Genomic DNA, 45,735 nt, shown 5'->3' on the forward strand with positions numbered 1-45,735 from the left:
CTCTAAAAGTTTTTCTAATTCAGATTGTACGATTTTTAATCGATCCTCTTTTGTTTCAGTCTCATTCTCTGTATTAAGGTCTTTCAAAATCGCCAACACATCATCAGACTGCGCAGAAATCAGTTCTTTCCAATCATGTAATTTTGTTTCTCGCCCTACTTCCTTGGCAATGGACCGATAATGAGATGGAGTTGTATGGAATTGCTTTTTAAAAGCTACATTAAAGGCTTTAATATCGGCAAAGCCAACGCTATTAGCAATGCGAGATATAGGTTCATCAGAATTTGCAAGGCGTACTGTAGCTTCTCTCAATCGAAGGCGCAGTAGATACTCCATAAAAGATATGCCCATGTGACGTTTAAAAAATTGTGATGTATAGGCTACACTATAGCCACCAATATTAGCGATATCTTCTAATTCTATTTTTCCGTGGTAATTATCATCAATATAAGAAATCATATCGACAAAGGTAGTGGATGATGTATCTTTAGATCGCACAAGTATGGAGTCCGTTTTATGATGTAATACTTCTTCATACACATCATAAGCCAATATAGAAAACTGTTGTTCCATAAATAGACTCGGTGATATGTTAGACTCATTATGTTTTCGTCCCATAGTCTCCCAAGCTATATCGTATTGATGCAGCATCATAGCAGCCACGTGATGTCGCACATGTTCATAGAAAGGCGTGTCTCTGTTCTCACTATCCGAATGAAGGACAAAATGGTACCCATCAAATTGTGAGTCAAAGGCCGTAAAATACTCTTTATCGATATGCATAACGATAGCCATCGTATCCGGCTCCAAAGCCAATGTAGCATGTCCGATTTGCGGTGAAATGATTACTACATCAAAGGGATTCATTTTGAATACCTCTGCATTACAGCTCATCTCCAAATGGCCTTTCAGCAAAATGAGGATTTCCACGTCATCATGCCAATTGTAATGATAGGAACTGACCTTATAAATGTGACTGCTAAACTGTATGTGATTATGGTTGTATATATAATAAAAATAATCCATATGTATACTCAGTTTATATATTCAAAAACTAATTCTAATTTGAGTGTTTTATATCGAGATTTAAATTCTGAAATCAACGACGCACCATTTTTTCTATATGCCCAACTATATGAGGCAAAGTTTCATCTAACGTCGCTAACGCAACTGTACATATCCGTTCATCTTCGGTACTGATTAAATCAGCCTGCTCGGGATCCACTACCACTTCAATACTGGGAAAGACCCCTTGGCTACGCGTTTCTAATAGAACGATGTCTACAGGTAATTGTTGCGTCAAATGATATACGTCCATTTGCTGTTCTGTACGAAGACGAACAGCCGTCTCCGTTGGTCCTGCAATAGCTACTGCACAAGCTCCGGCATTATAAGCTGTGTCCGTATCTGTCCCTTCATGGTCCATTTGAAATCCATGACTATCGCTTTTTACAACACCTACAGCTATACCTTTTTCTGATAATGTTTCTACTAACTTTGTAACGACTGTCGTTTTCCCTGTTTTTCTATGTTTTGCAACGATACTAAGGACTGGTACTTGTCGTTCTTTATTAACAGCTTCTGCTCTCGCCCACTTGTACTCATCATAATAATTAACATTTCGCAAAGCCTTTTTACAATGATTAGCATCTATTACAGAGACTTTATGTAACATATTAATAAAACCACGAAGCGACATGTCTTCACTAGCTAATGCATGAGGCAATACATCTTTAACTGCTGTTTTATAAATGCCTGCCATCGGTTCTAGACAGCGTTGATCATTTAATGTTGTGTCAGCATCGACGATACTAGGAATAATAGCATCCCATGGTTCATCTACTTCATATAGCCATTCATAATATAAAGATATATCCATAAACGGCATATCTACAGCAAGTAATGCGTAGGCTTCACTTCTACCTACTGATAAGGAGCTATATAGTCCACCTAAAGGACCAGACCGCTCAACAGAATCCCGAACAATAGAAACTCTTTGAGACTCCTCATTCGACAATGTATCGATAATATTATGTTGAATCTCTTGAGCTAATACTTCATCGGTACCAACAGAAATTAAAATATCATCGATGTCGTGTTCTAGTGCATTTCGTAAAGCGTGAGAGATGAGACTTTCACCATTCGTCCACGGCAACAAAGCCTTCGGCCGTGCCATACGAGAACTAAGACCACCTGCAAGTATAATCAAACCTAACTTAGACACTGCGTTTCAAACCTCTTTTTACTGCTTTATAAATAAAGACAAATACAATAATATTAATAATCCCATCAGGGAGCATATACGATGCATTATAAACCATGGAATAGATCCATGGATTTTCCCCCTGTGGCGCATAACTAGCAAATACAATTGCGCCACTCGTTACAGAAGCCATCCATCTAAGGGCAATGGCCACAATAGGGCCAATGACGAGACCGCCTGTTACATTTCGGAAATAACCACATACACCAATAGCACCGTAAGCAACGATATAATCTAAGATAATACTTAAATAGTGAATGGAAGATTTAAAACCTAACAAAAAGTGCAATATTCCATACACTACACCTGCCAATACCCCTTTAGAACCGCCCCAACGATAGGCAAAAATCATTAACGGCACTAGAGATGCCGCTTTGATAGAACCTCCTTGAGGCATATGAAAGATAACAATAAAAGATAATACTTGCGCTATAGCTATTGCCACACCTGCCTCGGCAAGCATTCGCGTTTTTGACTGACCCATGAAACTCAACCTCCTAATATTCGGAACATATTGAAAATTCAAAGTAAATTCAGTATAATGGTACAGGTTCCTTTTATTATACCTCAAAGGAGATATAGAAACTATGATTAATACAACAAATATCTTTGATTATGAAGACGTACAACTGATTCCTAACAAATGTATCGTTAATAGTCGCAGCGAATGTGACACACAAGTAAAATTAGGTAATCGTACTTTTAAATTACCTGTAGTACCTGCTAACATGCAAACTATTATTGATGAAGAATTAGCTGAAAAACTAGCTTCTCAAGGCTATTTCTACATCATGCACCGCTTCCAACCAGAGCGCCGTTTAGACTTCGTCAAACGCATGCATTCTCTAAACTTATATGCTTCTATTTCTATTGGCGTAAAAGAAGAAGAATTTGCTTTAGTTGACGAATTAGCAGCAGCTAACCTTATTCCTGATTATATCACAATCGATATCGCTCATGGTCATTCCAATGCTGTTATTGATATGATTCAATATATCAAAAAACATTTGCCAAGCACCTTCGTTATTGCTGGTAACGTAGGTACGCCTGAAGCAGTACGTGAACTTGAAAACGCTGGTGCTGACGCTACCAAAGTAGGTATCGGTCCTGGTAAAGTTTGTATTACTAAATTAAAAACTGGTTTTGGTACTGGTGGCTGGCAATTGGCGGCAGTTCGTTGGTGCGCAAAAGCGGCTACGAAACCGATCATCGCTGACGGCGGTATCCGCGACCACGGCGACATCGCTAAATCTATCCGCTTCGGTGCCACAATGGTTATGATTGGTTCCCTCTTCGCTGGTCATCAAGAATCTCCAGGGGAAGAAAAAATCGTAGACGGCAAGGCTGTAAAAGAATATTTCGGCTCTGCTTCTGAATTCCAAAAAGGAGAACGTAAAAACGTAGAAGGCAAAAAAATCTTCATTCCTTCTAAAGGTTCTATTTTTGACACATTAGTAGAAATGGAACAAGATTTACAATCTGCCATTTCTTATGCTGGTGGTACTACATTAGATGCCATCCGCAAAGTAGACTACGTATTAGTGAAAAACTCTATTTTCAACGGCGATCGCTAATTACATTGAACTAATGAAGCATACAAAATAAAATAGGGGGATTTTGAATCCCCCTATAACCTAAAAAAGGGCTGTCATACATGTATAATGTACATGTATGACAGCCCTTTTTATATGCAATTATATATGCCACCCGTATTCCGCATCAAATACAGCCCCATATCATCCAATAAAATACTCGCTTACACTTCGCTTTCATCCTTACTAGATTCCATTAAGGAATACGCATATTTCCCGACAAAACCACTAAGTCCTAATAAGACAGCAATGAAAATAAAAGCCACCATCAAACTAGAGGCATGAGCAATATAGCCAATAAGAGCTGGCCCCATAAGTATCCCTGCATAACCTAGTAATGTAGATGTAGCAATAGCTTGTGCCATAGGTACCATACGTTGCTCTCCCATAGCAGAAAATAAGTTAGGTACAACCATGGATAAAACAATACCTAAAAACAAGTACATATACATAGATGCATAGCCTGGTAACAACACAATGAATCCCATCGCAAGGGCACCTAATAGATACCCTCCGACAACAACGGTTTTAGAGGACATATGTTGGCCCATTCGATTCCCTAATAAGCGACCTATCGTCATGGCAGCATTAAAGAACATAACTCCCATCACCGCTTCTTCGATAATGATATTCTTATCTTCAAATAAGTACAATGCACTCCAGTCCCCCACCGCACCTTCTGCTAAATAAGAAACAAAAGAAAGCAAACCAAAAATAATGGCAATTTTGTGGAATGACAAAGGATTTTTCGATTTCCTATCCGACTTAGCTGTTGGATCCGTGCCAAAAGGCAACATAAAACGACTAATAATAGCCATGGCTATAACTAATAGAATCAATAAGCCCCAAATACTTTCCTCTACTGGTAAGCCTAAGACTTTCAATAGTACTACAAGTACCCCAGCACCGAAGAAACCGCCTAAACTCCAGCCACCATGGAAGGCGCCCATCAATCGCTTTTTACTTACCTTTTCTGTCAAAACAGCTTGTAAGTTAGCCGACGAGCTACTAATACCAAGACCAAGACCAAAAAAGAAAAGCGCTACAGTCGTACTCATGATTGTGGTGCCCATCGTTACACCGGCTAACGACGCCATACCAATGACGCTGCCTAGGAAAACCGTATTTTTACAGCCCCAAGACTCAACAAGTTTTCCTGCAATAGCCATAGCTAAACAAGACCCAAGACCTAACAACAGAATCATAGACCCTAGTACATCTTCACCAATAGTTAGTTTTGCTTTCAAATACGGTACGAACCCCGCCCATAAAGCCGTATACATACCGGGAATGAAAAAAGCCATAAAAGCGCTACGAATATTTGATTTGGATATAATATATTCCTCGTTCATATCTGCCTTTCTCTAAAACTATAACACACCTTTAGTTATAGGCTTTACTTATTTTCTAATAACCACTGTATGGCATATTCTGCATATACAGCTGATGCAGCTGACAATATGGAATCATCCATAGTAAAACGATTATTATGATGATCATACACCGCATCTATCTCAGGATTTTGAATGCCAATAAAGGCAAAGCATCCTGGTTTTTCTCGTAAATACCACGCAAAATCTTCTCCAGGCATGACTTTGCGCATCTTAGATAATTTATGGACCCCTAATGTATCGATAACGACGCGCTCTGCTAACGCACTAGAAGCGGTATCATTAATAGTTGGCGGTACGCGATTTTCATAAATAAATTCTGCTGTTGCACCATAAGCCGCCGCTGTATGTTCTACGATACGGCGTATCGATGCGACGATGTGTTCCTCTTGTGTAGGATCAAAAAAGCGTACCGTCCCCCCCATAGTCGCTTCACCAGGGATGACATTCCATTCTGTACCAGAATGAATATTTCCCACAGTTACTACTACGGAATCTAAAGCGCTTATATTACGAGACACAACTGTTTGTAAATTTAATACAATAGCACTCGCTACTACGACAGCATCGATAGCTTGGTGTGGTTGCGCTCCATGACCTTGTTTGCCTTTTACGTTGATGTTAAACAGACTACTCGCTGCCATACGCGGTCCTTCTTCAACAGAAACCAATCCTGCTGGCAAATCGATCCATACATGCCCGCCAAAGATGGCATCAATTTCGTTAAACCAATTGCCAAAGTTGATAAAGTTTTGTGCACCCCCACCTGTTTCTTCAGCTGGTTGGAATACTAAATAGACAGTCCCTTCAATGCGGTCTTTCATATCCATCAACATCTTGGCCGCCCCTAAGAGTATGGCCATATGTCCATCATGACCACAGGCATGCATCTTGCCTTCTACGGTCGATTTGAAATCAAATGTATTATGCTCCACTACAGGCAACGCATCAATGTCGGCACGCAAAGCGATGGCTTTGCCTGTTTTATCACCTCGAATAATACCAATTAAGCCCGTACCGCGCTCTGTGTCCACTTGGACTTCCACGCCCATAGATTCTAATTCTTTAGCCAAGGTCTTAGTTGTTTCGAACTCTTCGTTACTAAGTTCGGGGTATTTATGAAAATGTCTTCGCCAATCTTGTACATACGATTGGTACGTTTCAATTAATTCACGGCTATGCATAATAACCTCTTTCTATCTTTATAGCATCTAACTACGCAAGAACGTTTATAGGTATTCTATAAAATATCTCCATGTAATACATATATAAAAGAAAACGACATCCCTAGGGTGTCGTTTTCTTATAGGTCTTATCGATTGCGCAATGCTGCTTGGATTGCCCAAGATACAACAGCAGTCGCTACTGCTACAGCGGCTGTAATTTTTACAGTCGTTACCACTTCTGCTTTTGTTGGTTTTGCTTTCACCGCTACGTCTAACGCTTTGGCTACAGCTGGTACTAATACTTCATTGCGAAAGGATTCTGTATTCATAGTTACTCCTCCTATATAGATTATTTCTTTTAGATTATCACGAATATATTCTAAAGTCTATATGTAGATTATATTGTAACACACAATTGATTTAATGCGAACTATCATGAGAGATGAGCAAATCGCCAGCTATGCCTGCCATCGTGAGGAGACCTAGTTCAATAATACGTTCATCAATGGTGAAAGCCCCATTATGGAGTGGCGCATTGCCATCAAAACCAGCTCCCAACCAAAGAAAAGCGCCTTTCGTTTTCTGCAAATAGGCCGAGAAATCTTCTGCCGCCATTGATGGAGACTCAGGATGAACGACCGCATCAGGCCCAATATATCGTTCTACGACGGACGTAGCAATATCGATAGCTTCTCCATCATTAATAGTAGCACTATGACCACGTCTAAAATCTAAGGTGCTAGTGGTGCCAAACATCAAATCGAGAGCCTGTAAGCTTTCACCTAATCGACGCTCAATATAGTCGCGTTTCTCTGGTGCATAGGTGCGGCAAGTCCCTTCTAAGACAGCCTCTCCAGCCCCTACATTGTACCGAGTACCTGCATTGATAACACCTATGGTACACACTAAATTATCCATTGGATTTGTTTCACGAGCAATAATGGACTCTACATTCACGATCCAATTCGCCGCAGCTACAATGGCATCAATACCATTATGCGGTTCTGCACCATGCGTTGCTTTCCCTTGTATATGCACCGTAAAATGATCCGATGCAGCCATGAGATTACCTTTTTTTAATCCCACTGTGCCAACTGGCAATTGCGGCCACACGTGAAGGCCGAAAATCATATCTACATCATCGAGAACGCCGCGATCCACAATACCTTGTGCACCAGGATGTAACGCTTCTTCTTCAGACGGTTGAAAGATAAGTTTTACAGTCCCCTGCAAATGATTCCGCAAGCTCTGCAATACAGCACCTAATCCTAGCAAAATCGCTACATGACTATCATGACCACAAGCATGCATAATGCCTTTGCGAGTCGAAGCAAAAGGCAAAGCAGTTTTCTCTTCGATAGGCAAAGCGTCCATATCGCCACGAAAAGCAATCGTAGGTCCTGGCTTAGCTCCTTTGATTTCGCCAACAACAGCATAATCGGAAACATCATTTTTAAAGGGTATGCCTAACTCTGTTAACACGGATTGAATGTAGAGCGACGTCTCCTTCTCTTCCCCTGATAACTCGGGATACGCATGGATGTGGCGGCGCCACTGTATCACTTGGTCTATATATTGTGAGGTTCTTTCTTTAATCAGTGCTTCTACTGAATCCATAGTCTACCTCGCTTATTCCTTATCAATACTTACTGTTTCTAATTCTGTTCCATCTGGTAAATAAGAGCGCACTGTTAAACGATTAGGCTCCACTGTTAGGGACATATAGTTATTGGTCTCTGGTTGTGGCGCTACGTACACATCGAGCGGATGTTCTCGCCACAATCCAGGATATCGAGCATCCCCAGCAATGCCCGTAATAATATAACGTGGTCCCGTCGCATCGCGGTCAAAGTTGCGTACATGACCTCGATCTCGATAGGTATGCAAATGAGCTGATAGCACAAGATCTACATTATATTCGTCGAAGATAGGCATGAAAATAACCCCTTCTTCACTAAATCCGGCGTCCCGACCATCGCGATTGGCAAAAGCATATTGGAACGGATCGCGATGCATCAACACAACGGTCCATTTTTTGTTATTCGTTGCTAAATCTTGACGCAACCATTCAATTTGTACATCATACAAATCTGGATGATGTATATCACTATTATCATCATGATTAGCTTCATATAATTGTGTGTCTAGCACAATATAATGCACATCACCATAGTCAAAGGAATAATAGCGGCGGTCAAATGTGCTACTCCCATTATTTGGTACATCGAAATACGCTAAATACGCTCTCGGCTCCCTCATTTTCCAGTCAATGGTATACATTTCATGATTCCCCATCATCGGTGCCAATGGAATGCGCGCACTTAATGGTTCTACAGAACTAAGCCAAGTACGCCATTGCGATGCTTGTTCCCCATTATCCACTAAATCCCCCATGCTCATATACATAGCAGCATTAGGATGACGAGAAGCGGAGTCTTTTACGATATTTTCCCACACCGTATAGTCTCCTGATTGAGAATCTGGATAGATCAAAACGTCATAACTGTCATCTGGGCCGGCCGTTGTTAATGGATACCAATTACTACGGCGCGAATCACCGTAACCTACGCGATATTCATAATTAGTATGAGGTATTAACTCTGCTAATGTAGCTTCATGAATATAGGTCGTACTACCATCATCAGTAAACATCGTATTAGTAGCTGCAACGGTGACTATTTCATCACTACCAGCTAACCGATACTCAACAATGGATGACTCTTCACTAGCATCAGATTGCCACATAATCGTTCGGCCAGTACTATTATCGGCGGCTACAATTTGGCGAATATAGCGTGACTCCGATGATAATAAAGGCTTTTCGGAAGCCCCTGTCACAACAGAGACAAATCGATGAAATGCGCTTTCTATGGTGAATTGATGATAGACAGCGCCTACACCAATGGCGCCTATAGCAATCACACCTAATAGGGCGCCCAGCAGTTGTTTCTTACTCATATCTTGCCTTTCCTACGTTAGAGTATTATTTTTCGTAGTATTGTTTCATTTGGCTATAGCCATTGACAATAACTTCAATTTCACCTGTGCGAGGATGAAAAATGAGTCCGTGGATAGGCACATCTTTCGGAATAAGCGGATTGATGCGCAATTCATCTACAGTCTCTTCTACATTTTCTGCAGGATGTGTAAATCCATCTGCCCAATGTTCCATTTCGCGTTTTACCATACGAATCGCTTCTGGTGCAATACCGCGAGCAATCATTTTCTCTGTCAAACTTTGTGCCGTCGTCTTAGCCATACCACATTCGTGATGGCCGATGATAAAGATTTCATTTACACCTAGTTCATAGATACAAACAAGTAAACTCCGTACAATGCCATCAAAGGGACCTGTAATGGAATTACCCGCCGTTTTAATAATTTTAGCTTCGCCACGACCAATATCCATAGAATCTTCTAAAAAGTTCACTAATCGCGTATCCATACATGTAACAATAGCCATCTCGCGACTCGGCATTTTACTACACTTTGTATCCGTTTCTACATATCCTGTATTTTGATCTTCTACATAAGCTCTATTATATTTTAAAATATCATCTAATAAACTCATACTTACCCCTTATTTAGTGGTATAGCTACCTCATGCTTTATTCTATTCACTAGTAACTACACTATGTCTTACCTATGGTCCTACTAATTAGGCAATCGTCTTACTTGTCTGCCGTAGAGAGGGCTTCAATAGCCACACTACCACCTCGTACGACTTCGATGCGATTCACAAACATATCATTAAACAAAGCAATCATGTCATTATTTTTCGACACTGTTTTCACACATTGAACAAGGACGGACTTACGATTATAGTCAATCACTTGTAAATCAAAGGTTTCAGCAATACGGAAAATTTCTTGTTTATCCGCTTCTTTACAACTATTAACCTTAATAAATAATAATTCTTTCTTGGTAATAGCCATATCAGTGAAATCAATAACCTTAATCACCTCTACACTTCGATTTAATTGCTTAATGATTTGCTCATATGTTAAATCGTCACATGTAAGCTCAATCGTCATACGGGACATAGTAGGGTCTTCTGTTTCCCCTACCGTCAACGTATCTAAGTTGTAATTCTTTCCTGCAAAGAGACCAGAAATTTTAGCGAGAACCCCAATTTGGTTTTCTACATAGGCAGAAATACAACGTTTTTCTAAATGTAACATAGGGCCTCCTTATTTCTTGTCTTTCAATATCATGTCACTCAACGATTTACCAGCCGGTACCATAGGCATAACATTGAGTTCTGTTGGAATAATACATTCAATTAAGGTCGGGCCTTTTTTGAATTGATCAGCTTTTTTGAAAGCCCCTTCTAATTCGTCAATCTTAGTCACTCGAATACCTTGAGCCCCATAGGCTTCAGCTAATTGCACGAAATTTGGCACATAGTCAAATTCCCCATTGTCGATACTTTCACGGGTAACCATGGCGCTTTCATCCATTAACAAATTCGTACAAGCATAGTGTTTATCATAAAATAATTGCTGCCATTGCCGCACATTGCCTAAGAACCCATTATTCAAGACAATCAACGTAACAGGCAATTTATAATGCATAGCAGTAGCAAATTCTTGGATGTTCATTTGCACCCCACCGTCACCACAAATGGCAAAGACGCGAGCTTTCGGATTCCCCATTTGTGCCCCTAATGCGGCAGGGAAACCATAGCCCATCGTACCGAGGCCACCAGAAGTCAATAATTGTTGATTGCCTTCTACTTCCAAGAACTGCGTCGTCCACAACTGGTTTTGCCCTACATCAGTGGCAACGATAGGTTTCTCGTAATGGTCGTTAATATATTGAATCACTCGTTCTGGCGTCAAGCCTTCAATATAAGATTGTGTGACTGGTTCTTTCTCTTTCAATTCTTGCAATTGAGATGGCCAATCTTTCAAATCTTGAGGCTCTAAATATTCCAACAATTTTTCAATAGCTAATTTAGCATCTGCTACGATAGGAATATCGACTTTAATATTTTTGGAAATGGACGCCGCATCAACGTCAATGTGAATGATTTTTGTATTTTGTGCGAAAGTACTCAATTTGCCTGTAATGCGGTCATTAAAACGAGTTCCGATGGAAATCATCACATCGCAATCCGTCAAAGCTACATTAGGTGCATAGCCACCATGAATCCCTACATTACCTAAGTAAAGGGGATGGCGAGAACTAATAGCGCCTTTCCCCATCAAAGTAGTTACTACAGGAATACCTGTGCGGTCTACCAACTCCGTCATCAATACGTTAGCACCACTAATGCTAACGCCACCGCCTAACAAGAATAATGGACGCTTCGCTTTGGCGATAATAGAGCAAGCTTTTTTAATTTGACCTACATGAACAGTTTCATTCGGCTTATAGCCACGAATGTTTACTTCTGTAGGGTAAGCATCAGAACCCATTGTTTTTTGAATATTTTTAGGAATATCCACCACCACTGGGCCTGGTCTGCCAGTGCGAGCAATATAGAACGCCTCTTTTAAAATGCGCCCCAAATCTTTCCGATCTCGTACCGTAATAGCGTATTTACAAATATTGCGAACAATACCTACTGTATCTACTTCTTGGAAGGCATCATTACCCATCAAGGACAAATCTACTTGGCCTGTTAAGCACACCAAAGGTACACTATCAGCATAAGCCGTAGCTATACCAGTTACTAAATTAGTAGCCCCTGGTCCAGATGTAACCATACAAACTCCGACTTTGCCAGTGCTACGTGCATAGCCATCAGCAGCATGGGCTAAAGCTTGTTCGTGACGTGGCAAAATGACTTTCACCATATCTTGTTTATATAATTCATCCATAATATCGATTGTCGCTGCACCAGGATAATTAAACAAGTATTCAACACCTTCTTCTTGTAGCGCTTTCACTACATAAGCGGCACCAGAAATCATAGCACTCCTCCATTAATGAGAATTTATCATTCTATTATTCTCATTATTTTCATTACATATATCTAAAAAATTGAATGTTTTTAAAAATTATGTTATACTCAATACTATACCATATCTTGCGATTTGTGAGTATGTAATAGACATTGAAATACTATATTATATACATTTGTATTGAAAGGACTGATGACCATGAAAGAAATTTTAGGCTTCCACTTAAACGGCTGCCCGTATTGCCAAAATGCATTCCGCGCTATTGATGAACTCGTTGCTGAAAATCCTGCGTACGCAGATATTCACATTAACTGGGTAGAAGATCAAGATGCACATGAGTTATTCAAAACTCACCCGTATGAATACTATCCAAATCTTTGGTTTGACTTAGACAAACAATACGAAGCACAACCTGGTGAAAGCTACGAACAAACTAAAGCTTTAATCAAAGCAGTTTTCGACAAAGCTATTGCATAAGACATAAAAAAGACGTTGTAGGTATCGGTAAGACCGACCTGCAACGTCTTTTTATTTCTCATCTAGATTCACTAGAAACACTCATAGGAGATTAATTTAAAAGCTGTGACTACACTCTATTTACAACTAACTATTAGATAATTTCAACAATTTCATCCATAGTACGTCTTGTTTTAGGACGACGAGGTTCTTCTGCTCGATAGCCAAATGCAGCCATAACCGCAATGCCGAATTCTTTCGTATCAAACAATCCTAGTTCATCGCCTAATAAAGCAGTCATATTATCTTGATGGAAACCTTCTAATGGGCAAGAATCAATACCTTCATAAGCCGCCATTGTAAGCATATTTCCTAATACGATATAAGCTTGTTTAGATGTCCAATCAAAAGCAGCTCGCTCAGATTCAAATGTTTTGTAATCCTCTTCTGTAAATCGTTTATAAAAACCTTTATATAGATCTTGAATATCTTCAGGTAGTTGCTTTACTTCATCTACCATGTGACGAATATAGGGAGAATCAAACTGAATCTCTTGTTTCTTTCTTGCTAAGATGGCAACGAAATGGCTAGCTTCTAAACCAGCTTGGATGCCCCAACCAAACTCTGCCATACGTTGACGAATTTCTTTATTTTGTATAACAAGTAATTTAAATGGCTCAAAACCTAGCGATGTAGGTGTTAATCGAGCGGCTTCTAAAATAGCACTCCAGTCCTCATGACCGATAATTTTAGTAGGATCAAATTTTTTGCACGCATGACGATACAACATAGCGTTCAACAAATCTTCTCTCTTCAAATTAGACACATTCGCTTGTTTTGTTTCTACAATATATTGACTCACAAAAAACTCCTTTATAACATCATTGTCGCATTGTTTTTAATTCTAAATTGCGTTTTTCATCTACTGTCATATAATGCTCCTTCTATGCTACTACTCATTATAACATCCACGCTATATATTAAACCACTTAAACTCATATAAACAACTTACTTTCATCTGAAACCTTCCTATGAGTTATCGCCCTATCTCTATTAATAAAACAGTAAATATGATATAATCGTTACGTATTCATGCGCCTATAGCTCAGGGGATAGAGCGCCGGTCTCCGGAACCGGGTGCGCAGGTTCGATTCCTGCTAGGCGCACCAAGTAACAAAAGGGTTCTCCATTTATGGAGAACCCTTTTGTTTTATTTGAGCCCAATAACGAAATTAACTAGATAAAATAGACTAATCTCACCACTCTATGCTAAAATACTTTCAAATAAATTAAATATTAATTCAGGAGGTAGGATATATGAGTAAACCCCCATTAATCCTAACAATCTTTTTATCCGTAGCACTAACTATTGTTAATTATTTCTATATTAGCAGCGAAGTCTATCTCGATTCTAATGGCATTCTTGTAGAACCATTCTACTTGGTAGTACTAACTTCCTTTTTACTCATCGCCCTCGGCATTACCATCATTTGGTTGTTATTGAGTCTCGCCATTTCAGCTTGGAGACACTATAAAGGGTAGCCTCATTCTAAATAATCTAATTATAGAGGAGTCATAATGAAAATTAAATGTCTATATAAACAAATTGCTCTCACTATTACAATATCTGCGCTTACTATAATTCCCACTACAAACGATGCGCAAACAACTCTACCTAATCAGGCTCAATCAACACCTATACAACAAGTAGAGCTAGGGAGATTTGCCTATGAAACTACGAAATATCCTAGTTCAATTCATCGTCAATTAGCAGAGTCTAAGCCTAATATAGCTATTGAAAACGCTATACAGCAGGCATTGCAAATTCCTACTGAAGCCCTTATCAACTCCCGATATATGTATAATTACGTAGATCTAAATGGTGATGGAACGCAAGAAGTATTAGCTATCGTTATGGGGCCATATACATCTGGCACAGGTGGACATACACTACTATGGATTGTACCTACAAAAGATACATGGCAAGTAAGTCAAGTTTGGTCCTTAGTACGAACACCAATTATCATCACGACCAAAGCTATCAATAATCGCCCCTATGGCGCACGTGGCATTCTTACATACCGATCTGGTGGCGGTGCCACGCCATCATGGGTACTATTAAAAAATTCTCATGGCGAATATGATTCAGTTAATAACGGAACAGAGCTAATGTCCCTTACAGGTATAGAAGGAACTGCAATTATGGCAGACCGTTTATCCTTAGCCCAATTGCAGGGACGGATTCATTCATTTCAAGTTGCTAATTAGCTCCAATAAAGAGGGTTCTCCACAGCTGGAGAGCCCTCTTTTATATTTACCCTATTTCTTATGCACCATAAATCCTGCCGCCTGTTGATTAGCCATAATAGTCACGTCTGAAATTTGTAATCGTTTTGGCTGATTCGTCACATAATACACCACATCGGCTACATCTTCTGGTTGGATCGCATCGATGCCTGCATATACCGAATCGGCACGATCTTTGTCACCGTGAAAACGTACTGTACTAAAGTCTGTTTCTACAATACCTGGTTGTATGGTGGTCACTTTAATATCAGTAGCAATGGTATCCATGCGAATACCGTCACTCAATGTTTTAACGGCAGCTTTCGTGGCGCAATACACAGCCCCTTTTGGGTAGGCATAAATACCAGCTGTAGATCCCATATTGACGATATGTCCAGAATTTTGCCCTATCATGAAAGGCAATACTTCCTTCGTCACATAAATCAGACCTTTCACATTTGTATCAATCATAGTTACCGCATCATCAACAGCACTATCTTGAAAGTCATCTAATCCTTGTGCCAAACCGGCGTTATTAACGAGCACATCAACGCCACCAAAAGCCTCAATAGCAGGCTTAATTTTTGCGACTACATCTTCTCTCTGTTGTACATCGAGGACAATGGTATCAACGCGAACGCCAAATTCTGTAGTTAACTCAACTTTCACCGATTCTAATAATGTCGTGCGTCGACCAGCGATAAGCAAATCATCACCATGACTAGCAAAGACCCGTGCACAAGCGAGCCCAATCCCAGATGTTGCACCAGTAATCAATATACGACGAGCCACAGGGACCTACCTCCTTCTTCAACAGATACAATATTGAACTTACAAATATTATATCTCTATACAGTGTTTTTAAACACCTTTTTGTTATGTAGACAATCTGTAATGATTTATTATTTCTTAAGTTTCTTTAGCAAAGCATTACAGCTACGACTAATATCCTCATAAGTTTCATCAAAGTCGCCAGTATACCATGGGTCTCTTACATCCCGCATTTCCCCTATGAAAGATAAGGCTTTATGTACTTTGTGATCCACATCGTCACCGATAATGCGCTGTAAATTGCGAGCATTATTTTCATCCATAATAATGAGGTAATCAAAGTTATCATAGTCATCTTTAGTAACTTGTCTCGCAGCTCGTTTAGCATAAGAAATCCCCAATTCATCTAACTTTGCCTTTGTACCGTGATGCGTATCGTTACCGATTTCATCACGAGAGGTAGCAGCTGATTCAATATATATTTGGTTCCCTAAACCTGCTTCTTTTACGATGTGTTTCATATAAAATTCTGCCATCGTAGAGCGGCAAATATTGCCGTGGCAAATAAATAAAATCTTTGTCATATATGTATCCTTATCTATAATTCATAATGTATGAATAATGTTCCATATAATTTCATTATAGTATAAGTCATATCGCAAGTATAGCTATCAAAAACAAAAACGGCAGATGCCCTAAAAACTTCTGCCATTTCTGCGCTATATACAAATAGATTTTAAAAGACTATTCTGGGTAAATCATAAAAGACAATGCACTAAAGTATTTATTTTGTTCCCCTTTAATGTCCGTTGGGAATGCCACTTCTACACCTACTACATTAAGTCCATTAGCATTGACAGTTAGCATAGCTTTTCCGTTTTCGTCAGCCATACTTTCACCAGTCATGTCATTAATCAAGTCTTTAATAATCGGTGCATTTGCATATGGTTTACCATTTTTTAGGACTTGAATCTCATACATATCCCCTTTTTTCAAGGTCAATGGATTGACAGAAGGTATAATCTGGATGAAAGCACTATCATCGATCATCGGTTTGATCGCATCATTCCAGTAATGAACATCATACTTCAAGGCATGCGTACTTTTTGTAGCACCAGGAACTTCCGTAATCCGTTTATGTACAGTATTACCATCTTTGTCTTTAGTCCAATAGCCATAGTCAAAATGAGTTCTCGTAATGCCTAAATTATCGGTAGGCATAATAGAAATATGTTTCTCGTGTTTCATAACACTTAAAGGAATCTGCTTACCACCTATATCATAAGCAGTAATAGATTTCACCATGTCTGGAGAATAAGCATTATCTACAGGACCTTCACCTAAAACAAGAACTGTTTCATCTAAACGATTTGCAAAAAATACACCATGTGCATCAACTTGAGTACATCCACAGCCTAATGCAAAACCTACAGCAAATACAGATGCTAATAACTTCTTGTTCATACATACCTCCTTAAGAATATTTATCAATACGACTTATATTCATTATATGTCTGGTATGTTATTTTGCATATACAGGGGTTGGTATAATTATTTATGCTTATTTGTTATAGCAATTCATATATTGTCGTTACCATGTTTTTACATAAGCAAAACCTTCCATAATTGGTCTTGCTGTTCGAGCTACACCGGCTTTATGCAATATCCAATTGCCATCAACACATTCAATATCTATATTGAACTCAAAGCTACCGGATGGATGTCCTATAACCACTTGATTCGTTTCTTTTGCACGACTACTTACTACATCATTAGCTACCGTTCCTGTAATGAGTGATGCTGTAGCTGTACAAATGCCTCCTGTAACAGCATAGGCTTTATGAATCTTGCCTAATGCTTTTGTTCGCGCTACTAGATCGATGCTATTTTCATCAATCACTCTACCATCCATACAAGTATAGCTAGCAGATTTCGCAACAACACAAATTTTTGGCACTGCCGAACTAACTGCATCTACAGACTTAGCAAGCCCCATACGCAATGCACCTTGTACACGAAGTTCTTCTAATATATTCATAATACGTGCATCAGATTCGATATCACTAGCCGATTCTGATCCTATTAATCCAATATCTTCAGCTTTTACAAAAACAGCAGGAGTAGCAGCATCAACCATACTCACTTCTACATCTTGTCCATCTTGTAATGTTACTGTTTCTCGAACTTTACCTGTTGGTAATAAACCACTCGTTTTAGAGCCTGCAGGTTCCATAAAATAAAGCGTTAATTTAGCGCCCGTACCAGGTACACCATCGATGGAAAAATCGCCTGAAAAGGCCGGCTCACCATCAACGATAGGCACATGTTCTTCTACATATTGTTTCGTATTTGTATTAAAAATGCGTACGGTCGTTACAGGTTCAACAATTTCTACTAAACCTTTTAAAATAGCAAATATGCCAACACCTGACAGTATATTGCCACAATTTCCTTCATAATCAACTTCCGCTTTTTCAATACCTACGTAACCAAATGTATACGCTATATCTACCCCATATGGTTCGCCACTAGAAAGAATTGCTACCTTGCTTGTTAAAGGATCAGCACCACCGATGCCGTCAATTTGTCTAGCATCAGGGCTACCATATAATGAAAGTATAACTTCATCTCGTTGAGCTTGATTTTGTGGCAAATCATCACTCCATAAATAAGCGCCTCGGCTCGTGCCGCCCCGCATAAATAATACTGGAATTTTTTTATAACCCTTCATTGTTCTTTTCCTTCAAATAATTAAGTTTACCACCAGCTAAAATCATATCTTTTTGACGTTCTGTTAAATTAGCTTGCAATGCATACTCTACATTTTTAGTTTTGTTAATAACTTTTACTGTTCCTGTTTCTAAGCCAGCCCATACATCATCAAAGACTAATACGTCGTTTTCCTCAATAGCAGTGTATAAGGCTTCATCATCATAATACAGTGACATAATACCAAAGTTAATGAGGTTATCGCCATGAATACGTTCAATACTTTTAGCAATAACCGCTTTAACGCCTAAGTACATAGGACATAATGCAGCATGTTCTCTAGAGGAACCTTGTCCATAGCTTTCGTGGGCTACAATTACATTGAACGTTCCTTCTGCAGTATTAGCTAAACATTGATCATGGAAATTTTCATTCATATGATAGAACACATAATTACTATATTTCTTAATATTTGATCGATATTTCAAGTAAGGTCCTGCTGGCATAATGTGGTCAGTTGTAATTTTATCGCCTACTTTAATAGCCACTTTTGCTTCAAAAGATTTTGGCAATGCTGTATTAGCTGGTGGCTCACCAATATTAGGACCTCTAAAGATAGTTGCATTTTTATCTTTTGTCGGTGCAATAATCATAGAATCATCAATAGCAAAACGATGCGGCATTTCTATTGGTTCTTTATCGAATGGCAATGTGCTTGGATCTGTAATCACACCTGTAAGAGCGGAAGCAACAGCTGTTTCTGCACTTACCAAATATACATTGGCACTTTTAGTACCACTTCTACCTTCATAATTTCTATTGTTCGTTCTTAATGATACGCCTTCAGTTCTTGGTGCTTGACCACAACCTACACAGAATCCACAAGTACTTTCTAAAATACGAGCACCAGACATAACGATGTCTGCCAAAGCACCATTATTAGAAATCATAGATAATACTTGTCGACTACCAGGTGCTACGCCAAAGCTAACATTTGGATTAATTTTTTGGTTTTTTAACATGTTAGCAACGACCATCAAGTCTCTATAAGAGGAGTTAGTACAACTCCCTACCAAGGATTGATCTACAGGCATACCTGCAATTTCAGCAACAGTTTTTACATTATCTGGCGAATGAGGACATGCAACTAATGGTTGAAGCTGGGATAAATCAATAGTAATTGTTTCATCATATACAGCATCTTCATCGGCTACTACTTCCACCCAATCAGCTCCTCGCTCTTGCGCTTCTAGGAATTGTTTAGTTATTTCATCACTTGGGAACACAGATGTAGTAACTCCCATTTCTGCCCCCATATTAGTAATCGTCGCACGTTCAGGTACAGAAAGATATTGTACACCATCGCCAGTATATTCCAAAGCAGTCCCTACATTACCTTTAGTAGTGAGAATAGATAATACTTTTAATACCACATCTTTAGCGGAGCACCACATTGGTAATTTACCTTTTAATTGAATGTTAATAACTTTAGGGCACGTTAAATAGAACGTATTACCAGCCATAGATGCTGCTACGTCCATACCACCTACGCCCATAGCAAACATACCAACACCACCAGATGTAGGTGTATGGCTATCAGACCCAACTAACGTTTGCCCTGGACGCGCAAAACGTTCTACATGCACTTGGTGACAAATACCATTACCAGCTTTAGAGTAATAAATACCATATTTATTTGCTACATCTTGCAAATACTTATGATCGTCAGCATTTTCAAAACCATCTTGCAATGTATTGTGATCTACATAAGAAACAGATAAGGTTTTTACTTCATCTACTCCAAGCGCTTCAAATTCTAAATATGCCATAGTTCCTAATGCATCTTGTGTTAAAGTTTGATCTATTTTAATGCCAATTGTTTCACCAGCAATCAAATTTCCTTCTACTAAATGGTTTTCTAATATCTTATAAATAATACCTTTCTTTCCCATTTTCAGCCTCTCTTTATTACTAAAATAGATATAATAATTTCTCTATACTCATAATATACAAGTTTTAAAAATAAAAAAAATAGATTAATTTTATTTTTTATTATAAAATCAATTTATATCGGAGGTATTATAATGGAATATACAAAAAAAGATTTACAAATGTTTATCACCTTAGGCGATACAAAAAATATAACTAAAACAGCCAATCAATTGTACATCTCTCAGCCTGCCATTAGCTATCGTTTATCTCAATGGGAACAACAATTAGGTGAGTCCCTATGTATTAGAACCACTCGTGGGATTCGGTTAACAGAAGCAGGAGAAATGCTATATAATTTTGCGAAAACTGTCCTACAAGACGAACAACACTTTATCGACCAACTACAAGAATCGCAACATATGTTAAAAGGTACCCTACATATCGGAAGTTCATCTATTTTTGCCAACTATCATTTACCGGCTATATTAGAAGGTTTTAGTCACCTCCATCGGCATGTACAAATCCATCTATATACGGGCATAAGCTCAGATATAAGCCAAAAATTCAACAATAATCAAATCGATATAGCCTTTATTAGAGGGGAACAAAAAATTTCTGGACAAAAGCTATTTCTAAGCAAAGAGCCATTATGTCTTGTTACCGCAAAAACAACAAAACAAGAAGATCTATTACAACTGCCTCAAATCAGATATACAACAGATCCCTCTTTATATACAATTATGGATACGTGGTGCAAAGAAAACTTCGATACACCTCCGCTCCATTCTATCTATTTAGACTCAATGGCCACTTGCCGTCATTTTATAAAAAGAAATTTAGGCTGGGCTATACTTCCTTATACAGGATTAGAATCGTTAGGAAATGATTTACAAATACAACCATTATATTGGAAAACTGGAGTCCCTATAGAACGAGAAACATCAATGTATTATCATGATATTACACCGCAAAGGAAAACAACGGCTGCGTTTATAGATTATCTAAAAAATTACTATAAATCAGAGTAAATTACATAATTTTCTTACTTTATAACAAAAAAGACGCCGTAAGGCGTCTTTTTTATCTTATTTTTTATTTTTAGCTGCTTTCGCACGTGCATTACGATCAAGAATAGTTTTGCGCATACGAATGCTTTCAGGTGTTACTTCTACTAACTCATCATCGTTAATCCACTCAAGAGCTTGTTCCAAGGAAAAAATACGAGGCGGTGTTAAACGTACTGCTTCATCAGAGGAGCTAGAACGCATATTTGTAACGTGTTTTTTCTTACATGGATTTACGTCCATATCAAGCTCACGAGCATTTTCACCGATAACTTGACCTGTGTATACGTCTTGGTTAGGGCCGATGAATAAAGTACCACGGTCCTGAACAGAATTCAAACCATATGGTGTTGTTTCACCGTTTTCAAACGCTACCAAAGCACCTCGTGTACGGCTAGGAATTTCCCCTTTATATGGTGCATAGCCATGGAATACATGGTTCATAATACCATTACCTTTTGTAGCTGTTAAGAATTGGGAACGGAAACCAATTAAGCCACGAGCAGGAATAACGAATTCCATACGAAGGTAACCAGCAAGTTCAACCATATTAGTTAATTCCGCTTTACGTTGACCTAAGTTTTCCATTACTGTACCCATATATTCTTGTGGTACGTCAATTGTCAATGCTTCTAATGGTTCACACAATTGGTCGTTAATAGTTTTGAAAATTACACGAGGTTTACCAACTTGTAATTCATATCCTTCACGGCGCATCGTTTCAATTAATACAGCCAAATGTAATTCACCACGGCCAGATACTTTGAAAGCATCCGCAGAGTCTGTTTCTTCTACTTTCATAGATACATTTGTTTCTACTTCGCGGAACAAACGATCCCGTAAGTGACGAGATGTTACAAATTCACCTTCACGACCAGCAAATGGAGAGTTGTTTACGGAAAATACCATGGACAATGTAGGTTCGTCAATAGAAATAGTCGGTAATGCTTCTGGATGTTCCGCATCAGCTACCGTTTCGCCGATATTAATATCTTCAATACCAGCAAAAGCGATGATATCGCCCATTTCTGCTTCGTCTGTTTCTACTCGATTCAAACCATTATATGTATAAAGGCGACCAATTTTGCCTTTGCGTGTGCTTTCACCATTCATGATGGCTACTTGTTGGTTAGTTTTCATTTTACCACGCACGATACGGCCTACCGCGATTTTGCCGATAAAATTATCATAATCAAGGGTAGTAATCATAAATTGCAATGGACCTTCAATATCGCCTTTTGGCGCTGGAATTTCATCAATCAAAGTTTTGAACAATGGTTCCATATTCACTGCTTCGTCATCCCAGTTTGTTTTTGCCACGCCAGAACGAGCCGATGCGTATACTACAGGGAAATCTAATTGATCATCATCTGCTTCAAGTTCCATAAAGAGCTCAAGAACTTCGTCTTCTACTTCTTGAACACGTTGGTCTGGACGGTCAATTTTATTGATGACAACGATTGGTTTTAATTTTTGTTCTAATGCTTTACGCAATACGTATTTCGTTTGCGGCATTGGGCCTTCATAAGCATCTACTAACAGTAATACGCCATCCACCATGTTCAATACACGTTCTACTTCGCCACCGAAGTCAGCATGGCCTGGTGTATCAACAATATTAATTTTAATACCGTCATGCATAACTGCTGTATTTTTAGAAAGAATAGTAATACCTCTTTCTCTTTCTAAATCATTAGAGTCCATAACGCGTTCCGCTACTTTTTCATTGTCCCGGAATACGTGACTTTGACGTAATAATGCGTCCACCAATGTTGTTTTACCATGGTCAACGTGGGCGATAATCGCTACATTTCGAAGATTTTCGCGAATCATAAGATCCTCCCTTTAATTCTTTCTTATATTCTATATCGCATAGTCTGTTATAGCAGTTATTATCTACTATATTAGGTAATTTACTGCCACATACTATGCAGGTATATTCCAAAAATTGGCAATAGCTAATTATAACGCACTCTACTGGTGAAAGTCAAAAGAGCCTCTCCTTAGATATTAAATGATAAGTTGAGACTCTTTTTATTAAATAATTACATAGAGTTTTTTAGTTAGTTGAAAGTTGATTCATTAGTAATAATACTTTTTTTATAATCTAAAGCCCTTATATAATATTTATTGACATTAGTGCATTCACATTTACATGATTGACTGTCTGCATCAAATAGTACAACATTTCTTCCTGTATCACTATGTGTACTTTTAAATTCTATCCCGTCATAAATAGGATTTCCGTTTTCATCTACAATACTTTTTATATAATCAGCTAAAAATTGCGTAGGGACATAATCTAGTGGATCATCTTTACTTGATTGTGGCTTCCGAATAGATTTATCCATATCTTCAAGCACACTTTTATTTAAAGCAATATCTGCTATATTTGTATTATTGGAGATTAAGTAAAATGGACTTATTTCAGTAATTTTGGCGAGGTTAACAAGCCTCAAAGAATCAATTACAGTAAACGTACCTACACAAACATATTCAAATGCACCAGCGCGAATCTCTTTAATACACGTCTCTTCATCCGTCGCTAAATATAAACAATTTACGCCTCTCGCATTGATACGCCCTTCACTACTTTTTCGTCCACCAGGGGCTCCCATTTCATTTTTTCTATAAATATAATCTTTACTAACAGTCCTCGCTCGGAAAAATCTATCATTTTTTGAATAATGTGTTTCAACATAAGAAAATAAAGATTTCAATACATCCTTTTGGATATATCTCGAATGATATCGATTTACCTCAATAATTTCTTTTGTAAATTGATCCCATGATGTACTTAATGCTAAATGCGAATCCCTATAATCTGAATTCAATAACTTTTCGAGAATAACATTTGATGTAAATAAATCCTTACGTTCCTTACAATATTCTAAACAAAGGTTCTGTATAATTACAGCTATAGTATCTTCGTTAAAACTATCGTTAAAAATCTTCCATTGTTTTTTTATCTCTCTTCCCAATGGTTTCCCAGATTCATGAATAACATAGTTATCTAAAAAACCTTCCATCATGTCTCTTATGCTATCTAATAAATGAATATCATACAACTTACTTTCATTTTTACAATTTGGACAAATAGCTTTAGCATCTACAGACTCATATTGATTCAACATGGCTTTTAATTCTTTATCATTAAAACAATTCCCACAAATTTTCATAATAATCAACCTCGTTGTGATTGAAAATAATGATGTACCGTTTCTAAATGTTGTTGAATAGATAGCTTTTTTATAACACCTAAGCCTGGGTAGCGTTTTTCATTGTATAGCTTTTGAAACTCTTCTAATGCACTTGTATAATAAGTATATGATTGTTTCCAAGTAATTAACTTCTCCAATGCCTCGCTAAATTTTCCGGCGGGATTTTCAATGCTATCATTGGATTCTGAAACGAAATGATGAACATAAAAAATATTATCTTCTTTGTCATTCATATAAACGATGTGTATTGCTACAGCTCTAGGCGCAAATCCAAGCGTATTTGCATCATTTCCAATTATTGAATAATCTGAATAACCTCCAAATCCATCATTTTCAAAATAAATATGATCTGAAGAAAATATTTCATCTTTTTGTTCTTCATAATCTGAATTTCTCGCTTTTTTATTAAATCTATCCATGCATAAAACAAGATTAGTTGCCTTACGAGAAAGTCCCCTAGTAAAATCACGGCTTTCGCCTACTAAAATATATCGCATAGTCAATTGTCGTTCTTCGCCCAAACGATTCAAATTAGAAATTTGCTCTGGTTCTAAACAACAAATAATACAGTCTTTATCTTCATAATGTAAATTCTTTAATTCATCAAAAACAATTTCGTAGTCTGCACTCATATGTATTACAGGAACAACATATCGAGAATAGCCTTCGATTTCCTGAATAAAATTAATTAATTCTTTTAAATCATAACCAAGATATAGTTGATTTGAGTTAAATATAATACCAATATACTGTTCTGTCTCTATAAAGGATTCAATAGTTTTTTTCAATCTCGTAGTCAAATTAACTGGATCTACGATAGGCAAAATTTGATTTGTTTCTAGCGTTGTAGCAAATAAATTATGTCGTGCTTCTACATCAAGTGCTAATAATTCATATTGTCGACCTCTAAAAATTGGTAAGTACATATAAACCTCCTCAATGCCCTAGAAACTGTATTAACTTTAGATAGTCCCTTCTCTTAAAATTAGAGAAGTATACCAAAGAACGAATAGATTTAGGTATATAATCATAATTTATAGATATATCTTTATATTTATGTAAATTTCGTTGCTTTAATTGATAAATAAATAGCTTATATAAACGCTCTTCATCAATTTTGAGAAATACCTGTTTACATATATCATAATACTCAAAATCATTTCCAGCTGGTAACTTACCATAATAAGATAAAAGCAAATCTTCAAATTCATACTTTCGTAAAATAGAAAACCACACCTTGGGATCCAAATCCCCTTTATAAATATCTGCTTTTTTCTTTTCACTCAATGTCATTCTATCTGTTAATATAATGATACCTACTGGAGAATCACTTAATAAACTATAGACTGCATCAAAATGTTTTTCAGCTATTACCACATTCACTGTATCAAAAGCTTTGTAGTAATTAGTTAATTGTTTTTTTAATCGTTCTAATGAGTCTAATTCAGTTTTTATTTCATATACTACAGCTTTTCCATTAAACAAAATAAAATCAGCAATAGAATCTTCTATTGGCAATTCTACAATAGCCGAGGTTGTTTTTAAGCTATGTTTACCTAATACTAATTTATTAAATAATGTATTTTTATATACATATTCATTACGATAGTATCTAATAAGTTCTTTATAAAGAACCTCAAGTCGTTCATGATTATTTTGAGCACAATCAACCAAATCTTGTAATTTGGAAGAATCTTCTATAAGTTTCATCAAATTGTTTTTTGTAAAGAACTTACTACCTTTAAAAATAACAGACATAATATGACCTTCCTAATTAGCGATATGCTATTACTATATCTGAAATCTATATATTATATAGTGTTTTATATTATTGTAATATAAAACTACCCATTTAGGCTATCAAAATTATAGAATTAATACTATATTACAAGAATATATATTCAATTATAACTAAATCATATTATTTTCCCTCCGAACTAACAAAAAACAGTTGATACCATGATTATAAGGTATCAACTGTTTTAAATTATATTTAAGCGCTGATATAGAAATTGTTACACTTCAACTTGTTGTTGATTTTGTAAAACTTGCATTAATACTTGTTTTATTTGTTCATTTTCAGCTTTCAATTGTGCTACTTCACTTTGTAGTACATAAACAGAGCTGATTGGGCCATTTTGGTATTCAGCAGGTACGTATTGTTTATCTGCACCGCTACCTACAGCAAATGTAACACCTGCATTAGCTGCAAAGGAATGGCTGCCACCATAAACTGCACCAACATGGAACATTGTATTTTCATTGCTATAGTGTGCTACTCCCAGTGCTGTAGATGTTTCACCACGGAATGTACCTACACCAGCCATGATTTGAGTTGGTTTATGAGGATTATATTGAATTGGTTTTAATGCTGCTAACGCAACTGCGGAAGCACCAGCTTTTTTGATATCATCATCTAAACGATTAGTACGATCTTCTAAACCACTAATACGTTGCGTATTGCTTTCAATTTTTTGATCTTGTATAGCATTATGAGCTTCTACAGCAGTTAAACGCTCAGTTTGTTGCGCATTAATAGTTTGTACAGAAGCAATACGACTAGCTAAATCAATATCTGCATTTTTACGTGCAGTTGCTTCAGCTGTAATATTTGCCTGAAGTTTTTGATCTTCATTCTCACGTGTACGTTCTTCTGCTGCAACACGATTAGTTAATGCAGTATCTGCTTGTTCACGCGCATCACCTTCAGCATCAAGGGCATCTGCAATTGCAATGTCATTCTTTTCAAGTTCATCTAGGCGAGTATCATGTACTGCATCTGCTTGTTCTCGTAAACCTTTTTCTAAAAGTATGCCTTGCGCTAATTTATTATCTGCCCATTCACGTGCAGTTGCTTCAGCTGTAATATTATTTTGAAGTTTTGCATCACCATTCTCACGTGCACGTTCTTCTGCTGCAACACGATTAGTTAATGCAGTATCTGCTTGTTCTCGTAAATCCTTTTCTAAAAGAATGCCTTGTGCTAATTGATTATCTCGAACTTCACTCATCTCAGCCGTATAGTCAATTTGATTTTGAAGTGTTTCATCAGCCTGTTGACGCTCAGTTTGTTCATACTGAATTGCATCAGCTGCTGCCTGTGCAAGATCACTCGTAGCTGTTTCCACGTCTGTGATGCGACGTTCATTATCTAAAACTTTATTTCCTACAGTCATGATGCCTTGAGCCAATTGATTGTCTGCATTCTCACGTGCATCACCTTCAGCATCAAGAGCATCTGCAAGAACCTCAATATTAGAATCAAGCACATCAAGACGAGTATTATGAATTTCGGCAATCTCTCGTGCGGCTGTTGCAACAGTTGCAAGGTCATCTCGTGTAGTATTGAGAGCGCTTGTTAAATTTGTTTGACCTTGTTCTACTGCGCTAATACGACTATCATATTGATTGATAGAAGCTGCAGCATTATTTGCGGCAGTAGCAGCATTATTTGCGGCAGTAGCAGCATTATTTGCATCTGTTGCTGCTTGGTTTGCATTAGTTATTGCTTGTGCCGCACCACTTACAACATTATCTGCTCGATTTGCTGCTGCTTGAGCTAATGTTGCACTATTAGCTGCATTTGTTTCGCTTGTAGCTGCATTTGCTGCACTTGTCGCTGCTGCAGTTGCAGAACCTTGTGCTGCTGTTGCGCTATTAGCTGCATTCGTTTCGCTTGTAGCTGCATTTGCTGCACTTGTCGCTGCTGTAGTTGCAGAACCTTGTGCTGCTGTTGCGCTATTAGCTGCATTCGTTTCACTTGTAGCTGCATTTGTTGCACTTGTCGCTGCTGCATTTTCTGATGCTTGTGCTGCTGTTGCAGCATCATCTGCCGCCACTGCATTAATTGCAGATGCCGATGCTGCATTTTCCGCTGCCGTTGCACTATTTTGTGCATCTGCTGCACTACCTGCTGCTGCAGTTGCAGAACCTTGCGCTGCTGTTGCACTATTTTGTGCATCTGTTGCACTACCTGCTGCTGCAGTTGCGGAACCTTGTGCCGCATTAGCACTGTTAGTTGCATCATTAGCAGATGCTGCAACATTACTTACTTGTGCAGTCAAACTAGTTACACTGTTAGATAATTCTCTAACTTGATCCGTCAAAGTCTGGTTATCCCAGGCTACTGCACCTGATGTCCCCCCCCCGTGAACACAGCGCCAGATACGATGGCAGCAACCACCGCACCTTTCACGAGAGAACTGCCGCTCATTTTAGAACGATTTTTACCTAACTCAGACACGACTTCATAAGCGTTTTTAGCTTTATTATAAACAACTTTATAAATTTTGTTCATAATCAATACCTCCTCATAAACATACACTTCACACGCTTGTGCCTTGATTATAACCATTCTTCATGAATTTGTAAACTAGATTTTTTATCCACTCTCAGAGGACATCAATAATAATAATAATAATAATAATAATAGACAAAACCTATAAAAATCCGCTTCATCTCAAAACAAAATTAAACAAAAAGGAGATAGACCGAAAAACTAAATTTCGGTCTATCTCCTTTATTAAATCATTAATCTTCACCAATCATCCGCACTTCTGGTTCTAAATGAACACCATGAGCGTCATGCACACGTTGTTGCACTTCTTTAATCAAGGTCAACACATCATGAGCCGATGCATTGCCCGTATTGATGACAAAACCAGCATGTTTTTCCGACACTTGCGCATCGCCTACGGAAAAACCTTTCAAACCAGTTTGTTCGATTAATGTACCAGCATAATATCCTGTAGGGCGTTTAAACGTAGAGCCAGCACTAGCAAATTCTAAAGGCTGTTTCGATTCACGTTTTTCTGTGAGTTCATCCATGCGCGCTTTGATAGCCTCTTGATTTCCTTCTGTTAAGGTCATCACAATTTCTGCAATAACTTCATGATTATCATGGAATACGCTGTGACGATAGCCAAAGTCGAGATCTTTTACATCGTATTCTTTTATAGTACCATCAAAAGCAACAGCCCGTACACGAGACACGACATGACTCATTTCTCCGTCGTAAGCACCAGCATTCATAAATACAGCACCGCCCAATGTGCCAGGAATACCAATAGCAAATTCTAATCCCGTTAATCCTTGAGACCAAGCAAATTCAGATACATCTTTCAACATATAGCCAGCACCAACATATAACGTTTGATCTTTGCAGTCCATAATCTGCATCATTTCTTTAACAGATACAACGGCGCCACGAATCCCTTTATCTTTAACGAGAATATTAGAACCAGACCCAATTACAGTAAGCGGTATATTATGAGTTTTAATCGTTTTTAAAGTAAAGCTTAGTTCATCCATAGAAATAGGTTCTACAAAGATATCTGCAGGGCCACCGATTTTAAAAGTCGTATGGTATTTTAATTCTTCCTGTTTCCGCACGCGTTCTACGGGTAGTTGCGTTAATAATTCGGCGTGTAAGGCCTCAATATTAAGCTTCTTCATTTCCATGATTGAGCACCTTCATCCCCTCAGTGATAGGTCCGCTAATAATTTTATAAATATCATTAGAGATTTGACTCCAACGCATTTGAGCTTGCAAGTACTCTGCAGCTGCCGTATTTGCTTGAATTTGAGGCATTAATTCTTCTTGTTTTTTTTGTAATTCCTCTGCTTCTGGCGCACCTGAAATTTTAGCATATTCCCATTGCATTTGTTGTGCCATGAAAGTACGTACTAAAGCCGTAGCTGTTTGATCAGATTCTACTGCTTCTTGTGCTTTCATCAGTGCTTTATATTCTTCAGATTCGCGCATAGCATGTGCTAAATCATGTGCTTTATCATAATTCATAAGTATTCCTCTTTTCCTATATTATCCCTATCTACAATCAAAACATTGAAGTACTATATACGTCTCAATACTTAGCAACTAGTAACGTTACTCGTTAATCCAATTTCCTGCAGCTTTTAAATCTGGGTAATTTAATTGACGCATCCCTTCATAAGCAACAACGGCTACTGCATTGGACAAATTAAGCGATCGTGCCGCTTCTACCATGGGTATACGGATACAATAATCTTCTTTACCAGCTAATAAAGATTCTGGCAAGCCCCTCGACTCTGGGCCAAAGACGAGCATATCACCAATTTCATAACTGACTTCCGAATGAGTATGCGGAGCCTTTGTGGTAGCATAAAAATATCTACGCTCCGGATATTTCGCATACAAATCGTCTATCGATTCATGAACTTGTACATCTACTAAATGCCAGTAATCGAGACCAGCTCGTTTTACATGTTTATCATCAATAGAAAAACCTAATGGCTTAATAAGATGTAATGTCATGTGGTTCGCCGCGCAGAGACGAGCTATATTGCCCGTATTTCCAGGAATTTCTGGTTCATATAATACAATTTCCATAATCAAACCTCTATTCTTACATCTATATTATTCTACCTAATCTATAGTGTCTATTCAAGAGGTCTTACAAAATGACCACTTTTACCGCCATCTTTTTCTACTAAATAAGTGGGCCCAATGACCATACTTTTGTCAATAGCCTTACACATATCGTAAACCGTAAGCAGCCCTATTTGTACCGCTGTAAGAGCCTCCATTTCAACTCCCGTTTGTCCCGTCGTCTTCACAGTAGCACGAATCTTAACGGCCTTACTAGTCTCTACTTCTACTAAGGAACACTGTACTTCTACTTTTGTCAGCATTAAAGGATGACATAAAGGAATCAAATGACTTGTCTGCTTTGCCCCCATAATAGCTGCTAATTGAGCAACAGATAGAACATCTCCTTTTTTCATCGTCCCTTCTACAATACGTTCATAAATCCTATCGTTAATCGAGATAAAACCTTCTGCAATGGCAATTCGATCTGTATATTCCTTCTGAGATACATCAACCATCCACGCATTACCTTTATCATCAAAATGAGTTAAATCCATAATATCCTCTTTCTAAGTATTAAAGGAAAACTTTTATCATTTCATTTATAACAGCTTTCACAATATGCATAAGCTAATAATATGTATACATGACTAGGAGTATTTTACTTTTTCTAATTCTATTATACAATATAGATAATATATAAATATACAAAGGAGGAAGTGTTCCTATGAAAACCAAATTAACGTATTTAGGCCATGCTTGCTTTATGCTTACCCGAAATGATGTGTCTATCATTTTCGACCCATTCTTAACGGGTAATACTTGGGATGTGGCTAAAAAAGAAGATATCAAATGCCAATATATTTTTGTCAGCCATGGTCATGATGATCATTATGGCGACACGGAGTTCATTGCCAAAGCCAATGACGCTCTCGTTATTTCTACTGCAGAAGTTGCGCATAAAGCAGCCGACGCTGGTTGTCGTACCCATGCAATGCACTTAGGCGGCAAATTTGACTTTGAATTTGGCTCAATTCGCCTAGTTCCAGCATTTCACGGTGCTGGCGTACCTGGTGGCCATGCTGCTGGTTGTATCGTAGATTTCTATGGCGATATTATTTACTTCGCTGGTGATACGGCATTATTTAGCGATATGAAATTGCTAAACCGCTTCGGCGAAATTGACTATGCGTTACTCCCTATTGGCGACAACTATACTATGGGGATAGAAGATGCTGCCCTCGCTGCTTCCTATGTGAAAGCTCGTATCTCCATTCCTATTCACTATAAAACATGGCCTGTTATCGACAGAGAACCAGGCGTATTTACCAGCCTCGTAGAAGGTAAGTATAATCAAACCGCTTTGATTATCGATCCAGGTTCTTCTATTGAGCTAAATGCTTAAGATATGTTCAAAAGTAATAGAAAAACCTTCTAAATTTCAAAATCCCGCTACTGTTAGACTCGTCAACAATAACGGGATTTTTCTTATTCCATGTAATACATCATGAGCTATAGCCATTAATTATTCTATATATTTTAGAATTATTATATACATCCTAACACTATATTATATTTCCTGATTTGACATAGAGAATCCACCGCGATTACTCATGCGTACAAATTCATCAATATCTTGTGTTTCATCAACGCCTACATAACCTAATTCTCGAACAATACCAAAAGGTTGGGAAATAGATAATTGAGGATGTTCTCCAGTGAGAACCCATAAGATTCGATAGCCTTTAGGAGATTCTTTCAAACGCACTTCCCCTTTACCATCAGTGAAATATACGAGCAAGTCTACCTTCTCTCTATTAGCCAATGAAATAACAGGACTAAAAGCAGTTGCCCCACGCACATCAAGGCGAGTTTTAACATCACGCACATCTTCCATAGTATAGCTGCGACGCACCTCATTATCGCATTCTACAACAGTAATACGATGATTATAAGTGCGTACGATTTGCAAAACTTGTTCCAACGCAGCTGTAAACTCTATGTCTGTAATACTTCCACTCATATCTAGCGCCACCCAAACATTGGCTTTGTGGTTGCGCAATGTGCCCGCTAACTCTATCCGTTCTGGTTGACGACGATTACGTCGCATCGTCGTTTTCTTCCGTCCACTCGCTACTTTACCGATGAGTTTTTTCAAATAAAAATACCATGGCAACGAACGTTGTGTCTGTTGAAAAGTATGAACTAAGCTTTTGACATAACCCGATAATTCACCTTTAGAGGCGCTATTAATATAGCGTTCCGTAATCTTATCCATCATCGCTGTATCGATAGGATCTGACTCGTCCCATATATCATGGCTAAAAGCCTCGTCAAATTCCATAGCCACTACTTGTTCCACATCATCCACAGCAACAAATAGTTCCGGCTTTGTTTTCATTACCTTATCAATGGCTTTAGCATAATATTCAACAGTTCTAAATCGTTTCAATTCCAGTCCGTAGCGAGCATTCATATTACTAACTGTCGTCGCGTCGCGGCTCACATGGTCTAAATAATCATTAACAATCATATCCATAGCCATATGAACAGCTCTTTTTTGAAAGCGTTCACTCAATTCTTTACTACGCTCAAGATGGTTAGAAATGACATGTAATACCTCTCGTTTTATACCATCTTTCATGACGTCAGGAGGCTGTCTCAAGAGAATAAAGGGATTTACATATAACACATATTGTCCTTGTTTCATAGCTACGCCAAAGGCATTTTTCATATCAAGGCGTACTTCATGTCCCATTTGCAAATAAAAATAGCCAAAGAATTGTTCTTCTTCTAGAAGCAAGGAATTAACATCATGTAAAATGCGCCACAGTCGTTGTTCATAACCATCGTCGAGTATAGTGTCTACACTGACTTCATAGCGAGCATATAATTGTTCATATAAGGCGTCTGCCTCTCGATGAATACGCTCTCGTTTGGCATACCATCGATCAAAAGCTTGTACTGCTGTTTCGTTCAGGTCAGTACGTTTTTCACCGCCATCAATATGAGTCAATAGATCTGACGCATCGCGAATATCATCTTTGTCTAAATTTCGATTCACTATACCACCTCCTCTATGTCATGTATTTAATCAAGATCTATTTGATTCTATTCTCTAGACACTGTTCCCAGCTCTATATGAATGCTTAAAGCAATACCTATGCAAGAAGGGAATGTCTAAAAACCACTACCGATGAGCTGCAAAGAAGGATTCAGTAAAGCTCTTATCGTCTCGTGCAATCGCATATACCTTCGGATAGGTGTTGCGCATATCTTTCATAATGGCAATACGTAAATCTCCTGGATAGAGGTTAATAAATTCAATCATACTATGTATCTCTTCTACTGTAGCATGGGACTCTAAACGGTGAAGCATATTTTTAGCGCTCACATATAATCGAGTTGGACTCTCACTAGTAACCGTCTCTACTAAAGACATAATTCCTCCTGCCTTATGTCGAGCTTGCAACACATCATCGAAAGTTAACAGTGGCTCTTGCTCTGTTTCTATGAAATTCAAGAAAGCCTCTCCAATTAATCGCCCCACATTACCGCGAATAACATTGAGGAATACATCTCGACTCACTGCTGGTTTCCCCTCTTGATACAAACGATATAAATGAGATATGCGTTCAAAAGAGCGCGGTGTAGCATCGATATCGTCTTCATGCCGCTGATTTAAATAGTCTGGAAAGGCCGAAATAAATTCAATTACTTTCGGTTCAATATCATTCGTAATAGCCCAATCGATCCATTGCATATAATCGACTTCCATATACAACCAAACAAATCTGTTTTGCTGTGCTGGATCCATATCAATCGTTTGATAGTCATACGAATCTTCTGGGTTCATAGCTGCAATGATGCGCACTTCACCACTTAACACAAAACCATTGATTTCGCGGTTCAAAATGAGGTTCATCAACTCTTGTTGAACCGCATGTTCAGCTCGGTTAATTTCATCGATAAACAGCAATACTTGTTTACCTTTATCTATAGCTTGTGAAACTCGTTCTAATGTATGGTGAACGGCATATACCGTCGTTTTTAGTTCACGAATACGGCCTTCTGCATCACGATGAGAAACGGTTTCTACCGTAGGAAGACCACCGATTTCCCCTTCTTTCAACAAATTACCGTCAATAGTAACAAGTTCCCAATCATTCACAGCTGCCACACGAGCTGCTAATGAAGTTTTACCAATCCCCGTTTCCCCTACTAAGAGCGGTACTTGATTGGCTGCCAGTACTAATTCTACGCTGGCCATCGTATCTATAAAGTTCATATAAACTCCTATCTATTAAGCTACTGTCATCGTCTTACGAATGTAACTCATTGTACTGAATAATACTGGCTATGATATAACTAATCATTGTGAAAATCTAAATCATAGCCCTAACAAGGACAAATAGATATGAAAAGAGCACCTTTCGGTGCTCTTGTAACCTACTATATAGTATTTTATCAATATAATAGCCATTCATCAATGGCAATTCGTTTGGCTTTGGCCGATCCAACTGTATCGATGAGGGTGAGAATATCGATAGGCCATGACGATTGGCGACTTCCTAGTGCTTTATTTCTAACTACATCCCTCACATATCGTTCATCTACATCAGGGCTGGCAACCATATCCCCTATGATTCGTTCCACTTCTTTCACATCGATGCCCAATTGTTGTGGTACATAGCCTAAAATCAAACTAGATGTACGGAGTAAATCTAACACCACAGACGGTTCTAACTGCGTGATTTGACGAAGTGCTTGCGGATTTTGTAACACTGCTAAGCGTAGTGCGTCTATAGTAGGATTATCAATATAGCGCAGCGCTAAATAGGTTTTCTTAACTGCCGCCATTTGTACCGCTTCCGATGGATTCGGAATAAATTGGAGGGCCTCATAGGTTTGTTCTACAGCCCGTATTTGTAGGTCTTCGCTAGGAGCTTTTATATATCGAATAGCCCATCCCGACTGTTCTAATGCCAAATCGATCATAGCCGGCGTCGGTTGTTCAATAAACTCTAATACAGCCCAGTCTTTTTTGACTAACCCTAAGAGCAATTCTTCGCTTGGACTGTCTACAAATTGAAGGGCTCTCGACTCTGTTTCTAAAGCTTTTTCGATGACTGCGTGGGTCGGTTCTTTCAAATATTGCAACAACATACCATTCTGAGATACAGCCACTAATTGCATCGCCTCCGTAGGGTTTGGAATATTCCGAATCCCATGAGGATTGTTAGCCAAAGCTTGTAAATATTGTTCTTCTGTCATATGGTACCTAAATTATATAATACTTGTTTATACTTATGTTCCATTCATAAGAGCCTGTACAGCTTCCCATGTTGGCAAACCACTGCGACCGCCCATATGTTGTGTATTAAGGGCCGCCACAGCAGAGGCAAAGTGAGCAGCTTCTTGTAATACTGTATCGTCTATATGACGCATAATATCTACAGGGCGACCTTCATAGTTCCTTATATAGGCGCTAATCTTTGCTAAAAAGGCTCCGTGAAAGCTATCGCCAGCCCCTGTAGTATCCACTACCGATGATTGTTTGTAAGCAGGGCAATAATAATACGTTCCAGTTGGGCCTACAAAATGACTCCCCCTTTCACCATCTGTAATGCCCGCAATAAGGGCGCCTCGCTCATGAATGATTCGAACAGCAACTTTTAAATCAGTGGTGCTCGTATATTTTTCTCCAAAATCTCGCGCCACAATGACAATATGGCATTGCTTCGTAATAGCTCCTAAATCGTCATCATATCGCTGCGCACCACCATCAATGGATAATAGCAATCCCTTATCAAGCCCTTGTGCTATAGCTTCTACCATGACGTGCCGATGTCGACCATTCATATGAATAATCGCAGCAGAGTCAATCAATTTATTACAACGTTCATGCCACAGTACATCAGACGACGTGGAGGGCTCAAAAAATACAGCCCGTTCACCCGTGTCTTCTTTCACAAGGATGGTAGCAACCGCACTCGATGCTCCTGCTTCAACATCTATAGCCTGGGTATGAACCCCATAGCGCTGAAAGTCTTCTATAATGGCATCTCCTGCCGCATCATTACCTACGGTATCGATCATAGCCGTCTTAGCACCATATTTGCTGGCTGCTACTAAAGCCGTCGCTACAGGACCTCCGCCATCGCGAACAGAGGTCAACACCTTTTGCACCTCTCGGCCACTAGGAAAATGATTGATGACGAGAAAAGTGTCTAGCGTACTCGCTCCGATGCCAACGATATCATAGGATTCTTGACGCTTAGGATTCATAGTACTATGGGTACTAGCATGAGTAACTAGTCCCTCATCATTATGTTTCATGTCCCTCTCCTTGTTTTGTTTTAACAAAAAAGAACAATCCTATAACATGGCCAATCCAAACCACAGCTAATATGGCTAATACAATTGGTATATGGCGGGAAAAATAGGCCCCTATTCCCATAAGGAGCGTAACAGAACTAAGGATGGTCAACTTAGACCGCATTGCCATAGACTTATCTTTTTCATAAGCGCCTACTGTTTTTTGATACAAAGAAGATTCAATAAATTTCTTATGGAACCGTTCTGAGCCACGAGTAAGGGCAAATACAGTAAGCATATAAAAAGGAACTGTCGGAAGTAATGGCAACACAATACCTATTGTGCCTACTGCAAAGCTAATGCCTGCTATGATGAGCCATATATAGCGAGTCCAGCCTAATTGTTTAGGTGCCTCTTGGTTCTGCTCCATTACGTCCAATCCTTTACTCTTCTTCAACGTAATTAATTACATCCCCTTTTGTTTTCACAAAATTAGGAATGATCAATACTAATAAAGCTAAACCAACAATGCTGTAAATACCAGCTAAGCCAAGCCACTCGAAGGCATTGCCGATAACAAGGGCGATAACGGCAAAGTCAGCATCCCCAAATGTAGTGTTTTGGAAGCCTAATTGGCCCAATACAGGTAAAGCCATAGCTGGCAAGAATGTAATCGCAAGACCATTTAAGAAAGCCCCTACAGCTGCACCGCGACGGCCACCAGTAGCATTGCCATAAATACCAGCCGTAGCACCGCAGAAGAAATGTGGTACTAAGCCTGGAATGATAAGTACACCACCGATAGCACCGAGAATGAGCATACCAATAATACCGCCAATAAAAGAACTGATAAAACCAAGTACTACCGCTGTTGGTGCATATGTGAAAAATACGGCACAGTCTACTGCAGGGATTGCTTTTGGAATAATTTTAGTAGCAATACCTTGGAATGCAGGAATCAAATCGCCTAAGATCATACGCACCCCAGAGTATACGATAGTTACGCCAACGGCAAAATTCATAGCGCTCATAATAGCATATAAATAAGGACTCATATCACCTGATAAAGTAGCTACGAATTCAGGACCTGCAGCAATAGCAGCAATTAAATAAAATACGATCATCGTCAAAGCTGTAGATAATGTGGAATCACGCAAGAAACCCCATTTTTCTGGAATTTCAATATCTTCTGTACTATCTTCTGCTTTGCCTACATATTTGGCAATCCATGCAGACAAATAATAGCCTAAACTACCAAAATGGCCTAAAGCGATTTCGTCACCATCAGTTACTTTAGATGTATATTTTTGGCCAATAGCTGGAGAAATTGCAGACCAGGCGCCCATTAAAAAGCCACCTACTACGATAAGTTCTGTTCCTGCTAAGCCAGCAGTGCCTAATACGGCAGACATTAAGCAAGCCATAAATAAGCTGTGGTGACCTGTGAGAAATACGTATTTATACTTGGTAAAACGAGCGATTAATAAATTCATCACAAGCCCTACAACGAGAATAGACATCGTTTCTACACCTAATACTTGTTGAGCTACCGCTACAATCGCTTCATTATTAGGAACGACGCCAGTAATATGGAATCCATATTCAATCATTTTACCTAGTGGATCTAAGTTACTAACGATAACACCAGCACCAGCAGCAAGCATTAAATAGCCTAAAATAGGCTTCAATGTACCTGTCATTACTTTGTGAAACGGACGTTTTAAAGCCACCAACCCGATACAAGACATAATACCAATTAATAAGGCTGGTTGACTTAAGACGTCGCGCAAAAATTCTAATATTGCTTCCATGAAATATACTCCTTATGTTGTAAAGATAATAGCGCATAACACAGATGTATAGACTGTCATCATACCGAAACACCTATGGTATAACACTACCACAAGCTTAGGCCTTAGCAGCCGCTTCTAAAGCATCCATAATATCTTCTTTAATTTTCTTCTTATTAATATAACTACGTACTACAGCTATATTTTTACCTTCAAATTGGTCAGCCAACTCTTTTACAGTGACGATTAAGTCTGCTTTGCGACCTTGTGCGGCATTGAAGTCAATAGATTCTACTTGTGCATCAATACCAGCTTCTTGGCAAATTTCTTCAATTTTCATTTTCAGCATTAAGCTAGAACCGATACCATTACCACATACAGTTAATACAGAAATCATATTATACCTCCATAATGCTATTATCATCTAAGTGTTCTCGTAAGAACGTTTGTACATCATCAATACTTTCAAATTCATTGGCTGCATCTAAAAAGTCTTCATCTTCAAAGAGTGTAGCTATATCTGTAAGCAATTGAATATGGTCCTCTTTATTAGGAGCACATAAGAATAACGCCACCGATACAGGATCATTCTCTTCGTGACCAAAATTAACTGGTTTTTCCAATGTCACCAATGCAGTACCTACTGCTTTAGCCCCCATTTCAGGACGGGCGTGAGGCATAGCTAAACCAGGGGCTAAAACTACATAAGGGCCCATTTCTTCCACAGCAGTCACCATCGCTTCTGTATAAGATGGTTCAGTAAAGCCCGCTGCCACCATCAATTGGCCGCCGTGACGCACTACATCCTCCCATGTCTCCGCAGGATATTTGAAGGATACCGTATCCTCCGACAGTAAATCTTCTAACAAAGTAACACCTCCTATATAACGTGTATAATAATATTATAACGATGCATAGGAAAAATGCCTATAGGTAATCTCGAATAAATGGAAAAAAGCAAAAAAATAGACCCCGCAGGGTCTATTTTCTATATTCACATAGTACACTTCTATAGGCTGTTTAGGATTTCATCATAATAAATCAGATAATATTATAATGTGCACCATGTCAATAAAACAATATATCTAATGATACGAATCTCTTACACAACCAATTATACGTTATTTTATACAATGATTCAAGAGTATTTATTCATTTTATATATTATTTATTAGCTGCTTCCGCTGCTTTTTTCAAGTTAGGAATCGAAGTAGGGCAAGTTTCTGGAGTACAAGCTCCATTCGGGCCTAAATCAGCAGCTCTACTTGCATAGGATGTATGCAACATATGGTGTGCTTTTTCACTCAATGGTTTGCCATCGAAGAATTCTTTATATAATGCTTGAATTTCAGGATTGTCGAGACATGTTTTAATTTTAACTTCATTGTCACGATTATACAAAGATTCGATACGAGCTTCACGCGCTTTATCGGCTAATGGTAATTTAACACGTGGTTGACCACCACCACCGATACAGCCACCGCGGCAAGCCATAACTTCGATGAAATCATAATGGATATTTTCTTCGCGCATACGGTCAATAAATTTACGCATGTTTCCAGTGCCGTGTACAGCTGCTACATGCAATGTTTTATCACCAATTACTACGTCTGCTTCACGAGCACCGTCCATGCCACGAATTGCTTCAAATGGAATCAATGTATTAGGTGCATCTTCGCCAGTTACCATTTCATAAGCAGCACGCATAGCTGCTTCCATAACACCACCAGTATTACCGAAGATAATACCGCCACCAGAAGCTTCACCCATTAATGGATCAAACGCAGAATCTTCTAATTCATCAAAGTTAACGTTTTCATCACGTAACCATTTAGCTAACTCACGAGTTGTAATACAGTAATCCGTATCACGCATGGTTGGCTCATCCCAATATTCTGCAGAAGCATTCATTTCTTCACGACGAATTTCAAATTTTTTCGCTGTACATGGCGTTACAGATACGGCTACAATTCGTTTTGCATCGAGATTCATTTTTTCTGCAAAATATGTTTTTTGAGTTGGTGCCTGCATAGAGATAGGGCTTTTTGCAGTGGATAAATTTGGTAAAAATTCTGGGAAGAATGTTTCGGCAAATTTAACCCATGCTGGACAACAAGATGTAAATTGTGGCAATTCACCAGCACCATTAATTACGCGCTCTACCAATTCACTAGCTTCTTCCATGATTGTCATATCAGCGCCAAAGTTAGTATCCAGTACATAGTCCCCACCCAATTTACGAAGAGCTGCAACCATTTTACCTTCTACAAATGTACCTGCATCCATACCAAACTCTTCGCCTAAACCTACGCGAACAGCTGGTGCAGTTTGGAAAATAACAATTTTATTTGGATCTGCAATAGCAGCTTTTACTTCCTCTATTTCTGAACGTTCATTAATGGAGTCAAATGGGCAAATAGATGCGCATTGACCACAATGAATACAAATAGGATGATCGCCATTTGTAGTCAAATCATAATAGTCGAAAACCCCCATATCTACGGCACAAGCTTTACGACATAAAGAACAGTTTTTACATTTAGACAAATCCTGTACAACTGCAATATTACCGTCTTCAATTGGTACACGACGATCTAAAAATTCATACTTACTCATTGTTCCTCCTACTTAGGTAACGTTGTTATCGTTAATCTAGTAGATTATACTATACTACTCAACTTTTATCAATCATTCTAGACCTTACAGATTCATAAATTTATGTTATATATCTACATTCGTTCATCCAATTCAATCCATCGTTCTGTTAATCGATCTAGTTCAGCTTGCGCTTCTTCTCGTTCCACCATGAAAGCTTGCATCTTTTCATAGTCAGTAGCGACTTCATTGATCATCACATCGAGACCTTTAATGAGATGCTCCACTTTTGACATATCTTCAAGTAAGCCCTCATATTCTGTTTCTTCCGCCTTGTTAAGACCTTTCAACACAGTTTGTTCTACACGAGGAGTCTTCGTTGTCGCACTCGTTGTATCGCTATTCTGTTCTCGTTTAGTTCCGCTTTTCTGTCCTTCAGGCTGATAAAAAGACCCATCAAGGCTTTCATCAAGCGCCTCTCGATAATCAGAGTAGGACCCGTGAACGATATCAATGTGTCCGTTCCCGGTAAAGACAAATAATTTATCCACTACCCGGTCTAAGAAATAGCGGTCGTGACAAACAGTAATAATGATACCATTAAAGGAATCGAGAAATTGCTCCAACACCTCTAAAGTCGGTATATCTAAATCATTGGTAGGCTCGTCCAAAAGAAGTACATTAGGGGCACTCATCAACAATTTTAACAAATATAAACGCCGCTTCTCGCCACCTGACAATTTACGGATAGGCACACCATGCAATTCGGGGGTGAATAAGAAGCGTTCCAAAATCTGTCCAGCACTTAATGTAGAGCCATCACCAAGGACCATATAGGAGTGATCTTCTCGAATATAGTCTAAGACGCGCATATCTTCATCGAAGTGGGGCAATTCTTGTTTAAAATGAGCGATGCGCACCGTTTCCCCTTTGCCAATCGTACCAGCGGCAGGTTCATAGGTACCATCAAGGATATTCATAAAAGTAGATTTTCCTACTCCATTAGGACCAACAATGCCAATGCGATCATGACGCACTACGTGATAGGTGAAATCATCCACCATAGGACGACCATTAAAATCGAAACTCAAATGCTCTATATCAAAAATCCGCTTCCCCAGTCTCGTTTTTAATGCTATAGGATCCAATTGGTCCACCCGTCTTGTATTTTCCATGTTTTTCAAGGTTTCATAGCGCTGTAGTCGAGCTTTTTGTTTTGTCGTACGCGCTTGGGCGCCTCGACGTACCCATTCGATTTCACGTTTCAAAAATTGACGGCGCTTTTCTTCTACCGCTGCTTGTTGTGCCTCTCGAGTCGCCTTATTCTCCACATAAGTTTCGTAATTACCTTCATATTCATACATATGGCGATTAGACAATTCTAAAATCCCATTACACACAGAGTCTAAGAAATAGCGGTCATGTGTACTGATAATTAAACCTCCTTGACGATTACTCAAATAGGTCTCTAACCAATCGATACTAGCCTCATCTAAATGGTTCGTTGGCTCGTCTAAGAGGAGCAAATCACAAGGATAGAGCAAGGCCTGTCCTAAAGCGAGTCGTCGTTTTTGACCGCCTGATAATCGTTCTACCAGTTGGTCTGTATCGTAAAAGCCTAGTTTATTTAGAATGACGCGGGCTTCTTGCTCTACTTGCCACCCATCATGCTGATCCATTTCTTCTAAGCTTTTCATATACCGTTTTTCAGTAGCTTCATCATATTCATTGCGGTCTTGCATGCGACGATATATTTGGCTAATCTCTTCGAAAGCCTTAACCATGTTGAGCTTTGGATGGTCCCCATCTAATATGGCCGATAATACTGTATCAGTACTATTAAAATCAGGTGTTTGTGCCAAGTAATAAATTCGGCTTTTACCATTCCTCTCTACATGTCCCTTATCAGGCTCCATTTGACCTGCCAAAATTTTTAAAAACGTAGACTTCCCAGTCCCATTAATGCCGACCAAACCTAATCGTTTTTGGTCTGTCAAAGTTATGGTCACATCGCGGAACAAAAGCCGTGTTCCATATGACTTTTCCACTTGTTGTAAACTCAGTACATTCATAATACTATATAAATTCTCCTTACTAAGGCTCACTCTAACTTGACAATCATAGACCTTCCTCAGTAGAATACAAGCATAAATTAGATTCTACTAGGAGGATTCACTATGGCCCAAGACAGTGTGCTCGATTTCTATGACACTTTGAAGTTTGAAATCATCGACTTTGATGGTTACGATACACTATTTACAGAATTGCTCGATGACGGTACGTACGCCACTATATCTGACGACGATGGTCGTATTCCGGACACCTTAGATACGCCCATCGTATTTAATGTTTATGACGAAGACGATTCCTTCCAATGGAGCGTAACCCTTAACGATTCATACCACTTGCAAGAATTGATGGACAGCACATCAGAGACAGAGGCATTCTTACAAATATTACAAGACATTCGAGAAGCCAATATCAATCAGTTCCAATAATTTCATGCCAAATATATAGTTGTATTCATAAAGAAGGCACCGCCTTATCACATTCATTACTGTACACATATGAAGACAGTTAATGAATTGATAAAGTAGTGCCTTTTATTTATAGTATTGTACCTATCTTCTCGTATGTTGTATCAATTTCCTTATCATCGGCGCTATCTAACATATAAATGAGATCGTCTACTATATTGGCAGCCCCATCTACATGCCATTGGTGAGATGTTTCAGACATTTCCTTTAATCGCACCGGATTGATCAAGAGGGCTGTCACTACGTCTTCTAAATTGTGAATATCCCGGGCCCATCGTGCGCAGCCACGGCTTTCCAATAATTTAGCATTCGCCTCTTCCTGCCCAGGAATAGCATTAAAGAACACCATCGGTAACCCTATCGTTACCGCTTCCATACAAGTCAATGCACCTGGTTTAGTAACCAATAAGGTAGAGGACTGCATAAGCTCCGAAATATTCGACGTATAGCCGTATACGGTAGTCTTCGTATGCATGGAGGTACTCAAGGTCACTAAAGACTCGTAAAGTGACGTATTTTGGCCTGTAACAACAGTAATTTCATCGATTGCTTCGACCCTATCTAAATGTTGTAAGGCCGTCTCTAATGAACCAAGACCGAGGCCCCCTCCCATAACGAGGACCTTTATAGGATTTTTCATTTCATAGTCTTTGATAGTATCTCTAAAAAATGCACGTCGCACAGGAATGCCAGAAACGCGAATTTTAGCGCCGTCAATACCTGCTTCTGTCATTTCAGCTACCATCCCCTCAGTAGCTACAAAATAGGTATCTACTTGAGGATATAACCAAAACTGGTGACTACTAAAATCTGTCAAAATCGCTACTAAAGGAACATCAATATGACCTTGTCGTTTCAATACCGACGCAGCACCGCATGGGAATGGATGGGTAAAAACGATGACATCGGGATTTTCCTGTTGAATTAATTTGAGCATACGGTTTTTCAACAAATAAGACACTACCGTTTGCATGACAGTCCCGCGTTTTTCCCCTTTTGAAGCGCGATAGATCATATCGTACAACATAGGGAATACATCAATCATCTTGATGTAGGTTCCTTTAATGAGATGCTCTACCGATAATGTTTCGGTATCCAAAAAGTCCACATGACTAATAGTGGCCTGTGGTTCTTTAATCTTCCAATATTCTTCTATCGCTCTCGCAGCCTGCATATGACCACTCCCAATGGAAGCGGACACAATGAGAATCTTTCGTTGGTCGTCTCTGTTCATAGAATATCCTTTCCTCTTAATTATACCATATGCAAAAGGTATGGCGAAGAATATAGGATAGTAAGCATAAAAAAAGGCTCTCTGTCAAATGTTGGGGTGCTTATCCCTAATCATTTGTTTGGCACCAATCACTTATGTGGTTGGTGCCATTT

At 38.7% G+C, this 45,735-nt stretch carries 45 protein-coding genes and 1 tRNA gene (1 of these 46 only partly in view); 8 read left to right on the forward strand and 38 right to left on the reverse strand.

All coding sequences use genetic code 11. From position 1 onward, the window contains the following. The 3 genes from NFR29_RS00770 to thiT form a co-directional block, all read right to left on the reverse strand. Positions 1 to 1,026: the 5' portion of an AraC family transcriptional regulator gene (locus NFR29_RS00770; protein ID WP_251421760.1), read on the reverse strand. 12 nt of this gene lie to the left of the window's left edge; 1,026 of the gene's 1,038 nt are visible here — the first part of the coding sequence; it begins with the start codon at positions 1,024 to 1,026; its stop codon lies beyond the left edge, outside the window. A gap of 73 nt (positions 1,027 to 1,099) precedes the next feature. Further along, the gene (locus NFR29_RS00775; RefSeq protein ID WP_251421762.1) at positions 1,100 to 2,224 is read right to left on the reverse strand and encodes a molybdopterin-guanine dinucleotide biosynthesis protein MobB; all 1,125 of its coding nucleotides are present in this window, start codon (positions 2,222 to 2,224) and stop codon (positions 1,100 to 1,102) included. Continuing rightward, on the reverse strand, positions 2,217 to 2,747 hold the full coding sequence (thiT, locus tag NFR29_RS00780; RefSeq protein ID WP_251421765.1) for an energy-coupled thiamine transporter ThiT: 531 nt from the start codon (positions 2,745 to 2,747) through the stop codon (positions 2,217 to 2,219). Before thiT ends, NFR29_RS00775 begins: the two co-directional genes overlap by 8 nt. Before the next feature lie 103 nt (positions 2,748 to 2,850). Between thiT and NFR29_RS00785 the strand changes: the two genes are divergently transcribed. After that, a complete protein-coding gene (locus tag NFR29_RS00785; protein ID WP_251421768.1) occupies positions 2,851 to 3,837 on the forward strand; it encodes a GMP reductase in 987 nt (328 codons plus the stop codon). A 182-nt stretch (positions 3,838 to 4,019) separates the two neighbouring features. Here NFR29_RS00785 and NFR29_RS00790 read toward each other — a convergent pair whose 3' ends face one another. The 8 genes from NFR29_RS00790 to ilvB all read right to left on the reverse strand — a co-directional run bounded on the left by NFR29_RS00790 (position 4,020) and on the right by ilvB (position 12,330). Further along, positions 4,020 to 5,159, reverse strand: a complete 1,140-nt coding sequence (locus NFR29_RS00790; RefSeq protein ID WP_251421771.1) for an MFS transporter — start codon at positions 5,157 to 5,159, stop codon at positions 4,020 to 4,022. Positions 5,160 to 5,251: 92 nt separating this feature from the next. After that, positions 5,252 to 6,430 (reverse strand): M20 metallopeptidase family protein, encoded by a 1,179-nt coding sequence (locus NFR29_RS00795; RefSeq protein WP_251421774.1) that lies wholly within the window; start codon positions 6,428 to 6,430, stop codon positions 5,252 to 5,254. 128 nt (positions 6,431 to 6,558) lie between these two features. After that, positions 6,559 to 6,741: a hypothetical protein gene (locus tag NFR29_RS00800; RefSeq protein WP_251421777.1), complete on the reverse strand. Its 183-nt coding sequence runs from the start codon at positions 6,739 to 6,741 to the stop codon at positions 6,559 to 6,561. 91 nt (positions 6,742 to 6,832) lie between these two features. Next, positions 6,833 to 8,029 (reverse strand): M20 metallopeptidase family protein, encoded by a 1,197-nt coding sequence (locus NFR29_RS00805; protein WP_251421779.1) that lies wholly within the window; start codon positions 8,027 to 8,029, stop codon positions 6,833 to 6,835. Positions 8,030 to 8,041: 12 nt separating this feature from the next. After that, positions 8,042 to 9,370 carry a purple acid phosphatase family protein gene (locus tag NFR29_RS00810; protein WP_251421782.1) on the reverse strand — a complete coding sequence of 443 codons (1,329 nt, stop codon included), beginning with the start codon at positions 9,368 to 9,370 and terminating at the stop codon, positions 8,042 to 8,044. Positions 9,371 to 9,395: 25 nt separating this feature from the next. Continuing rightward, positions 9,396 to 9,983, reverse strand: coding sequence for a beta-class carbonic anhydrase (locus tag NFR29_RS00815; protein ID WP_251421786.1), 588 nt, complete (start codon positions 9,981 to 9,983; stop codon positions 9,396 to 9,398). A 100-nt stretch (positions 9,984 to 10,083) separates the two neighbouring features. Beyond that, positions 10,084 to 10,593, reverse strand: coding sequence for an acetolactate synthase small subunit (gene ilvN / locus NFR29_RS00820; protein WP_251421789.1), 510 nt, complete (start codon positions 10,591 to 10,593; stop codon positions 10,084 to 10,086). A gap of 9 nt (positions 10,594 to 10,602) precedes the next feature. Next, complete coding sequence (gene ilvB / locus NFR29_RS00825; protein WP_251421794.1) at positions 10,603 to 12,330, reverse strand: biosynthetic-type acetolactate synthase large subunit; 1,728 nt, start codon at positions 12,328 to 12,330, stop codon at positions 10,603 to 10,605. A 189-nt stretch (positions 12,331 to 12,519) separates the two neighbouring features. On the opposite strand from ilvB, the gene NFR29_RS00830 reads away from it, so the two are divergent. Beyond that, positions 12,520 to 12,798 (forward strand): glutaredoxin, encoded by a 279-nt coding sequence (locus tag NFR29_RS00830; RefSeq protein ID WP_251421797.1) that lies wholly within the window; start codon positions 12,520 to 12,522, stop codon positions 12,796 to 12,798. A gap of 133 nt (positions 12,799 to 12,931) precedes the next feature. Here the strand turns inward: NFR29_RS00830 and NFR29_RS00835 are convergent, their stop codons facing one another. Next, a complete protein-coding gene (locus NFR29_RS00835) occupies positions 12,932 to 13,639 on the reverse strand; it encodes an NAD(P)H-dependent oxidoreductase (protein ID WP_251421800.1) in 708 nt (235 codons plus the stop codon). A gap of 232 nt (positions 13,640 to 13,871) precedes the next feature. Here NFR29_RS00835 and NFR29_RS00840 point away from each other — a divergent pair. The 3 genes from NFR29_RS00840 (at position 13,872) to NFR29_RS00850 (ending at position 15,045) form a co-directional block, all read left to right on the forward strand. Next, positions 13,872 to 13,946: transfer RNA gene (locus tag NFR29_RS00840), tRNA-Arg, on the forward strand. A gap of 148 nt (positions 13,947 to 14,094) precedes the next feature. Further along, complete coding sequence (locus tag NFR29_RS00845; RefSeq protein ID WP_251421803.1) at positions 14,095 to 14,319, forward strand: DUF3955 domain-containing protein; 225 nt, start codon at positions 14,095 to 14,097, stop codon at positions 14,317 to 14,319. Positions 14,320 to 14,355: 36 nt separating this feature from the next. Continuing rightward, positions 14,356 to 15,045: a hypothetical protein gene (locus tag NFR29_RS00850; RefSeq protein WP_251421805.1), complete on the forward strand. Its 690-nt coding sequence runs from the start codon at positions 14,356 to 14,358 to the stop codon at positions 15,043 to 15,045. A gap of 51 nt (positions 15,046 to 15,096) precedes the next feature. On the opposite strand, the gene NFR29_RS00855 is transcribed toward NFR29_RS00850, so the two are convergent. The 5 genes from NFR29_RS00855 to NFR29_RS00875 form a co-directional block, all read right to left on the reverse strand. Continuing rightward, positions 15,097 to 15,855, reverse strand: a complete 759-nt coding sequence (locus NFR29_RS00855) for an SDR family NAD(P)-dependent oxidoreductase (protein WP_251421808.1) — start codon at positions 15,853 to 15,855, stop codon at positions 15,097 to 15,099. A gap of 110 nt (positions 15,856 to 15,965) precedes the next feature. Next, a complete protein-coding gene (locus tag NFR29_RS00860; protein ID WP_251421811.1) occupies positions 15,966 to 16,418 on the reverse strand; it encodes a low molecular weight protein-tyrosine-phosphatase in 453 nt (150 codons plus the stop codon). 160 nt (positions 16,419 to 16,578) lie between these two features. After that, a complete protein-coding gene (locus tag NFR29_RS00865; protein WP_251421814.1) occupies positions 16,579 to 17,298 on the reverse strand; it encodes a DUF4198 domain-containing protein in 720 nt (239 codons plus the stop codon). 127 nt (positions 17,299 to 17,425) lie between these two features. Continuing rightward, positions 17,426 to 18,565, reverse strand: a complete 1,140-nt coding sequence (locus tag NFR29_RS00870; RefSeq protein ID WP_251421816.1) for a 2-methylaconitate cis-trans isomerase PrpF family protein — start codon at positions 18,563 to 18,565, stop codon at positions 17,426 to 17,428. Further along, positions 18,552 to 20,495: an aconitate hydratase gene (locus tag NFR29_RS00875; RefSeq protein ID WP_251421819.1), complete on the reverse strand. Its 1,944-nt coding sequence runs from the start codon at positions 20,493 to 20,495 to the stop codon at positions 18,552 to 18,554. The genes NFR29_RS00870 and NFR29_RS00875 overlap by 14 nt, the downstream gene beginning before the upstream one ends. 132 nt (positions 20,496 to 20,627) lie before the next feature. Between NFR29_RS00875 and NFR29_RS00880 the strand changes: the two genes are divergently transcribed. Next, positions 20,628 to 21,503 (forward strand): LysR family transcriptional regulator, encoded by an 876-nt coding sequence (locus NFR29_RS00880; RefSeq protein ID WP_251421822.1) that lies wholly within the window; start codon positions 20,628 to 20,630, stop codon positions 21,501 to 21,503. A 57-nt stretch (positions 21,504 to 21,560) separates the two neighbouring features. Here the strand turns inward: NFR29_RS00880 and typA are convergent, their stop codons facing one another. The 10 genes from typA to moaC all read right to left on the reverse strand — a co-directional run bounded on the left by typA (position 21,561) and on the right by moaC (position 31,666). Next, positions 21,561 to 23,372: a translational GTPase TypA gene (typA, locus tag NFR29_RS00885; RefSeq protein WP_251421825.1), complete on the reverse strand. Its 1,812-nt coding sequence runs from the start codon at positions 23,370 to 23,372 to the stop codon at positions 21,561 to 21,563. A 230-nt stretch (positions 23,373 to 23,602) separates the two neighbouring features. Further along, positions 23,603 to 24,718 (reverse strand): RES family NAD+ phosphorylase, encoded by a 1,116-nt coding sequence (locus NFR29_RS00890; protein WP_251421828.1) that lies wholly within the window; start codon positions 24,716 to 24,718, stop codon positions 23,603 to 23,605. A gap of 5 nt (positions 24,719 to 24,723) precedes the next feature. Then, a complete protein-coding gene (locus NFR29_RS00895; protein ID WP_251421830.1) occupies positions 24,724 to 25,686 on the reverse strand; it encodes a sce7725 family protein in 963 nt (320 codons plus the stop codon). 10 nt (positions 25,687 to 25,696) lie between these two features. Continuing rightward, positions 25,697 to 26,518, reverse strand: a complete 822-nt coding sequence (locus NFR29_RS00900; protein ID WP_251421833.1) for a sce7726 family protein — start codon at positions 26,516 to 26,518, stop codon at positions 25,697 to 25,699. A 257-nt stretch (positions 26,519 to 26,775) separates the two neighbouring features. Continuing rightward, on the reverse strand, positions 26,776 to 28,866 hold the full coding sequence (locus tag NFR29_RS00905; RefSeq protein WP_251421836.1) for a YadA C-terminal domain-containing protein: 2,091 nt from the start codon (positions 28,864 to 28,866) through the stop codon (positions 26,776 to 26,778). A 17-nt stretch (positions 28,867 to 28,883) separates the two neighbouring features. Further along, positions 28,884 to 29,057: an ESPR domain-containing protein gene (locus tag NFR29_RS00910; protein WP_251421839.1), complete on the reverse strand. Its 174-nt coding sequence runs from the start codon at positions 29,055 to 29,057 to the stop codon at positions 28,884 to 28,886. Positions 29,058 to 29,290: 233 nt separating this feature from the next. Beyond that, positions 29,291 to 30,214, reverse strand: coding sequence for a UDP-N-acetylmuramate dehydrogenase (murB, locus tag NFR29_RS00915; protein ID WP_251421897.1), 924 nt, complete (start codon positions 30,212 to 30,214; stop codon positions 29,291 to 29,293). Continuing rightward, positions 30,201 to 30,560, reverse strand: a complete 360-nt coding sequence (locus NFR29_RS00920; protein ID WP_251421842.1) for a YlbF/YmcA family competence regulator — start codon at positions 30,558 to 30,560, stop codon at positions 30,201 to 30,203. The genes murB and NFR29_RS00920 overlap by 14 nt, the downstream gene beginning before the upstream one ends. A gap of 87 nt (positions 30,561 to 30,647) precedes the next feature. Next, positions 30,648 to 31,130, reverse strand: coding sequence for a tRNA (uridine(34)/cytosine(34)/5-carboxymethylaminomethyluridine(34)-2'-O)-methyltransferase TrmL (gene trmL, locus NFR29_RS00925; RefSeq protein ID WP_251421845.1), 483 nt, complete (start codon positions 31,128 to 31,130; stop codon positions 30,648 to 30,650). A 50-nt stretch (positions 31,131 to 31,180) separates the two neighbouring features. Next, positions 31,181 to 31,666 (reverse strand): cyclic pyranopterin monophosphate synthase MoaC, encoded by a 486-nt coding sequence (gene moaC / locus NFR29_RS00930; RefSeq protein WP_277612494.1) that lies wholly within the window; start codon positions 31,664 to 31,666, stop codon positions 31,181 to 31,183. Positions 31,667 to 31,836: 170 nt separating this feature from the next. Between moaC and NFR29_RS00935 the strand changes: the two genes are divergently transcribed. Beyond that, a complete protein-coding gene (locus tag NFR29_RS00935; RefSeq protein ID WP_251421848.1) occupies positions 31,837 to 32,514 on the forward strand; it encodes a metal-dependent hydrolase in 678 nt (225 codons plus the stop codon). 165 nt (positions 32,515 to 32,679) lie between these two features. Here the strand turns inward: NFR29_RS00935 and NFR29_RS00940 are convergent, their stop codons facing one another. From NFR29_RS00940 to NFR29_RS00985, 10 genes are all read right to left on the reverse strand, one after another. Then, positions 32,680 to 34,173 (reverse strand): vWA domain-containing protein, encoded by a 1,494-nt coding sequence (locus tag NFR29_RS00940; protein ID WP_251421851.1) that lies wholly within the window; start codon positions 34,171 to 34,173, stop codon positions 32,680 to 32,682. A 126-nt stretch (positions 34,174 to 34,299) separates the two neighbouring features. Further along, positions 34,300 to 35,397 carry an AAA family ATPase gene (locus NFR29_RS00945; RefSeq protein ID WP_251421854.1) on the reverse strand — a complete coding sequence of 366 codons (1,098 nt, stop codon included), beginning with the start codon at positions 35,395 to 35,397 and terminating at the stop codon, positions 34,300 to 34,302. Between the two features lie 179 nt (positions 35,398 to 35,576). Continuing rightward, positions 35,577 to 36,383 (reverse strand): hypothetical protein, encoded by an 807-nt coding sequence (locus tag NFR29_RS00950; protein WP_251421858.1) that lies wholly within the window; start codon positions 36,381 to 36,383, stop codon positions 35,577 to 35,579. A 33-nt stretch (positions 36,384 to 36,416) separates the two neighbouring features. Continuing rightward, complete coding sequence (locus NFR29_RS00955) at positions 36,417 to 37,448, reverse strand: carbohydrate kinase family protein (RefSeq protein WP_251421861.1); 1,032 nt, start codon at positions 37,446 to 37,448, stop codon at positions 36,417 to 36,419. Next, a complete protein-coding gene (locus tag NFR29_RS00960; protein WP_251421866.1) occupies positions 37,438 to 37,857 on the reverse strand; it encodes a YbaN family protein in 420 nt (139 codons plus the stop codon). The genes NFR29_RS00955 and NFR29_RS00960 overlap by 11 nt, the downstream gene beginning before the upstream one ends. Before the next feature lie 13 nt (positions 37,858 to 37,870). Further along, positions 37,871 to 39,238 (reverse strand): PTS ascorbate transporter subunit IIC, encoded by a 1,368-nt coding sequence (locus NFR29_RS00965; RefSeq protein ID WP_251421869.1) that lies wholly within the window; start codon positions 39,236 to 39,238, stop codon positions 37,871 to 37,873. Positions 39,239 to 39,335: 97 nt separating this feature from the next. After that, positions 39,336 to 39,614, reverse strand: a complete 279-nt coding sequence (locus NFR29_RS00970; RefSeq protein ID WP_251421874.1) for a PTS sugar transporter subunit IIB — start codon at positions 39,612 to 39,614, stop codon at positions 39,336 to 39,338. Between the two features lies 1 nt (position 39,615). Beyond that, positions 39,616 to 40,086 carry a PTS sugar transporter subunit IIA gene (locus NFR29_RS00975; protein ID WP_251421876.1) on the reverse strand — a complete coding sequence of 157 codons (471 nt, stop codon included), beginning with the start codon at positions 40,084 to 40,086 and terminating at the stop codon, positions 39,616 to 39,618. 295 nt (positions 40,087 to 40,381) lie between these two features. Continuing rightward, the gene (locus NFR29_RS00980; protein WP_251421879.1) at positions 40,382 to 41,833 is read right to left on the reverse strand and encodes a [FeFe] hydrogenase, group A; all 1,452 of its coding nucleotides are present in this window, start codon (positions 41,831 to 41,833) and stop codon (positions 40,382 to 40,384) included. Between the two features lie 113 nt (positions 41,834 to 41,946). Next, positions 41,947 to 43,884, reverse strand: a complete 1,938-nt coding sequence (locus tag NFR29_RS00985) for an ABC-F family ATP-binding cassette domain-containing protein (RefSeq protein ID WP_251421882.1) — start codon at positions 43,882 to 43,884, stop codon at positions 41,947 to 41,949. Between the two features lie 105 nt (positions 43,885 to 43,989). Between NFR29_RS00985 and NFR29_RS00990 the strand changes: the two genes are divergently transcribed. Next, positions 43,990 to 44,310 carry a hypothetical protein gene (locus NFR29_RS00990; RefSeq protein ID WP_251421885.1) on the forward strand — a complete coding sequence of 107 codons (321 nt, stop codon included), beginning with the start codon at positions 43,990 to 43,992 and terminating at the stop codon, positions 44,308 to 44,310. A gap of 109 nt (positions 44,311 to 44,419) precedes the next feature. On the opposite strand, the gene NFR29_RS00995 is transcribed toward NFR29_RS00990, so the two are convergent. Next, positions 44,420 to 45,583, reverse strand: a complete 1,164-nt coding sequence (locus NFR29_RS00995) for an MGDG synthase family glycosyltransferase (RefSeq protein WP_251421888.1) — start codon at positions 45,581 to 45,583, stop codon at positions 44,420 to 44,422. Between the last annotated feature and the right edge of the window lie 152 nt (positions 45,584 to 45,735).

The organism is Veillonella agrestimuris (assembly GCF_943193065.1).
Lineage (GTDB): Bacteria > Bacillota > Negativicutes > Veillonellales > Veillonellaceae > Veillonella > Veillonella agrestimuris.

What these genes read in the sequence shown, in the direction of transcription:
- NFR29_RS00795 (WP_251421774.1), bottom strand. Translation starts at nt 6,430, where the DNA reads ATGCATAGCCGTGAATTAATTGAAACGTACCAATCGTATGTACAAGAT.
- trmL (WP_251421845.1), bottom strand. Translation starts at nt 31,130, where the DNA reads ATGGAAATTGTATTATATGAACCAGAAATTCCTGGAAATACGGGCAAT.
- NFR29_RS00870 (WP_251421816.1), bottom strand. Translation starts at nt 18,565, where the DNA reads ATGAAGGGTTATAAAAAAATTCCAGTATTATTTATGCGGGGCGGCACG.
- NFR29_RS00890 (WP_251421828.1), bottom strand. Translation starts at nt 24,718, where the DNA reads ATGAAAATTTGTGGGAATTGTTTTAATGATAAAGAATTAAAAGCCATG.
- NFR29_RS00830 (WP_251421797.1), top strand. Translation starts at nt 12,520, where the DNA reads ATGAAAGAAATTTTAGGCTTCCACTTAAACGGCTGCCCGTATTGCCAA.
- NFR29_RS00950 (WP_251421858.1), bottom strand. Translation starts at nt 36,383, where the DNA reads ATGACAGAAGAACAATATTTACAAGCTTTGGCTAACAATCCTCATGGG.
- NFR29_RS00995 (WP_251421888.1), bottom strand. Translation starts at nt 45,583, where the DNA reads ATGAACAGAGACGACCAACGAAAGATTCTCATTGTGTCCGCTTCCATT.
- NFR29_RS00990 (WP_251421885.1), top strand. Translation starts at nt 43,990, where the DNA reads ATGGCCCAAGACAGTGTGCTCGATTTCTATGACACTTTGAAGTTTGAA.
- NFR29_RS00860 (WP_251421811.1), bottom strand. Translation starts at nt 16,418, where the DNA reads ATGACAAAGATTTTATTTATTTGCCACGGCAATATTTGCCGCTCTACG.
- NFR29_RS00805 (WP_251421779.1), bottom strand. Translation starts at nt 8,029, where the DNA reads ATGGATTCAGTAGAAGCACTGATTAAAGAAAGAACCTCACAATATATA.
- NFR29_RS00980 (WP_251421879.1), bottom strand. Translation starts at nt 41,833, where the DNA reads ATGAGTAAGTATGAATTTTTAGATCGTCGTGTACCAATTGAAGACGGT.
- NFR29_RS00920 (WP_251421842.1), bottom strand. Translation starts at nt 30,560, where the DNA reads ATGAATTATGATAAAGCACATGATTTAGCACATGCTATGCGCGAATCT.
- NFR29_RS00970 (WP_251421874.1), bottom strand. Translation starts at nt 39,614, where the DNA reads ATGATTTCTGTATTAACTGTATGTGGTAATGGTATCGGTTCTAGCTTA.
- NFR29_RS00955 (WP_251421861.1), bottom strand. Translation starts at nt 37,448, where the DNA reads ATGAAACATAATGATGAGGGACTAGTTACTCATGCTAGTACCCATAGT.
- NFR29_RS00785 (WP_251421768.1), top strand. Translation starts at nt 2,851, where the DNA reads ATGATTAATACAACAAATATCTTTGATTATGAAGACGTACAACTGATT.
- NFR29_RS00865 (WP_251421814.1), bottom strand. Translation starts at nt 17,298, where the DNA reads ATGAACAAGAAGTTATTAGCATCTGTATTTGCTGTAGGTTTTGCATTA.
- moaC (WP_277612494.1), bottom strand. Translation starts at nt 31,666, where the DNA reads ATGGATTTAACTCATTTTGATGATAAAGGTAATGCGTGGATGGTTGAT.
- NFR29_RS00900 (WP_251421833.1), bottom strand. Translation starts at nt 26,518, where the DNA reads ATGTCTGTTATTTTTAAAGGTAGTAAGTTCTTTACAAAAAACAATTTG.
- NFR29_RS00880 (WP_251421822.1), top strand. Translation starts at nt 20,628, where the DNA reads ATGGAATATACAAAAAAAGATTTACAAATGTTTATCACCTTAGGCGAT.
- NFR29_RS00875 (WP_251421819.1), bottom strand. Translation starts at nt 20,495, where the DNA reads ATGGGAAAGAAAGGTATTATTTATAAGATATTAGAAAACCATTTAGTA.
- NFR29_RS00985 (WP_251421882.1), bottom strand. Translation starts at nt 43,884, where the DNA reads ATGAATGTACTGAGTTTACAACAAGTGGAAAAGTCATATGGAACACGG.
- NFR29_RS00960 (WP_251421866.1), bottom strand. Translation starts at nt 37,857, where the DNA reads ATGGAGCAGAACCAAGAGGCACCTAAACAATTAGGCTGGACTCGCTAT.
- NFR29_RS00790 (WP_251421771.1), bottom strand. Translation starts at nt 5,159, where the DNA reads ATGGCTTTTTTCATTCCCGGTATGTATACGGCTTTATGGGCGGGGTTC.
- NFR29_RS00895 (WP_251421830.1), bottom strand. Translation starts at nt 25,686, where the DNA reads ATGTACTTACCAATTTTTAGAGGTCGACAATATGAATTATTAGCACTT.
- NFR29_RS00945 (WP_251421854.1), bottom strand. Translation starts at nt 35,397, where the DNA reads ATGAACTTTATAGATACGATGGCCAGCGTAGAATTAGTACTGGCAGCC.
- thiT (WP_251421765.1), bottom strand. Translation starts at nt 2,747, where the DNA reads ATGGGTCAGTCAAAAACGCGAATGCTTGCCGAGGCAGGTGTGGCAATA.
- typA (WP_251421825.1), bottom strand. Translation starts at nt 23,372, where the DNA reads ATGATTCGCGAAAATCTTCGAAATGTAGCGATTATCGCCCACGTTGAC.
- NFR29_RS00965 (WP_251421869.1), bottom strand. Translation starts at nt 39,238, where the DNA reads ATGGAAGCAATATTAGAATTTTTGCGCGACGTCTTAAGTCAACCAGCC.
- NFR29_RS00850 (WP_251421805.1), top strand. Translation starts at nt 14,356, where the DNA reads ATGAAAATTAAATGTCTATATAAACAAATTGCTCTCACTATTACAATA.
- NFR29_RS00810 (WP_251421782.1), bottom strand. Translation starts at nt 9,370, where the DNA reads ATGAGTAAGAAACAACTGCTGGGCGCCCTATTAGGTGTGATTGCTATA.
- NFR29_RS00815 (WP_251421786.1), bottom strand. Translation starts at nt 9,983, where the DNA reads ATGAGTTTATTAGATGATATTTTAAAATATAATAGAGCTTATGTAGAA.
- NFR29_RS00935 (WP_251421848.1), top strand. Translation starts at nt 31,837, where the DNA reads ATGAAAACCAAATTAACGTATTTAGGCCATGCTTGCTTTATGCTTACC.
- ilvN (WP_251421789.1), bottom strand. Translation starts at nt 10,593, where the DNA reads ATGTTACATTTAGAAAAACGTTGTATTTCTGCCTATGTAGAAAACCAA.
- NFR29_RS00910 (WP_251421839.1), bottom strand. Translation starts at nt 29,057, where the DNA reads ATGAACAAAATTTATAAAGTTGTTTATAATAAAGCTAAAAACGCTTAT.
- NFR29_RS00800 (WP_251421777.1), bottom strand. Translation starts at nt 6,741, where the DNA reads ATGAATACAGAATCCTTTCGCAATGAAGTATTAGTACCAGCTGTAGCC.
- NFR29_RS00845 (WP_251421803.1), top strand. Translation starts at nt 14,095, where the DNA reads ATGAGTAAACCCCCATTAATCCTAACAATCTTTTTATCCGTAGCACTA.
- murB (WP_251421897.1), bottom strand. Translation starts at nt 30,214, where the DNA reads ATGAAGAAGCTTAATATTGAGGCCTTACACGCCGAATTATTAACGCAA.
- ilvB (WP_251421794.1), bottom strand. Translation starts at nt 12,330, where the DNA reads ATGATTTCTGGTGCCGCTTATGTAGTGAAAGCGCTACAAGAAGAAGGT.